The organism is Acinetobacter higginsii (genome assembly GCF_000369845.1).
GTDB lineage: Bacteria > Pseudomonadota > Gammaproteobacteria > Pseudomonadales > Moraxellaceae > Acinetobacter > Acinetobacter higginsii.
On sequence record NZ_KB850211.1, the window covers coordinates 745,074 to 802,744 of the forward strand.

The window sequence follows — 57,671 nt, forward strand, 5'->3', positions numbered from 1 at the left end:
TCAGAAGATTCAATTATCGATCTTTATGAAGGCGAGAAATTGGCCTTTGAGATTGAACGTACGCGTTCACGCTTATTAGAAATGCAATCGGATGATTATCTACATTCGGAGCATCGACAAATTCAGGTCGCACAGACTTCATAAATGAAAAGGCATTCTTCGGAATGCCTTTTTTTATAAACTTACATGGATAAGGCTTTATTCTTGGTCAAATTTTGCTATAACTAGATGAGTTTGAAAAAGGGAGTGTGTCACATAAGGATAGTAAAAACTCATTATTTGATATTTTGATAAGTATAAAAAGTTGTGTTTGTCAATACTTCTAATGGGGAAAATGCTTACTATTTAGGAATGTGATATTACTATTCAGGCTAGTATAAATCAGTATACTAGAATTCTTGTTATAAAAAGTTAGCACCATCAGGAAAGACAATGACTGCACGTATTCAAAAAGGCAAGCTAGCGATTGCTAAAGAACTTTACGATTTCATCGAAAATGAAGCTTTACCAGGCACTGGTTTAGATAGTGAAACTTACTGGAAAAACTTCGAGCAAGTCGTTGTAGACCTTAGCCCAAAGAACAAAGCATTATTGGCTAAGCGTGATGATCTTCAAGCAAAGATTGATGAATGGCACCGCAATAATAAATTTGAATTAAATGCTTATAAAGCATTCTTAACTGAAATTGGCTACTTGGTTCCAGAAGTTGCTGACTTCCAAGTAACAACTGAAAATGTGGATGAAGAAATTGCTTTATTGGCAGGTCCACAATTGGTTGTACCTGTACGTAATGCACGTTATAGCTTGAATGCTGCGAATGCACGTTGGGGTTCTTTATATGACGCGCTGTATGGCACGGACGTAATTTCTGAAGAAGGCGGTGCAGAGAAAGGCAAAGGCTATAACCCAGTTCGTGGCGATAAAGTTATTGCTTTCGCAAAAGATTTCTTAAACCAAACTTTCCCCTTGGCTCAAGGTTCGCATGCAGATGCAACTCAATATGCAGTGGTGAATAATGGTTTAGCTGTAACCTTAAAAGATGGTTCAACCACTTCTTTGGCACATGAATCACAATTTGTTGGTTTTAATGGCGAAGCTGCAAGCCCAACTGAGATTGTTTTATTAAATAATGGTTTGCATGTGATTATCGAAATCGATGCCAACAGCCCAGTAGGTAAGACAGACGCTGCTGGTGTGAAAGATTTAACACTCGAAGCTGCGGTTACAACCATTCAGGATTTGGAAGATTCTGTTGCTGCGGTTGATGCTGAAGAGAAGGTTGAAGGCTATCGTAACTGGTTAGGCTTAATGAAAGGTGACTTACAAGAGTCAATCGAGAAAAATGGTAAGACCATTACTCGTACCTTAAACAAAGACCGTACTGTTCAGAACCTGATTGGTGGCACGACTAAATTACATGGTCGTTCATTGATGTTGCTTCGTAATGTGGGTCACCTTATGACAAACCCAGCCATCCTTGTTGATGGTCAAGAAGTGTTTGAAGGCATCATGGATGCTCTAGTGACTCCATTACTGACAGTTGCGGATATTCGTGGTCAAAACGAAAACCAAAACTCTCGTAAAGGTTCAATGTATATCGTTAAGCCAAAAATGCATGGTCCAGAAGAAGTTGCATTTGCGGTTGAATTATTTGAGCGTGCTGAACAAGCAATTGGTTTGCCTGCAAAATCACTCAAAATCGGTATCATGGATGAAGAGCGTCGTACCTCTGTAAACTTGAAGAACTGTATTGCTGCTGCGAAAGATCGCACCATCTTCATCAATACAGGCTTTATGGATCGTACAGGTGATGAAATCCATACCTCTATGGAAGCTGCACCAGTTGTACGTAAAGAAGCAGTTAAAACACAAAAATGGATTGCTGCTTACGAAAACCGTAACGTGGCAATTGGTTTAGCATGTGGTTTACAAGGTAAAGCGCAAATTGGTAAAGGCATGTGGCCAAAACCAGACAGCATGAAAGACATGTTGGCAACGAAGACTGCACATCCAAATGCAGGTGCATCTTGTGCATGGGTTCCATCTCCAACAGGTGCTGTACTTCATGCATTGCATTATCACCAGATCAATGTAAAAGCACGCCAAGATGAGTTGGCTGCTGAAAACATGTTGTCATTAGATGACTTGTTAACACCACCATTTGCGCCAGAAACAAACTGGACTGCGGAAGAGTTAAACAACGAACTTGAAAATAACTGTCAAGGTATCTTGGGTTATGTGGTTCGTTGGGTAGACCTTGGTGTTGGCTGTTCTAAAGTACCAGACATTAATAACGTTGGTTTGATGGAAGACCGTGCTACTTTACGTATTTCATCTCAACACGTTGCAAACTGGTTACGTCACGGTATCGTAACGCGTGCGCAAGTTGAAGAAGTGCTTAAACGTATGGCAGTGATTGTTGATCAGCAAAATGCCAATGATCCATTGTATACACCAATGGCACCAAACTTTGATGGGATTGCATTCCAAGCTGCTTCTGACTTGATCTTCAAAGGTGCAGAGCAACCATCAGGTTATACAGAGCCATTATTACATGCTGCACGTTTAAAATTAAAAGGTTATACAGGTGATTAAGTTCATCTAAAATAAAAAAGCCTCTTCGGAGGCTTTTTTATTGTATATGTAGCGTATGGACTTTAACTGTAAAAATATAGGCTCAATTTAAGTGGGTCAATTCAGCTAGAACAGGATAAAACATCATCTTGATGAAATTTTTGTTATAATTCTCGCAGTTTGATCATTTAGCCGAATCATAACGATGTCACAAATTTTAAAATTAGATGCTTTAAAACAAGCGCAAGTTTCTACTTCGCCGTATCCTTACTTTGTCGTAGAAAACTCGATCATAGACAGCGAAGTGAAAGCTGTTATTCAGGATTTCCCAAAGATTGAACAGGGTGGTAGCTACAACATTGAAGATGTTGAAATTAAGCCTAATTTTGATCGCTTTTTAAAGTCTTTAGATACCAAAGAATTCCGTCAGATTTTAACTGAAAAATTTGATGTGGATGTGATGGAACATCCGATGATGATCACCTTACGTGGTTATTCACGCCAAAAAGATGGTCGTATTCATTCTGATTCGAAAACCAAACTGCTGACTATTCTGATTTATCTAAATGAGTCTTGGGATGCGCCTACAGGTCGTCTACGTATCTTGAATGATGAAAAGAATATGGATGACTACGTCGAAGAAATTGATGCGGGTCCCGGTACATTGGTTGCATTTAAAGTGACTGATAATGGTTGGCATGGTTATGTACCTTTTGAAGGACAGCGTCAGTCAATTCAAATTAATTTTTTAACCAGCGATAAAGCCAATGCCAAGCACCGCTTTATCCACGGTTTAAGTGCAAAAATGAAAAAGTTATTTGGCTAATTTATGCAATTAGAAAGAGGAGGCTTGATACCTCCTTTTTTTAACTTTGTTTTTAAGGATAAATACTCAACAAACTATGTGTGCCAACTATAAACCATTAACAGTCGAGCAAGCTCAACAGCTTGGTTTACCTTTGATTCCATTTGAATATGGGGAAGAAGTTTACCCAAGTTATACAACCCCTTTACTATTTAAATCAGAGCAAGGGCTGGAGTGGCGGGAAGTATTGTTTGGTTTGGTACCAAAATGGTCGGAAGATACCAATATTTCCAAGCATACTTATAATGCTCGACACGAAACCATTTTTCAGAAACCTAGTTTCTTGGAGGCGGCTTCCAAGTGCAAATTTGGTGTTATTCCTGTTTCCGAGTTCTATGAAAGTAAATACATCGATAATAAGCCTCAAAGATGGGGTGTACGTCGTAAAGATGGAAAGGCTTTCTTTATCGCGGCTTTATATGAGATCAGAAAGTTGGGCGATCAGGTGATCCGTTCGGCAACCATGCTTACGATGGATGCCATAGACCATCCGATGATGAAAGATTTCCATGAGCCGGGAGACGTAAAGCGGTCAGTGGTGGTTATTCCACATGAGCGCTTAGATGAATGGTTAAGCTTAAAACAACCACATCAACTCTATGAATTTATGCAGGGTTTTCCTGTAGAAGAATTTGAGTGTTCCCATGTTCCTAAAGCAAAGATTGTAAAAATAACACCGCAACTGAATATGTTTGATTGAGCTTAATATTTGAGTTGATGAGATAAAAAAAGGCTTCCTATTGGAAGCCTTTTTTGGATCAGTTGCTTAGCGCGCAAGATTTTTAAACATATGGCGCAGAATTTCCATTGTCTTTTCAATTTGCAATGGCGTTAACCCATCAAATGATTGTTCGAGGATAACTGAGGTAAGATCATTAATTTTAGTAATCATTTCCTGACCTTTGTCTGTTAGATAGACGCGAGTGATACGACCATCTTCCTTGCATGAATACGTATCGATATAGCCTTCATCTTTGAGGCGATAAACAATTTTGGTTGTGGTCGACATTTTGGAAATGACCATGTCGGAAAGCTCTGACACACTGGCATGGGGTTTGACATGCAAGGCAATGAGAATACGGCGACGAGAATTGTCTAAGCCATATTTTTTGAGCACGTTATCGATATTTTGAACGTACTGAGCATTTACTTGAGAAATCCAGTAAAAAGGAAAGTCTTCCAGGTTAAATGAATCGGCTGTAGGTAAAAAACGCGCATATTTTTTTGGCATCACTTATTTCCTATACTTGCACAAGGAGCCACTCCTAGTCGCTCCTAGATTCCATGAAATGTCTATAACTTGCCTGTTAAAAAAATCGATCCTCTGATTTTTTTAGCATTCCATTTTTTAACAAATCTGTTCAAAGATAACGGTGAAATTATCTTTATTCTCAACGAATAAGTCATCATAAAATTCACATAAATCAGCTATTAATGATGTACTATCCAGTCGTCTTTCCTTCAAGGTTGTCCTACAGCCTAGCATTACTGCTTATTTGTAGAATAATCATATTGTAGAAAAAAAATACGATTTTTGACGTGACATTTTTATAATATTTTCTGTCTAAAATGTCATAAATATACGAAATCAATATATTTACAAAATAAATAACGCTTAAAAAAATAGCTAATACAACTATTTGAATTAATCAATTGGTTAAAATATAGCACATAAAATTTTTTTAAAAAGTTGAATAAATACATTCTTTATCACATTTTTTCGATGAAATTTTAAAATTTGCAGCTTTGAATAGATTTTGATGGGGCAATTTAGATATAAATTTGGTGTGTAGAACGAATAGTGAGAAATCAAAAAAGATATGAAAGGGATAACAATTGAACTTCGGAGATTAAATAGATAAAAAGACGCATCTAAACAGGATTACAGGTTTAGATGCGTAAAGTGCAAAATTGTGATGACTCATGTTTTTCTTAAAGCTTAAGTTCATTTTCCATCAGGGGCCATAGCTTTTGATGTGACTTTTTAAACATCGACATATGTCCAATTTGTTTGTAGCCATGTTGTTGTGGATTTAATTCAATCAATTTGGTTGGTGCATTGGGGTATAAGCGAAGTAAGTCTTTGACATTGGCTTGAGTGGCAATTTCATCATCAGTTGCCCAAAAAGAAGTAATCGGGCATTGAATTTCTTGATGATAATCTTCGAAGATACTTTTACCAATTGCATTCATGACATAACCAGGTTTACTGCAAAACTCAGCCCATTGTTTTGCAACATTTTTAGGGAGGTTTTCTCCCATCCCAATAAATTGAGTTGCGCCATAACCTTTCAAGAAGCTGGAAACTGGGAAAATAACGTTAAACATAACGGGCGCAAGGATTTTAGTTTTACCTTTCAAGCCTTTGACATGACCTGTAGAGCCAGCGATCGCCAAAACCTTAGCAACCTTGTTATAGTTTGAAGTAATCCCAAGTAATTGCCCGCCAGCACTATGCCCAACAATAATCACTTTTTCAGCTTGAGTTCGCTCTAATAAGGTCTCAATTGCGGCTGGAATATCATAAATTCCCCAGTCATTTATACTGGCCGTAGAATTCTTGAGCGGGCCATGAAGCGATTCACCTATACCGCGAAAATCAAAACTTAAAACGCTATAACCTTGTTGGTTAAGCCATTGTGCGAAAGCATGATAGAAATTTTTGGTAATGCCTGTCGCTGGACAAATCAAGATCGGGTAGGGTTTGGTATGATCTTGTGCAGGATAAAATTGGGCTGCAAGTTGATAGTCATCTTTGCAGCTCATCCAAAAAGATTCATAACTCTTCATTAGAAAGATACTCTTATATGTGCATAGTATTACTTTACACAAGTTCCAAAAAGAAACTCGTTTAAAAAATGACTTAAAAGTCAAATTTTATGTAATATACGCACACAAAAGGAATATTTTAATTTCGGGGATGTTATGTATGTTTTAAATACGGCAACACAGCTTGCTATTGTATTTAGTGGGATTTTTCTATGGGTGGGGATGCTGACTGGAGTTTGGAAATATTATCAAATTAGACAAACAGCGCAGGCAAGAGCACATTATTATGTGGATATTGCACATCGGAGTAGTCTGCTTTACGCGGCAGCCAGTTTGATTTTAGCAGCATTAAGTTTTTTTACAGTTCTATCTGATTCAATCGCATTATTTTGTGTTGTTGCAAATCTATTCTTCTTTGCGATGTCGATTTTAATCTATATTTTGCATGGATTATTAAGAGATACAACCAATCAATTCAAACAGCCGCATCAAGTGGGGAAATGGACTTTACCAGCATGGTGTATGACGTTGATGATGTTGAGTTTAATTCTTGTAGAGTTGGGTGCAACTGGGATTTTAGTATTGGGAACTATTGCTCAATTTTTACATTAAAAAATGGATGATCACTCATCCATTTTTCCTAAAGAATTTTTTTGGCGCACTGCGCTTAACTGTCGAAACTTTCGATCAACGATCGCCCACATACAAAAGGCCAGAGATACAATCAATGCATATGCAAAATATTCGGGTTTTAAATTACCTTTAATTGTGCCTTGAAATAACAACGTGACCATTAAGGCAAGCGTTGTAGTTGCATATACGATTGAATCATTTGCCTTCAGAGCGTTAATGAAGACTTGCTTGTTGAAATGTATTGATAACATCTCCATCCCTCCTTGTTGTGACGACAAAACAATGTGTTTTTGTCTGAATTGTTTTTTAAGTTGTACTGCTATTTTCTGAGCATTTCAATAGGGATAGTGACTATTTTGAAAATAAATTTCTAAATGTATTGATTTATATAACTTTTAAGTATTTTTTATATTGATTTATACTATTTTTTAGTAAAATATTAGCCATTATTTTTACATTTTGAAAAGTTTGCCAATCAACTAATTCAATTGAAATAGTTGTTTTTAGATCACAAATAAAGACATTGAGGCATATTTGACAGCGTCAGCTTTAAGTTAAGAAAAGAAAGATTTGTCGTAAACAAAAAATGAGCGTTGGATAAAAGAACATTTCTTGTATAGCTAAAATCATGTTTGGGTAAAACATCATTTTAACGACAAATCATTTTAATCTTTAGATGCCGATACGCGATCGACCACAATTGCAAAAACAAGAACGATCAGCGATGGGAGTAACCATGCGAGATTTTGTTCGTTCAATGGTAAGTGCTGAATAAAAGTCGGTAATTGTGCAGTAAAACCAGCCGCTTTAATTGCTTCAAAAATACCAAAAAGGAAAGCAACAGCAGTCACAGATCCAACCACGATGGACGGATTGTTCCAACGTTTCCAGAAGAAGCTGAGCATGATCACGACAATCGCTGGCGGGTAAATTGCACTGAGTACAGGAACTGAGATTGCAATCAGCTTTGTTAGACCTAGATTAGAAATCAACAAAGAAAAGCCAGTCAGGATAAAAACAAGTAACTTATAAGATAAACCTGTCAATTCTGTAAAATATTCAGCGCAAGCACAGGTAAGACCAATTGCGGTTACCATACATGCAAGGAAAATTAAGATGGTTAAGAAATACGATCCGTAATCACCAAACGCGTGTTGTACATAAGCATGCAGAATGATTGCACCATTGGCTGCATTAGGCGCGACTTCATGACTGCCCAAGCCAAGTTTAAACAAGCTGACATACACAAGCGTGAGTCCAACACCCGCAATCAAACTTGCGATAATGGCATATTTGGTAATCAGTTTTGTATCTGTCACACCACGTGATTGGATCGCTTGAATGATTACGATACCAAATACCAGTGCGCCTAAGGTATCCATGGTCAAATAACCACTAACGAAACCTTCAGAAACAGGACTTGCGATATAGTTGTTGACTGGTGCTGAAATCATACCTGTAGGGATCGCAAATGCGGCGATACCTAAGATTGCCAAGGCAATGATTTTTAAAGGAGCCAGTACATGACCAACCGTATCGAGTAGTTTATTTGGATACAGTGAAACTGCAGTCACAAATGCAAAATACACAATACTATAAATAAGAAGGCTGCTACCTGATGTACCAAAATACGGAGCGAAGCCAATTTCGTAAGAAACTGTTGCAGTACGTGGTGTTGCAAAGAGTGGACCTACAGACAAATAGCAAACAATGGTGAGCAGTAAGCTAAAGAAGCGTCCAAGTGGAGAGCTGATGATTTCGATTGAACCTTTCATGCGAGATAAGGCCATAATCGTAATGACAGGCAAACCAACTGCGGTAATTAAGAAACCGAAGGCCGCAAGCCAGACATGTTCACCAGCCTGCTGAGCAACGATTGGAGGAAAGATAATATTGCCTGCGCCAATAAATAACGCGAAGGTCATAAAACCTAAAGCAATGATATCTCCTGTACGAAGTTGATTCATAAAGAGGGAGGCATAAAATAAAAGTGCGAAGTTTAGAACAAAAATGCGTTCTTTTGAAACTAATTTATGTGAAATTTGGTTGATTTTTGACTAAAAAGAAATGATGAAAATCATATAATTAGTAATGGTAAAGCTAATGTGTTGAAAAGCTTTCCAAAACTCGAAAATGCAGAAGGGTATAGATTCTTTCGTATTGGCCTAACTGAATTTAAATATCAAAAATAAAATGCTCTTTTAGTCTTAAATAGATTGAAGATTTCAATGGGAAGGCGTACAAATATTGAAATACTTTATGCAGTCCCCATATTAATTTTTCTGCATGTGATTTTAATCTGATTGATGAATAAGGAAAATCTCGAATGAGAGCTTCTACTGTGACCATTAAAACTGAACAAGATCTGGAGAAATTACGTATCTCTGGGCGTTTAGCGGCACAAGTGTTAGAAATGATCGGGCCTTATATCAAGCCTGGCGTTTCAACTGAATATTTAGATGATATCTGCAATGATTATATTGTGAATACATTGCAGGTGATTCCAGCCAATGTGGGCTATCACGGTTTTACCAAAACGACTTGTATTTCTGTCAATGAAGAAGTATGTCACGCCATTCCTTCCGCGAAAAAGATTTTGCAAGAGGGTGATATTTTAAATATCGATGTTGCTGTGATCAAAGATGGTTATTTTGGTGATACTAGCCGAATGTATTTTGTTGGTGAGCCAAAGCCTGAAGCGAAAAAACTGGTTGAAACCACTTATGAAGCGATGTTAGCAGGTATTCATACAGTGAAACCTGGGGCAACATTAGGTGATATTGGCTATGCTATCCAATCTGTTGCGCAGCGTGAAGGTTATAGCATTGTGCGTGAATACTGTGGGCATGGTATTGGCCGTATTTATCATGAGCAGCCGAACATCTTGCACTACGGTCAGAAAGGACAAGGTTTGGTTCTGAAAAAAGGCATGGTATTTACCATTGAGCCGATGGTCAATGCTGGAAAACGCCATGTCCGAGAGCTGAATGATGGTTGGACTGTGGTGACACAAGATAAATCATTGTCTGCTCAGTGGGAGCACATGGTTGCTGTAACTGATGATGGCTTTGAGCTATTAACGCCATGGCCGAATGGCACAGGACATTATCCAGCCGTTTAAGTTATCCGATAAAAAAAGCGCGATTTCTAATCGCGCTTTTTTTTAGTTGAGCATTGGGTAAGTTGTTCAACCAAATAATCAATAAAAACACGAACAGCGGGCAATAGACCGCGTCTCGATGGATAAACGGCGTGGAAAATACCGTGTGGTGCCGTCCATTCGGGTAAGACAGTCACAAGTTGCCCTGTTTTTACAAAGTCTTGGGCAATACTGTCGGGAAGCAGGGCGATCCCACAGTTTTGAGTGGCTAATTCCGCCAGCATCAGTAAATTTGAACCCATAATCACTGGGTTTACTTTGATCTTTTTCTGTTGATGGTCTGGACCTGTGAGCAAGAACTGTTGATCGAGATGATCTTCAGCCATGCTGATAATACGATGTTCTGCCAGCTGTTCAGGCGTAGTAAGATTACCAAACTCATTTAAATAGGCTTGGCTGGCAAAAAGACGTTGTTCAATTGCTTCAAATTGACGTAATACTAGGTTCGGATCGTCATCTAATTTAGAACGAACACGCAGCGCTAGATCGACACCTTCATTGATGACATCAATACGGCGGTTGCTGATCATCATCTGTACCCGAACTTCAGGATATTTCTTCAAAAATGCCGGTAGGATTTTCGCCATCTGGTTTTGAGCAATATCGACTGGCACACTGACTTTAATGACACCACGTGGCTGACTGCTCAAATGATTGACCACATCATGCGCTGCTTGGGCTGCATTCATCATCACTTGTGCATGTCGGTAAACATCCATCCCAATATCAGTCACGGCAAAATGGCGCGAACTGCGTTGAATTAGACGTACACCCAATTGTTCTTCAAGATTGTAAACCCTACGGCTGAGTTTAGATTTAGGAATGTCAGTTGCACGTTCAGCAGCACTAAAGCCACCATGTTCTACAACCAGCGCGAAGCAATAAAAATCATCTAAATCCGTTAGCATTACGCTATAAACTCCAGCTTATTGTGATCAAGTTAAATGAATATAAAAGTGATTATTAAACATTGTGGGCTAATAATATAGCCCGTACCTGCTGATATTGTTCCATTCGCTCAAAATCTTTTGCGGTTGGCGATGGAATTCGAGATAAGTCCATATTGTCAGTGATATCAGCCAATTTCACAACACGTGCCAAAGGGTTTTGTACAGTGCGCTGAGCGGCTTCGATTCGAGACTCACCATCCTGTTTTGTGAGTGCAACGATTGCATCGATAATGTGTGCTTGGAATCCTAAAGCTTGTAAATCTGCAATGCTTGTTTCTGTATCTTCTAAGACATCGTGCAGAACAGCAATGATCTTATGATCCATACTGGGTACATTCAGCATCACTCTGAGTGGATGTAAAATATAAGGGGCATTGGCTTTGTCGACTTGGCCCTCATGTTGTTTTGCGGCAAATGCAATCGCTTGTTCTAATGTCGCCATCAGCTAAATCCTCCGCTTCAAGATAGATTAGCGCGTCATATTCTTTTAAACTGGCTGAAATTTTTTGCGCTTAAGTATTATGTCATATCAACTTATCAATATTGTCGATGCGACCCAAAACATTGTATGTCCTTTTTGTCAGCATGCGGTTCTAGACTGGGATCAAGAGCAGTATATTCAACCTTGTGAACATACGCTATTTATGGCAATGGATTTAGGTTTTGAATTTATTGCTGATCGTTTTGAAGAAGTTTTACCCCAGTCAGTAGATGAAATTCATGAAGATCCAAATATGAATATTTTTGCTAGTGTTACTCAAGCTCACTATGCCGACATGCACATTTATAAAGCAGATTTAGGTGTAGAAGGGTTATTCCGCTATGTTGGATTTAGTCAACATTAAAATCCTGCCAATAAAAAAGCCAATCATTTGATTGGCTTTTTGCTTAACAGCTTATGCTTCAGGTGCTGGGCTGTACTGTTCAACTAATGGTTTTAACTCACCATTTTGGAACATTTCAAGCATGATATCGCTACCACCAATAAGCTCGCCATTGATCCATAATTGTGGAAAAGTAGGCCAGTTCGCAATTTGAGGTAAAGTTGCACGAATATCTTGATTTTCCAAGATATTTACATAGGCAAATGGACGACCAATTTGGCTAAGTGCTTCTACTGCACGAGCAGAAAAACCACATTGCGGGAATTGTGGAGTGCCTTTCATGTAAAGTAAAACAGGGTGTTTCGCAATTTGATCACGAATTAACGCTACTGTATCACGCGCTTGTTCCGTCATAGATAGATCCTCAACTAATCTCCTTGCATTATACCTAAAAAAAAGCGCGGCGGAGGATTGCGAAAGATTTTTCTTATATAAATGTGACTTTAGGCTTTCAATCTACGCAAGTTTTTGCTTATATAACTTTTTTCACCACAACTACTGATAGATTGAGTTTGTTATGACTAATATCACTCTTGCTCCTGTGCAACCTGATCAACCATCACATCTTATGGCAACCTATGGTCGCCAAGCGATCAGCTTTGTACGAGGACGAGGGGCGTATCTATATACGGCAGAGGGTACAGAATATTTAGATGCGTTAACGGGGATTGCTGTGTGCGGGTTAGGACATGCACACCCTGTTATTGCTGAAGCGATTGCTGAACAAGCTGCGACTTTGGTGCATACCAGCAACCTATATGAAATTCCTTGGCAAACAGCTGCAGCACAAAAACTGGCTGCAGTTTCAGGGATGGAAGAGATCTTCTTTTCAAATAGTGGTGCTGAATCAAACGAAGGTGCGATCAAAATTGCACGTAAATTTGGTGCCCAACAAGGCATTGCATACCCTAAAATTTTAGTCGCGGAACAATCTTTCCACGGTCGTACACTTGCAACCTTATCCGCAACAGGCAATAAGAAAGTACAGGAAGGCTTTGCGCCCTTGGTTGAAGGTTTTATTCGTGTGCCGTTTGGAGATGTCGAAGCAATTCAAGAAGCAGCCATCAACCATCCAGATATTATTGCTATCCTGATTGAGCCTATCCAAGGTGAAGGTGGCGTGAATACAGCACCACAAGGGTTTAGTTACTTGGAGGATGTACGTGCGCTATGTAATCAGCACAATTGGTTGATGATGCTAGATGAGATTCAAACAGGGAATGGCCGTACAGGTAAATACTTTGCTTATCAACACACCAGCATTATTCCTGATGTCATGACTACAGCCAAAGGCTTAGGAAATGGCTTTCCAATTGGTGCGGTGATGACACAAGGTAAAGCTGTGGGTTTACTGGGTGCAGGCAGCCATGGTTCAACTTATGGTGGAACAGTGCTAGGTTCACGTGTGGTATATACCGTACTTGATACTCTGGAAAAGGAAAATGCAGTTGAGAATGCTGCTACAGTAGGTGCCTATATTGTTGATCAACTCAGAGCGCAATTGGCAGATTACAATGTTCAAGTGCGTGGCTTTGGCATGATGATTGGGATTCAGCTACCAAAAGACTGTGCTGAACTGGTTGCGATTGCACGTGATGAATATAAGCTGATTATCAATGTAACGGCTGGTTCAGTGGTACGTTTATTACCACCATTAAACATGACACAAGCACAAGCAGATGAATTGTTAAAACGTCTTGTGCCTGCTATTCAAAATTTCCTTAAAGCTTAACGAAACAATATCTATTAAAAAAGGGCAATCAACTTGCCCTTTTTTATGTCTGATTAAATCTTTAACCAGAGATATATTGTTGCAGCTGTTCAATCAGAATCCGTTGATCGTCCATTGCGGCTTTAACCAAATCGCCAATGGAGATAAAGCCGACAAGCTTCTCTTGATCGAGTACAGGTAAATGACGTAAGTGACGATCAGTCATCAGGTTCAGGCATTCCTCTACCGTATGGTTTAAACCTACAGAAATGACCTTGGCCGTCATAATGTCAGCAACAGGGGTGTTGTTTGAAGAACGTTCCATTAAAGCAATCTTACGGGTGTAGTCACGTTCAGAGAAAATTCCAACGACTTTCTCATCTTCGGCAACGACTAAAGCACCAACACCTTTTTCTGCCATAATTTTAATTGCTTCAAGTACAGTCGCATTGGGTGAAATGGTGAAAATTGATTGTACTGCTTTATTCTTGATGACTTGAGCAACGATTGTCATTGTTTATCCACCTGTGTTGTATTGTCATTTTCATTTAACTTAACGGTATTTTTTTTAAATGCAAAGCCCTAATTTCATTCCAATGATAACTTTTCTTCATGAGTGTCTAAAAAGTCATCATTGGAATAGAGAGAATAATTAAACCGTCACTGCTGATTGATGTGGCATAAAGAAGAAATGCTGCATTTGCTGAGTTGAAAGTTTAAATTTACGATGTGAAGAGTTAAATAAAGCAGGTTCAACTTGTAAACGGGTTAAAGTTGGAAGCAAGGACTCATGGAAATCTTTCGGCGTAATCTTACGTGGTGTGTAGTTTTTCCAGTGTGCTTTAGCATAGCGATGAGCTTGTACGCCGTTTAGCCAAAAGGGGAATACGTGACCATCTTGATCCGATTTGATTGCCCAACCCTGATGGTATAAACCCCAAAGAACGCCACAATACATCATTGTTTTTAGAATTGAAATTTTAAACATCAACTCACGTGAGACTGGTTGGAAATGGCTAAAACGATACATGTTATTAAACTAATATTCTTAAACTTATGTTTTATTATAAGAAAGATAGATGGCAGTTATGTTTAAACAATTGATCTAAATCGTAAGCAAATATTGTAGGTATCTCATCCAAGCGGTTAAAGCTTTACTGCAGCGTAAGTCAAAATATGAAGAACCATGTTGATTCGTTTTAAGTAGGTATTAAAAAACGCCACCTAAGTGACGTTTCATTATGCTTGTAAGGTTGCCATCTTCTGCCAATACTGTGCTTTCAAGGAATCACGTTCTACTCGGAAGCCTTGATAATACAACTCTGCTAAAAATAATGCCGCTTTACCGTGACCTGCTTTAGCTACTTCTTCAAGCTCTTTCACTGCATCTTGGAAGTTTTTTTGCGATTGAATTGTATTTACCGCATTTGCATATACATGCTCTAGTTCATGGTGTGTAAATTGTTGAATCATATATAACTCCTTATTTTAATTATGATTACCGCAAATTCTATTCAAAGTTACTCTACTTTGAATTTAAGCTACTTTAACTTAGATTTGTTAAATTATTATGACAAAATTGATTGAATTGTCAAATATATTCGGTGTTATTACGTAAATAAAATCTTACACGATTAAACATTTGTCGCAAATAATTTTAAGTAAAATCAAAGTGAGAATAATAGAAAAGGAGAATAACATGTCCAATGTCATTGATGGCGTAACTGTGGATGTTCCACCATTAGAAAGTCAAATTATTGCGTTAGCTCATCATCATCGTCAATTACTTGATGAAGCCATTTTCCATCAAGAAATTCACTTGGGTGATTACTGCTTAGCACAACGTAAACGCGTGTATGACTTTGCGAGTCATTTAAGTCCTGAACAAAAAGATCAGTTTTATAGGATCTACGATGGAGAGTTGAAAAATATTGCTGATGATGATGACTTGCATCCTGCGGATGCTGAAAGTGGTGTTGGAATGTTTGCCATTTTTATTACCTTGGTCATCATTGCATTTATTTTGTACTTTTCCTTCGTTCGTACATTAGTCAGTTAATCATTGCTAAAGTAGTGTGCGTTCAATAAGTTGTGGAATTGTGACTTATTGAACGTTGTGCTTGTCCTTAGCGAATCAGAGACTTACACTACCTCTAATTCGAGGTAGATTATGTTGTCTATAATTTTTAAACATAAGGTTATGCAATCCAAATTAGGATTTAAGTTGGACCAATTTTACAATGTTTTGGTCGGTATTATTATTTTGTCTATTTTTATACTTGCGTATAACGCATTACAACGTCCAATTAACACAGCGCAGTACCAAAAAGTTGTTCAGTATGCACAACAGGCCAGCCATCCAAGAACACAGCATTTGGCCGAAGATACTTTGGAGCAGGCTAAAATTCGACGTGTAGATTATCTAAAGCTTTTAAATGCTTACCAATTTGAATCGAATCGTATTAAACAATATCCCGCAATGGCAAAAGAAGATGAGTGAGTTTTAAACGACTCATTTCTATTGATAAATGAATGGCTTGTCACGGTCGGGAAAACGAAATCAATTTATGCTAGACTGACCGTCTTTTTTAAAGCTGCTTTATTCTCAAGGAATCGACATGCAACAGCAATCGAATATGCAAAATAAATTCTTGATAGATGCTGACATTGGTGATGATGATGTCACATTACCGAATTTACCTGCTGTCGATGTTCCCATTATTGATGAGCCAGTTGTAAAAACTACAGTTGAGACGCCAGCACCTGTAACAATTGCAGCAACAGCACCTGTTGTCGAAGAAGAAGCCCAAGCTACGGGATTCTTTGGCCGCATGAAAGATGGTTTGACTAAAACACGTCGTAGTTTCACCGATGGTATGGTCAATATCCTGATTGGTGGCAAAGAGATTGATGACGAGTTATTAGAAGAAGTTGAAGAACAAATGTTGGTTGCCGATATTGGTGTAGATGCAACCAAAACCATTATTGCCAATTTGACTGAAAGAACAGCTCGTGGTGATTTGATCTATTCCCATGCGTTGTACAAAGCACTGCAAGAAGAATTAGTCGCTTTACTCGCACCGCGTGTTAAACCACTGCATATCGATCCTAACAAATCACCTTATGTGATTCTCATGGTCGGTGTAAATGGCGTGGGTAAAACCACAACCATCGGTAAATTGGCGAAGCGTTTACAAGGTGAAGGTAAGAAAGTCATGCTTGCTGCAGGTGATACGTTCCGTGCGGCAGCGACTGAACAACTGCAAATTTGGGGTGAGCGTAATGACATCCCTGTGGTTGCTCAAGGTCACGGTGCAGACAGTGCTTCGGTTATTTTTGATGCTTTTGAAAGTGCGCGTGCTAAAGGCATTGATGTCTTGATCGCGGATACTGCAGGGCGTTTGCAGAATAAAGCCAACTTGATGGAAGAGCTGAAAAAAGTGAAGCGTGTGATGCAAAAGATTGATGCAACTGCGCCACATGAAATTATGCTCATCGTTGATGCTGGTACGGGGCAAAATGCAATTAACCAAGTTCAGCTGTTTGATGAAGCGGTTGGCTTAACTGGGATTACCATTACCAAGCTTGATGGTACAGCAAAAGGCGGCGTGTTATTTAACATTGCAAGTCGTACCCATGTGCCGATTCGTTATATCGGTGTGGGTGAGAAGATTGATGATTTACGTCCTTTCTCAGCTAAATCATTCGTTGCTGCATTATTTGAAACCGATAAGTAATTAAATTGTGTTAAAAAAGACTCCACGACATGTGGAGTTTTTTATTTCGAATAAAAAATAAGACTGTTTCAAAAATAAAACGATCTGTCATGTTTTTTAGACTATTCCTAAAAAATGCGTCGTTATACACTACATTCAATCCAAGATAACGCCCCAAAGGGCACAAAGGTAGGAATAACAACATGAGCAACTTCTTAAATAGCATTAAATCACGCCGTACCATTTATGCGATTGGTAAAAACCTTACAGTTGACCAAACTAAAATTGAAGAGACCATCCGTGAAGCGGTAAAACACAGCCCATCATCATTCAACTCGCAAACCTCACGTGTTGTGACTTTGTATGGCAACTCTCATATTAAATTTTGGGAAATCGTACGTGAAACTTTGCGTAAAATGGTACCAGCAGAAGCATTTGCAAATACAAGTGCAAAAATTGATAGCTTTGCTGCTGGTTTTGGTACAGCGTTATTCTATGAAGATCAAGATGTTGTAAAAGGCTTACAAGAGCAATTTGCATTATATGCTGATAACTTCCCAGTATGGTCAGAACATTCAAGTGCAATCGCTCAGTTCGCAACATGGACTGCTTTATCTGAAATTGGCGTGGGTGCATCATTACAGCACTACAATCCAATTGTTGATGCAGAAGTTGCGGAAACTTTTGATATTCCAGCAAACTGGAAATTACGTGCTCAGCTTGTATTCGGTTCAATCGAAGCAGCTGCAGGCGAGAAAACATATATGGATGATTCTGCACGTTTCAAAACTTTTAACTAAGTTAAAACGAGTAGCAAAAAAGGGGCACTGTTTAGTGCTCTTTTTTTATTTCTACGAATGGAATTTCAAGTAGTGCTGACGAAATGGGCAGCTTTGTACATACTTTGCGAGAACTGGTAATCCAGAATGTTGAGTTAGAGGATAGTAGAAAAAGAATGATTGGAGAGTTTTTGGTTTAAATAGTTGATTTAAATTAACTATTTACAGGATAAAGTATTAGGTTTAGATAGTAGAAAAGGTTTGCACAAAGAGGTGTTGAGAATAAATAATATGATTGCTAGAGTTGTTTCAAAGATTACTTTTAAAAAAGCACTTTAAAGTGCTTTTTTGTTGTCTTGTTATTTTCATAATAGTTTGCTTTTATGGTTGTTCAGATTAATAGGAATTCATCATGAAAGAAGCAATAGAACAATATCGCCAAGAACGAGCAACATTAGAAAATGAGATTTCAGATTTCCTTGAGAAGAAATTTGCAGAATTCAAAGACAAGACTGGTGCGGAAGTCATTCACCTTGAGGTAGAGTTTGATTCAACTGATGATGAAGAAGCGGAATTCTTTATTTCGAGTGTGTTTATTGGAACTGATCTTTAATTGAATCAAGAAATAAAAAAACCTCCTTCGAGAGGTTTTTTTATGGGAAATTTATTTTACTTGTGAAGTAAAAAAATATAAGAATTACATCATCAAGGATCTTTCGTAAAAGGGTTATGATTTTTTATAATAATCATAAGTTTTTGTTTTTAATATTTAATTTGAAATAATGGTGAGTAAATAATAAAATATACACTTGTCTTTATTTGTTTTGTGTTGAGTTTTTTTGGTGAAAAAATTAGTAATTCTTCTTATAAGTACGGTAATTTGTGGTTCGGTGTATAGTGCAGATGATATCTTCAGCAAAGATAAATCACTTTTAATTCTAAATAATGATGAGCCTCATAAAGAGGTTAAAAGTAGTGAACAGTTTGATTTCTTTGAGTCGATGAAGCAACAAGAACAAGATCGTGTCAATCAACGTAATTATGAATTAGAGCAAGCGCACGTAGCACAACAACATACATCTAATATGAGTCCTCATGATAGGTCCCAATATTATCTGGAACATAGACATTTCGATGCTTTGAATGCACAAGGTCATGAGCAACAGTTCAACTCAATTTTGAAGGCGAAGAATAGAGGTTTAATTTCTGAAAAAGATTATCAGCAAAGAATTGCAAAACATAATCCGGTGCCATTGGATCAGAGAAATAATCAACTTAAATTCTCAATCCCAATTGGGGAATAAGTTAGTTAACGGCAAAGCTCATCAAAAGATGGGCTTTTTGCTTTTCTGTGGTATAAATTATCACCAACTATAAGGGTGATATATCTCTCTGTTGGAAAAAATGGTGCTAGAGTTAATTTAGGCAAAAAAGGTGTTAAAACTACAGCAGGTTTGCCAGGGACAGGATTGTCATATTCAAAATTCAGTAGTTGTAGAAATAAAGTGGAGCAAACGACTAATGAGAGAAATAATAGTTCAATTGGCTTTAGAGTTCTTTTTTTATATTTAATTTTTTTGCATAACTATTTAGGGCAACGAAATGATGAGGAATACTTGTCTTTTGGGAGTTACGCTTCTCTCAATTAATGCATGTGCTGACTATCAAAATATTGGGCAGGCTACTGGTGATGACCGATTATAGCAATTATCAAAAACTTTATCTCAGGGTTCTTATACTCATTCTAGTGATATGTACCTTCCAAATGTTTCAAACGTCTCAGTTAAATTACGTGAAAAAACAATTGAATTGAATGAAGAAACGATCGACAAAAAATATGATAGTTCATTTCATGCAATTGCTAGAAGATATGTAAATAGCAATGCCCTTAATGTTAGAGATAAACCAAATGGTACTGTTATAGATCAATTAAAACGGGGCCAGAGTGTTTTGATTTACGATGTTGCTGGTGAATGGGAACGGATATCAAAAGAAGGTGAACTACAGAAATGGGTAGATTCTAATTTGCTTTGTTCATCAGTTAATTGCTATAAGTCTTCGAACAACACGGTTAGCCAAAGAGTAGTTAACAAATCTGTAAGTACTAACACTTATGTGACGCCAAGAAAGCAAGTTACTACAATTAGTGGTTGTTCATGCGGAACTGGTAATTATTCTTATGGATCGCGTGGGGGAAGATTTTGTTATACATTTGGCGGATATAAATCTTACAGGTAAGATTTGAATGACTTCATTGTATCCATTTGATAAATTATGTGCGATAAATAACAATTGGTTGATTAAATGAAATACTTATTATTAGGGGGTATCTGTTTTATTATCTGTAAGTGCATTTGCTTATGACACAAAGTCTATAAGAACATCGACAGAGGCTGTTTTTATAGGTGATACCGAGGAAAGCATGCTATCTAAGTTAGGAAGATCTAAACCCCGTTATTTTGTTTACAACTATGATGGCTTTGTTTGTGCAGCGACAGAGTATAAATACGAAATTGACATGTCTTTCTACACAGTGTTGATATGCCGTGGCAAGATTTTCAAAATTGATGTAAGCAGTAAATGAGATAAGAAAAATGAAAAAATAATAATTGGTTTTTGTATAATCCTGCTTTCCGCAGCAACTAATGCTGAGGTATTTCAATGTAAAGTCAATGGTAGCTTGGTATTTCAAAATAAACCATGTACAGGAAGAAAAGAGTAAATTAAACCAATCCGAGATAAACAAAATGAGTATAAAGATGCTATAGCTGCAAGAGAAAAATCTCAAAGAGAATATGAGGAAAGGATGGAAGTTAAGTCTACATCAACCAACATGAATTTTTCCGAATGCAAAAAAATGGCTTTATCTTCTCAGTTAGCAGTTGCGGGAAATTACAAAACTTCGGTTATTATTAATACTTCCAGTGAATATGTAGCGAGGATCTGCACAAATGATGGAAGTGTTTTTCTAACGTGTAGTGCAAGGAATAGAAAACTAATTACAATGACTTCACCATATTGCCCTTAAAATAGTGAGCTTAATTACTACTGTAGTGGGAAGTATCACAGGTGGTGGATTCATTATCCAGCATTTTGAGCTACATGATTATGCGACAACATGGGCGGGGTTAAGTGCTTTAGGTGGTTTATTCTTTACTGCTGGTTTGCCATTATGGGCAATCATGTCCCTGGACATCAACTACGTAAATACAAGGGAAGGTGCAACAATATTGGAGGTTGGTAAAGAGCTCAAAGATTTTAAAGATAATTTATAAATGTACTAATTTTAATGCCGCATTAGGGCGGTTTTACTCATATCAATTTTTCCATCATATCTAAACATTATTTTTGAATTCGATATTCTATATTTCACAAAAAATCAGTGTTAAAAATAAAGGAGTTTTTCAAATACTACAGAATAGCTCTTAAGGGCAATTATTTGAATAACCTAAATTTTTAAAGAAACAAAAACATAATTTTAAAGGAGTTTGCTCATGGTAAACAACGCAGCAGAAATGCTATTTGAAACTTTAACAGATACTAATATTCCAGAAGGCCATGTCGCACTAGTACGTATTCAAAATGACGTATCTTATGACCAGGTAATGACTAGTCTTGAACAGGTTAATGTGTTACCCGGATTTAATGTAATTGGAGTTACCAGTATTCCTAATCCTGATACATCAGACTGGGAACTAACCAATTGCACATATGAGAATGGAGTCCTTAATTGGACTGAAGGGCAAATTGATTTGGGTACAGAAACCTCTCCTGATCTAGCGTATGGCTATCATGCTGGCATTACGGCAAATATTGGTGACAAACTTGAAATGATTGTTCCAGATGTGATGTCTTTTGCATCTAGAGTTCTGAGTGGTGCTCGACTAGCAGACGTAAATGGTGTGGCGGCAGGTCTAGCTAATATTGGAATTAACTGTATCAACAATAGTTTAGGAAGTCCGAATATTGGATTAACTCTGCTTGGCACTTCATATCAAACAACCGACTTGCCTGTAAAATACACAATGACATATATATCAGCAACTGCTGTGGAGCATGTTATAACTTCAACTGATGGAACGATCGAGCATTTTCGTGAAACTAAAAGTATCCCAGCATTTGAGGGAACTGCATATTTTAACGTGATTGCTACTGTTAACGACGAAATTGAAATGTTTACGACCACTGTTTCAGTTAGCTAAGACTACCATCGCATTGCATTAGGTTTTATTGCAGCCGCCATAACTGGCGGCTTTTTCATATCTAGAGGAAAGTAAATATGAACCGCAAAGCATTCTTTGATATTGCCCGTGAGCTATTAGGTGGCAAGCTCACACAAAGCCAAGTTGATCGATTCAGTGAAATTTTGGATGAATACCAATCTAACGGCATGAATACCAGTCAAGTTGGTATCAACTTAATCACCAGTTTTGAAGATCTGGTACTTACAGCCTATGACGATGGCGTGGGAGTCTGGATGATCGGTTTTGCAACTACGGTTTATCCCAATGGTATTAAAGTCAAAAAGGGCGATGTATGTACGATGGGGCAAGCTAAGACATATTTTGCACATGATTTAAAGCGCTTTGAAAATGCTGTTAACAGTGCTTTAACTGTAGTTGTGAATTAAAATCAATTCGATGCTCTTGTTTCACTTGCCTATAACATAGGCGAAAAAGCATTTAAAACGTCAACACTGGTTGAGCATTCTGAATGCTAATAAGTTTACTGCTGCTGCGGATCAGTTTTTGGTATGGAATAATAAAGGTGGTGGGAAAGTAATGAAAGGACTTGTGTGCAGCCGAGCGAGACCTATTCTTAAAAAAGTAGTACATCACTGCAGGCGCTCAGTGGTCCTTATTTCGCGAAGTCAATTCCAATCAAGAATAAATGATGGGAGCCAACAATAAAAAAAACCATAACTTAAGGGTTATGGTTTTTATGCATTTCATAGAGTTGATTTCTAAATTTACAGTTAGTTAATCTTTATGAAATAAATAATATCATTTATTTGAACTGGTTGCTCTGCAAAGGGAACGATCACAATACAATTTGCAGTCAGAAATGGTTCTACCTGATATGTGTGCTGGTGTTCAATGATCTCCAATGAATATTGGCCACCATCTTGCAATTGGTATTTGCCCCATAACAATTTTCTTTTATTTTTATCAGTTTCAATTTCTTGATTTGTGCGACCTTTAATAAATATTTTGTTGAGAAAATCGGGATCATGTTTATTTAAAACATACTTCACCATGAGATGCATGAGCAAGGCAATATCTTGCATATCACCAGGTAAATTGATGATTATCGTCTTATCTTCTGTAGTGGCGACTTTTGAGCCTTTATGGTTTCCCTGATCATCGTACAGTTGAATTGTTTCACGCACAGGAGGTGTTCTAGGCATACTTCTAATGATGCTCATTTCATTAGCAGGGATAGAACGTGTTTGGAAATTTGAGGTCATACTTCCAGGATCAAAGGCAGTAAGTCCACCGATTGAAAATACTGAACCACCAATGTCCTTATGAGAACACAGAATCATCACATCAAAATTAGGAATATGATCTTCAAAAAATTGATTATAATCCTCCCAATTGCTTGTTAATGTATCATCTAAAGTAGGATCTCCGTTCTTCTTAAGACTATTAAATGCTGAATCATAACGCTGTGGTTTAAGCAATTTTATCTCGACGTGGTTATAGCACCACGTTTTTAATAAGTCTTTAACATACAAGCTTTCTTCACAAAGTGTATGCTCACCGTCAAAAGTATGCATGCTAACAACGAGAATACGTGGATCTCTATAAATTGTTAGTTCTTTAATTCCAGCACGTCTTAAAGCAATCAATTTTTCTGGTGAGATTTTCTCATTTTTAGCTAAGATCAGGTCACCTTGTTTAATTATACTTCCTTGCTGGATAACGCCTTCCATCGCAGATATTGGCGCTATAATTTTTTTATTATCGTAATCAGAAATATCTAAACGCTCATCATCTTCCGGAATAATGGCATCAATAGAGTCAGGCAATTTTGTATATTGTGGAATTCTGAGTAGATTTTTGCCTCTTAGATCAAGTTTATAAGGGTTCACTGATCGATAGAGTTGCTGTCCCCAGCAATATAAAGTATTGATTAATACTGGGTGCTGTTTACTTGCAGTTTGAGTCAATTCAGAGTTAATGGACCAACCTGTGTAAGCTGAAAAATTATTAGCTGGATAATCTTGTAAGGCATAAACATCACTTGCATTTACTTGATTAAGAGCTTGTTCTAAATCCACAATATCTTTTAATTCACCTTGAGGAAGCTGCATAAAAAGACGATAGTAGGTAGAAGTCAAATCATATGGAAGATCTTCTGGTACTGGAAGTTTGCGCATAAATATAAGCCCAAGAGGTAACTCTAATTCGAGATACCTCTTTAAATTAATAGTTAATCAACATTTAGAAAAAATTCATCGCCATCAAGAACCCTTTCGGCATTAAAGAAAGTACCTAAACGACTACCAGCTCTACGATTGTCAGATGCATCAATCTTTTTAACAGATGCATCTGTTCCACCTTGATTAGTTGCTGCAAAAGGAAACTCATCACAATCACAATCAGTCGCTACTTCATCAGAATCACCCGTAAATAAGCACTTTGAACCAACACTTGGACCATATTTAACTTTACACATTTTTACTGATTCAGCCCGGTTAGCTTTACGCTGTGCAGCATCTCTAAGACGGGTTAATGGTCTTGCACTAGAGCTTCTAAAAATAGAATTAGGAGAGGCTGCAATGAATTGACCTGGTTTACCCGCAAGAAATGCTTCTTTAATATGCTTTGCCGATTCATCAACGTCAGGATCAGTAAGCTTAATTGTTGTCATAACAGCAGGTGCGGTAGGGTATACACATCCCTTTGTATTCGCTTTAGCCTTACCAATATCACAACGTACACTAGGATTATAAATACCTGGTTCAAAATTTGCAGCATTATCAAACGATTCGTTGGATTTCACGATTTGAAACCGAACACTTGGAGATAAAAATAATGGGTTTTGCTCTGCTAAAGCTGAGTTAGATGGGGTAAACGTTGTGGTCGATTCTGCGGATAGGCCATTTACTAAATTAATTGGATTACCGTAAACGGTCTTTACTGTACAGTCATAGCAATATAACTCTGGACATACCTTTAAAGAGTCTCCAGGTTTCCCAATGATTTGTGTACGTAACTTGTACTTATAAGTCCAAGTTAATGCATTTTTGGGATTGTCAGAATAAACATAAGCAGTGATTTTAGCTGTTCCAACGTTTAGCCCTTTTGCATCAGTTAAAGGAATTTCACCTTGGTCTGATATCAGACAATGTGACCCTCTATTTATATAGCTATCTAAATCCTTCCCAACTGTTTTACAAATTGGTGAAACATCCAAAGCACTAGCAGCGTAACTATCAGTTACTGTAAATGCTGTTGCTAAAGCTATTATATATTTTGTTATATTTAACATGAAATTTCCAATATTTTAATTAAAAAATAATTTCAAAATAAATGATTTAAATTACCTTGAAATTGGAAAACATGATAAAGAAAAAATTAAATATGTAAAATAAATTATCAAAATTAATAATTTAAATTTACTAATTGTTTTATTTTTATTCAAAAGCTAATGTTTTTAAGAAAAAAACTACATTATTTATCATGTATTTATATGCGGTTTTTATTGAATAATATGTGGTTAATTTAAACTACATAATAAGTTGTTATTTTTCTGAAAATCTTAATAAGAACTAGCTTGATTTAACTGTAGCTAATAAATTTGTTTCATATTGAGATAGCAAAAACTGCCAGCTAAGAGGAGTAAACTTAGGGACAATCAAGTGTCAATCCTAAATCTCTAATAAGAACTTTTTTAAATCTTAGGAATCTTTTCATTCTTCGGCTTTCTCTCATTCTTAATAAATCTTTCGTCCATTGAACCATACTTTTTAAAGTTCTCACGGGCTTGGTTTAGTGAAGGGACGTTTGCGCCACCATAGTTTTCTGCTTGCACGGGATCATCCTCCCAGGAGCATACAGGGCTTTTTGCACTGGCTTATGAATGCCCTAATGTTGGATGCAGTCCCGTACAAGCAAGGGAGAACCATTGAATATGTGGGCAAGGTTTACAACATACCTGAATCCGTATTCAAAGAATTGACTCGGATTTCCAGATTACTGAGAGCATGATTCAAGATTCTATGACTCTCAGTAAAGAGCAGGAAGACTCTTATAAAAGCTCAGATGAAGGGAAGGATTCATAGTCAATCTCAAAAAAACCGCTTATTTAAGCGTTTTTTTACTTTTTAGATTCAAATATTTTCCTTTCAAATCAACATGACTTCGAAATAGACCTGATGTCAAAATGGCCAATTCAAACATAAAGTTAACATACAGTTTTGTTAATTTTTTTCAGAAATTTTGCAGCAATACAATTCTTGATAATATATTTGCTATACAAAACAAAATGTTAGATAAAGTCATTTTCTTTTGCCATATATATGCTGTATATATCTTAAATAAGCCGAATTGTTGCAATAGACAGTTTTGGTTTTTGTCATAAAATGGTCATAATCGCGGAGCATAGTGCTTACGATTTCATAAATTGTTTATACTGAGAAGAGTCTAATGTCTTTAAGAGTTGGTGTTGCTGCTTTCGGTTTATTATTAAGTAGTTCAGTTTTTTCTGCAGTCACTATTACTGCCCCTGAAGAAATTGTGATTCTTGCTGTAAATGGTCAAGAAGTAAATAGTGGATTAATTCCATCAAAGAAGAATAATTATCAAGTAGATCCAGGCAATTTAACTGTTAATGTTCGCTATCGTGAATATTTTGAGCATTTAAATGGTGAACATGACATCGTTAAATCAGGCGTTGTAACCATTCAAGCACAAGATTTACAAGACAATCAGTCTTATAGTCTAGGTTTGGTTAATGCACCTAAAAACTTCGATGCTGCAAAGAAATATGCAGATCAACCTACTGTTGCTTTGTATGATCAAAATAAAAAATTGGTGGTACAGCAAACAGGTGCAAATAATGAAGCACAGCCATGGTTTACTGGCAGTAATTTATTAAGCCGTACTTTGGATTTAACCCAAAAGAATAAGAATAATGCTGCGAATCAACCTGCACCTGTTTATGCAGGAACCACAGCACAAGTAGTTGCAACTGCGCCTGTAGCGGTAACAACAGCAGCGGCAGCCGGTACAGCAAAAACCACAGATCAACAATTGGCAGAATTGTGGCAGAAAGCATCTAAAGCTGAGCGCCAAAAATTTATGGCTTGGTTAGCTGGTCAAACAAACTAATCTAAAATTTAATAACGAAGCCGATGTTTTCATCGGCTTTGTTTTGTGTGGAATAAAATAAAAATGTCATTAACGATTAGAACAGCAAAGAATAGTGATTTGGAACAATTGGTTAAGCTGATTAATATCGCTTATAGAGAACAATCAGAACGTAGTTGGACAACTGAAAAAGCGTATGTACAAGGCGATCACATTTGTAAAGTTCAATTAGAACAAATATTGCAGCAAGCAAATTTCGAATTATTGGTGGGTGAGCTAGGTAATGATGAGATTATTGCCTGCATTGGATTAAGCTTGAATGCTGATTGTATAGAGATAGGTACTTTTGCGATTGATCCAAGCATACAGAATCAAGGCTATGGGCGTGAATTACTCAATTATGCTGAGTTATATATTGCTCAAAATTATCCAAAGATTCGTGATTTAGTCATGCATGTTCTGGATGTCGTCCGAACTGAAATGTTGGCCTATTATCAGCGCCGTGGTTACCAAATAACGGGACGGAAACGTGAATATCCAATTGAGGCTGAAGTAGAGCAACCTCTTATCCCTTTCAACTGATTGAAATGAAAAAAATCTTGAGTGTCTAAAAGATCCATGGTTGCAACAATTAAGGCTTTATAGACAACGGTTTAAGCTTGGTTTTCAGTAAGAGGATGTTGGCTCAACTTTTTGTGTAGACCAAATTGAACCAATTGGTGCGTTTTGTGCACAATCTCTGGTTTGTTGATAAAAACGTATAAATACCAAAGCAAATATCAAAGCCGTGATATCAATCGAAATCAAATGAGCTGTTGAATACCCCAGTCCTTAGATTGGAAACAAATAGGCAAGCACAGAAGTCGCAGGAATCAGCAATAAAACAAGTGCAATGGTGAAGGACAATTGAGCAATATTTACAAGTATGTTGATTGGTCGATGGACCTATGCCATACCATTGCAATTACAAAGTCATAACCATGTAGTTGTGTATAGCTACTACTTAGTATTTATTGCTTATATTTCATACAGTTTTATTACAGGTGCAGGGAAAGCTTTAGCTCATATACAGCCTAAGCAAGCACCGATAGTTAGATTGGTAATAAACATGACATCTTTACGCTGTTGTGGTGCTGGTAGGTTAGGATTCTTCTGTTTACGCAGGCGTGTTTCAATCTACAGAATATTGCCTGAATAGAACAAAAATGAATGGTTCTGTAATTGAAGCCAGTGATGAAATCCTATAAGTGCTCATAAAAATAGGCTTTCAAATTTGGCAGTCTTTTATATAAAAATAGCAGCAGATAAAAATATTAAGTTAGATTTTATTTTACATTATGGGACTTTTTTGCATTAATTTTGACAGGGAAAAGTCTTGTTTTTTGATGTTTTTTAGTTGTTTAAGTGTTTGTTAATACAAGTATTTATGCCGATTTTGTTAATCACTCTGAAATTGAATAGACTTGATACAGTGCTCATGTGTGAGATGGTTTTATCCCTTTGCTTTATTTAAGATGATCGTGAAAATTTAAAATATTGATTCAATTGATGGAATATTTTCCATGATTTTAAATAATGAGAAAATAGTTTGAGGGCGGTATGTTTTGGATTGTATTGTTTGTTGTTTTAATTGTGATGTATCTGCTATTCAAAGCATATAATAGTTTGCAAGCGAAAGCAGAGTTTATTAAATCAAGTCTTTCAAATATTTCAGTATCTTTGCAAAAGAAAGTGAATCTGATTAATCAGTTAATTGATGTGGTAAAGAACTATCAAGATGGGGAGCAACTCTTGCATCTGACTATTTCTAAAGATACAACCAAGGCAAACGAGATTGTTTCTGGGCAGCGTGAATCTCAGGTGGCTTTGATGGGAATTCAGGGTCTAGTTCAGCGTTACCCAGATCTTAAAGCAAACGAACAATATCAAAGTTTAATGCAAAGTATCAAAGCTGTTGAAGATGAGATTGGTCATCAACGCGAAACTTTTAACCATTACGTTCGAGAATACAATACCAAACGAGGTTCTATCCCAACTGTTTTTATTGCGAATGCACTCAAATTTTCTGAAGCACCCTATTTGGATTTTTCAGTTGAAAATACGGAACAACACATTCTAAAAGATTTTCATACCGATAGTGCTGAGCATTTAACAGCACTTTTGGGTTCAGCAAAAACCAGTTTAGTTGATGGTTCAAAAGCACTTGCCAATAAAGCATTAGATACAAGTAAACGCATTTTGGAGAGTGAGCAAGTTCAGAACTTAAAAGAAAGTGCAGTGTCAAAGTATCAGCAAATAACAGATACACCGAAGCAGGTAGAGCAAAATACTGAAGAATTTTCTGATGCAACAGCTATTGATCACACTGAACAGGCTCAAATTGATCAGTCTGAAAATGTTGAGCAAGCTCCAACATCGAGTAAGGCAGAATGAGTCAATTTAAGCTTGATCAAATTTTTTAGCTTTGAGTGTCTCGTAAATAAAAAAAGCTGCCAGATTAACGGGCAGCTTTTTTTTATGGTCGGTGTAAGGGGTTAATTTCCAATCCAAATAAAATAGCCCAACACCATTAATGGCCAAGCGATATAAGGACTAAATAACCATTTCCATAACCAGAACCTTGGTATAAATCCAACCCCATGTACAAAGCCACCAGAAATCCCAATCATCACCAACATAAGCAAGCTATGATTATAATGTCCGTTAGCATCCAACATCAGCGATGGATGAACCAGTAAAATAGCAGCAAGCGGCAATGCCAACAAAAACGAAATGGTCATTGCAAGTATTTGCGCTTTACTATTCTTCGGTGTTGTCATTGCTTCCGCCATTCTATTATTCCTCATCTAAATCTTGATGATGTTCGATATACAGCGCACTGAGTACACCTGCGAAACATGCCATCAAGACACCTAGAATCCATGCAAAATACCACATGTCATATCTCCTGATTAATACAAACTATGTGAATTTTCTTCGATATGTTTGTTGGTGATAACACCCCACATTTTGTAATACGACCAAGAGGTATAGATCAAAATGAGAGGAACGAAGATACATGCAGCAACAGTCATTACACCAAGGGTTTTATGACTAGAAACGGCATCCCACATGGTCAAGCTTGAAGTTGGATCAATACTTGATGGTAATAAGAATGGGAACAGGGCAAAACCAGCAGTAAGAATCGCACCGACAATCATCAGGCTTGTACCCGTAAAACTCATAGCCGCTTTATGTTTCGCTGCACTGACAATCACCAATAATGCACCGAGGATGGCAGCAATAGGTGCAGCCATGGTGATCGGATACGTTGCATAGTTGTTTAACCAACCATGATTGGCATTGGTCACCACATCTTTCGCAAGCGGATTCAGCGCAGCATTGGTGTTGATCGCAGTTGCATAGCTATAACCTGAGATATTGCCAAATAATAACCATGCACCCGCAGCCAAGAAGCACACAAGGAACACGATTGCCATGATTTGTGTTGCTTTGGCAGAGCGGTTATGCAAATTGCCATCGGTGCGTAACATCAGCCAAGCACCACCATGCGCACATAGCATTGATAGGCTGACAATACCGCAAATCAGTGCAAACGGATTCAATAGCGCAAAGAAGCTACCTGTATATTGCGAACGTAAAGTGTCATCTAGGCTAAATGGTACACCTAAGAACAAGTTACCGAATGCCACACCAAACACCAGTGCAGGAACGGCACCACCGATACATAGGCCCCAGTCCCAAGAGGTACGCCATTGGGTATTCTCTAATTTAGAGCGATAGTCGAACCCGACGGGTCGCAGGAACAGGGCAAATAGCACCAGTAGTAAGGCCCAATACATGCCAGAAAAGGCTACCGCATAGACCATTGGCCAAGCAGCAAACAGTGCACCACCTGCGGTAATAAACCAGACTTGGTTCCCATCCCAGTGTGGCGCAATAGTGTTGATTGCAGCACGGCGTTCAGAGTCGGTTTTACCTACAAATGGCATCAGTGCCATTGAGCCCATATCGAAACCATCGGTAAGTGCAAAGCCAATCAGTAGTACACCAACGAGCACCCACCAAATAATTTTTAGGAGTTCATATTCGATCATGATTGAGCCTCCCCAGTTTTTGCTTCTAGTTTTTCAAAATGATATTTACCAGTATGCAAAGAACTTGGTCCTAAACGAGCAAATTTGATCATTAAGTACATTTCAATAATGAGCAGTACGGTATAGAACGCTGCAAGCGCAATAATCGAGCCCCACACATCACCAGCGCTGACGCTTGATGCAGAGAGGTGTGTTGGTAAAATTTCACCAATCGACCAGGGTTGACGACCACCTTCAGCTACATACCAACCTGTTTGAGCTGCAATCCATGGGAGAGGGAGAGCAAACAAAGCAAATTTGAGTAACCAAGGTTTATCTTCGGCATTACGTTTTGCTACAGCCCAAGTCGCGAGCAGGAATAACAACAGCATGAGGAAGCCAGAAGCAACCATGGCACGGAAAGAGAAGAACAGTGCCGCTACGTTTGGAATGGTATCTTTAGTCGCAGCTTGGATATGAGCTTCAGTCGCATCAACCACATTTGGAGAATATTTTTTCAATAACAGACCATAACCTAAGTCTTTTTGATTTTTCTCAAATGAAGCCAATAAATCTGGAGAACGGTCACCCGCACGAAGCTTTTCTAACTCGCTGTAGGCCACCATACCGTTACGGATACGCACTTCATGTTCTTTCATCAAGTCACGTAAACCAGTCACTTCTTTATCGGTAGAACGTGTTGCAATAATCCCCATCACATAAGGAATCTTAATTGCATAGTCGGTACGCATTTCCTGCTGATTTGGAAGACCAAATAAGGTGAATGCAGCAGGTGCAGGTTCGGTATGCCATTCTGCTTCGATCGCAGCAAGTTTGGTTTTTTGAACATCACCCAACTCATAACCTGATTCATCACCAAGAAGAATCACAGATAACGTTGATGCTAAACCGAAGATTGCAGCGATGGCGAATGAGCGACGCGCAAAAGGTAAATCACGTTTCTTTAATAAGTAATAGCTTGAGATGGCAAGTACAAAGATTGCACCAGTGACATAACCTGCAGAAACTGTGTGTACAAATTTTACTTGTGCCACAGGGTTAAATATCAGCGCACCAAAGTCCACCAGTTCCATACGCATGGTTTCATAGTTAAATGCAGCACCGACAGGGTTTTGCATCCAACCGTTGGCGATGAGAATCCATAAGGCAGACATATTCGAGCCAATCGCTACTAACCAAGTCACACCTAAGTGCTGTACTTTAGAGAGGCGATCCCAGCCAAAGAAGAATAAACCAATAAAGGTAGATTCAAGGAAGAAAGCCATTAGGCCTTCAATTGCAAGCGGTGCCCCGAAAATATCGCCTACATAGTGAGAATAATAAGCCCAGTTGGTACCGAACTGGAATTCCATAGTCAGACCAGTGGTTACGCCTAAGGCAAAGTTAATCCCGAAGAGTTTCCCCCAGAATTTGGTCATATCTTTATAAATTTCTTTGCCTGAAATCACATAGGTGGTTTCCATGATGGCAAGAATAAAAGCCAGACCTAAAGTTAGAGGGACGAAAAGAAAGTGATACATTGCGGTCATTGCAAATTGGAACCGCGAAAGATCGACCACGCTTTCAGAAATCATCAACGTGTCTCCTGAGTTTTGGACATGTCACCAGCAATACGCTCGGCAACTTCATTGTTAAAATCTTTTGGAATCGTTGGCGCATCAAACCAGATGTGTTTAATCACCAAGAGAAGTACAACTTTAATAATAAGAATAATCGTGATTTCTCTGATGAGTCGCCGATTTGGATCTTGAGAACTCGTGTTCATAGAACCTAGCCTCATATTTAAAGAAGATGTAAAACATTATTAAATAAAATTCATTGAAAATAAACCTTTAGATATTTTAAATAATTTAAAATTAAATAATTGTTTTAAATCAATCTGATGTGTTGTTTTTGTTAAAATATTTAAAATAATTATTTTAACCAACTAAAATAATATGGATTGTTTTTTAAATCTGATCAAAACGGTTGTATTTATATTTTTAAATCTGATTAAAAAGATAGGGTTTATATTGAATTAAATAAATATTAAACCAACTAAAATGGTATGAATATAAAATTAATAATATATACAGTGACTTATCGTTTTAATTACATAATTAAATAATTCTTACAATGAAGTCTCTACAAAACCTAGTGTATAGGTAGAGATTATTCTAAAAAATGTGATAGGTATCACTGTTGTATTTTTTGTGCCAGTGAGATCATGAAAACAACAAGAAGGGAAGAGCTAAATTCAAAACTTTTGCAGGATATATTTGTAATAAAATGTAAAAATTACTGTTTTTCTCTACTCAATCGCAATTTTGAGACAAAAATCAGTCTGGTGCGAATAAGTTATTTGAGAGAGATATTTTTTTCGCGAGATAGTGTGAGTTTGATTTTTGGCTAATTAACAACACTTGGGACTGTAATTCCAATTCACCGTACTCAGGTTCAACTTGTACATAATAGAGTTGTCCGAATTCATCACGTACACGCGCCTGAGCTGAGAAACCAGGGTGTGCATTTCCAGTTGAGATTGTGGCTAAACGGCCAACCAAATTGGTATGGGTATGAGTGACTTTGGGTTTGATCACCTGATCTAGGCAATGAATCATAAATACGGTAAAGAAAATATCGATGATCAATGCTGGAACAAATAAATAGTAAGGTGAAATGAAGTAGTGCTGCAAAGCAAAGAACGAGAGTTCCAGAAAATAGCCTGCAAAACTAAAATTAATCAGTAAAAAAACAAAGATCAGGTATTTAGAAAATTTCACGTCGAGTAGAGGTGAATTCAGTAACCAATCTGGGGTGAGCTTTTGAACCAATTGACTCGGTCGTAAGCCAATAACAATCCCGATGGTTTCTGCAATGCTGAGCACAATTAAAGCCACGACACTCATATGAAATGGCATCAGATAGTAATTGAGGAAAAACTCAGTCATCGCAGAATTCATGATCTAGGGCTTAATCAATATAGATACCACCATCTGAGTGGACTTCCAAATTTACTTTCTCAAGGAATTCACCTAGACATGGGCCTGAAATACATTCACCTGTTTCGACTGAAAACAGTGCACCATGAGTAGAACATTGAATATATTCTTTATCTTGGTCCAAGAACTGATTTTCTAAATACTCAAGTTCAGTTTGCAAGTGTGGGCAAACATTTTGATAGGCATAGAAGCTGCCATCTTTTTGAGTAATAAAAATCGTGGTCCCTTTCATGGTGTCGTATGCACGAGACTCACGCTCAGGGACTTCTTCAGTCATGCAAATCTTTTCCATGTTATGCACATTCCTGTTGAGCTTTTTGGAATTGTTCAAAGAGTTTAGCGTAATTGTCCACGCTTAAACGTGGTCCATATTGAGCAACCACTTCACTTGAGATCAAAATAGCAAGTTGTGCTGCAGCTTCCAAGCTTAAACCAGCATTGATTGCATATAAAAATGCACCAGAGAATGCATCGCCAGCACCATTGGTATCTATGGCTTCAACTGCACGACCATTGACATGGAAATGGTGTACTTGATCAACAATCACAGCACCTTTAGCGCCTTGTGTAATCACAATATGTTGATTTTTTAATTTTAGGCTTTCAATTGCCGCATCAAGATTGTCTGTTTCGGTAAACATGAGCGCTTCTTGCTCATTACAGAATAACAGATCTACACCATCATCTAAGAGTTCGACCAAACCTTGACGTGCATATTGCACCATTGCAGGATCGGAGAGTGATAATGCAATTTTAACGCCGTGTGCTTTAGCCAGTTCACGTGCCTGCTTAACTGCAACACGTGCGGTATCGCTGGTTGATAAGTAACCTTCGATATACAGCCATTTTGCGGTTTTAAGTGGTTCAAAGTCGATTTGTTCGTCGGATAATTCAGCGGTAATCCCAAGATAGGTTTGCATGGTACGTTCTGAATCTGGGCTGATCAGAACCATACACGTACCTGTAACACCTTCACTGATTGATTGTGTTGTGGTTGTAATGCCAGCTTCGTTTAAGCCATCGAGATAAATGCGACCGAGTTCATCATTACCCACACGACAGCCATAAAATGCAGTACCACCTAAGGCACTAAATGCAACGGTTGTATTCGCTGCTGAACCACCACTCGCTTGGCCCTTGTAGCTTTGAGTATCTTGTAATTTTTGATATAAATTTGCCTGTGTTTCACCATCGGCTAAATGCATTGTGCCTTTTGGCAATCCCTGTTGCGTTAGAAACTCATTTGAAACCTTAAATTCTTGGTCAATGAGTGCATTACCAATTGCAAAAAGATCAACAGTTGCCATGTTTGTCATCACAGTAAAAATCAAAAAGCAAAGTTTACACGAATGCTACGGATTACAGTAGTTTGTTGAAGAAAATTCAGCAAAGTATAGGCTCACAGTGAATGAAGGAAAGAAGATGAGGCCAGACCACTTTAGAATTGAAAGAAGTCTGGAATTGCCTGCACAAATAGATGTTTTGATCCAATATTCAGAATGTGAGGGCTTCCGCTTCTTAAATAGATAAAAACAAGATTTTCAATCAGGTACCAATTGTTTTGATCGGATCGGAGAAGCACTTTTTGTTGTGTATGATCAACATGATACTTTGATTGCCATAGGTGGAGTGAATCAAGATCCTTTTGCCGAATCGAAGAGAGTTGGGCGTTTACGTCGTTTCTATATCCATCCAGATTATCGTGATAAAAAAATAGGTAGTTATTTATTGATGCATATTGAACAATACGCAAAGACTTATTTTGAGCGGCTTGATTTATTTACTGATACAGCACAAGCGGCTCACTTCTATCAAAGTCGGGGATATCAATCTATCGTGTCAGCACATCACAATTTTTACAAGATTTTATGAAACGCTGTTTTGGATTAGGCGCTGCATTTTTCTACAAAAATAGAGTAATTTACATGGATATCGATACGTATTCTTCGGTAGACTCTCTATAATCAATTGTAATGAATTTAATAGAGATAAATTGGAGATCACATGACTGTAGATGTTACTGAAAGCATTACTCAAACCACACATCCCGCGTTTCAGCTATTACGTCAACACCATGTAGAAGCACTCGATATTCAAGTTTCAGAATATAAGCACAAAGTGACTGGTGCAGTTCACTACCATTTAGCCACAACGCATGACGAAAATGTGTTCTTGGCGGCATTTAGAACGCAGCCGATGGATTCCAAAGGTGCTGCACATATTTTAGAGCATACGGCACTCTGTGGTTCTGAAAAGTTCCCTGTACGTGATCCGTTCTTTTTGATGATCCGCCGTTCATTGAACACATTTATGAATGCATTCACAGCAGCGGATTGGACAGCGTATCCTTTTGCAACACAGAACAAAAAAGACTTTCAAAACTTATTGTCTGTGTATTTAGATGCGGCTTTTGCCGCGAATTTAAATCCTTTGGATTTTGCGCAAGAAGGTATTCGTATTGAGCTGGAAAATGATCAAGCCGTTTATAAAGGTGTGGTATTTAATGAAATGAAAGGAGCGATGAGCTCTCCTTCAGATCAGCTATATCATCAGCTTGCACATCATTTATTCCCAGAAACGACCTATCACTACAACTCTGGTGGCGATCCTAAAGATATTCCAGACCTAAGCTATGAGCAGTTGGTGGATTTCTATAAAATTCACTATCACCCAAGTAATGCCGTGTTCATGACCTTTGGCAATCAAAGTGCGTATGACCTGCAAGAGCAATTTGAGAAATTAGCTCTACATAAGTTTTCTCAAGGGACAACTTTATATTCAAAACCTGAGAAGCGTTTAACTGCACCTGTAGAAGTGACTGAAAGCTATGCGGTTGACAGTGAGGATCTGAAAGACAAGACTTACCATGTTATGTCGTGGTTGTTACCTGAAACCAGTGATACTAAATTACGTCTAGGTATGCGTTTGGTTGAGGGAATTCTATTAGAAAATTCTGCTTCACCTTTACGCCATTACTTAGAAACTTGTGGTTATGCACAATCAACAGGTCCTTTAATGGGAGTTGATGACAGCAACTTTGAAATGACCTTCTATTGTGGAGTTCAAGGCTCTAATGCTGAACATGCAGAAACATTTAAAAATGGCATTCTCGATATTCTGAAAGAGGTTGCTTCTAAGCCAGTAGATACTGATTTTGTTGATGCCATTCTTCATCAAATTGAATTACATCAACGTGAAATCAATGGTGATGGAACACCGTATGGTCTCAGTCTGATTTTGAATGGGCTAGGTAGTGCGATTCATCATAGCGATCCAGTTCATGTCTGGGATGTAGACTCTGCGATTGAACAAGTGAAAGAAGAGTTAAAAGACCCGATGTGGTTATCAAACTTGATTCAAACCCACTTGTTGGATAATCCGCACCGTGTACAAATGACTTTAGTACCTGATGCAACGAAATCAGTGAAAGAGCAACAGGCTGAACAAGCACGTTTGGCTGAGATTACAGCTCATCTGACGGATGCGCAGAAAGTTGAAATCCAAGAAAAAACGGCTGCATTAAAGCAACGCCAAGACACACCAGATGATCTTGAATTGTTACCAAAAGTTGGTTTAGAAGATGTACCTGCTGAATTGCAAATTGTGCAAGGTCAACTACGTGAAATTATTTGCAATGGCTTAGATACGCCGTTGAATTTATATCATGCAGGAACCAATGGTATTTATTACCAACAAGTATTGATTCAGATTCCTGATGAAATCGTGCAATCTCCATACTTCAATTTACTCTCAATTCTAATGGGAGAAGTTGGTGCGGGTGAGTACGATTATTTGGAATTCCAGCAAATCCAAACCGCAGTAAGTGGTGGTTTAGGTATGGGGGCATCATTGCGCAGCAAGGTCGATGACAAAGACCGTATTAGTGCATGGCTCACGCTGACGACAAAATCACTGACGCAAAAACTAGATGCAATTCAATTATTAAAATTGGCATTTGAGCAACTCCGTTTTGATGAGAAAGACCGTATCATCGAGTTATTGCAGCAACGCAAAACTCGCTGGCAATCACGTTTATCTGGCTCTGGTCATAGTTATGCAATGCAAGCTGCCTCACGTCAAATGAGCGCACTTGCTCGCCGTGATTATCACAATACGGGTTTAGGCGCATTAAACTGGCTCAGTGACTTGGTTGCGAAAATTGATCAAGATGATAGCGCTTATCAAGCATTGATTACTGAATTACAGTCGATTCATCGTAAGTTGCTGCAAGCACCTAAACAATTCTTGTTGGTATGTGAAGAACATCAATCTGATCGTTTAGTTGAAGAAGTTCAAAACGTTTGGGATAAGTTGGTTGTTGATAAAACACCTGTCACTTTAACGCAAGTAGAACAGGTCAATACTTCAGATGATGAAGCATGGTTAATTCAAGCGAATGTTCAGTTCTGTTCATCTGCTTATCAAGCAGTTGATGTCGCACACCCTGATGCAGCACCTTTGATGGTATTGGCAGCTTATTTACGTAATGGTTTCTTGCATAGTGCCATTCGCGAAAAAGGCGGTGCATATGGTGGTGGTGCAAGTTATGATGGCAATGCGTGCTCATTCCGTTTCTATAGCTATCGTGATCCACGTCTAGCGGAAACGTTTAATGATTTTGAAGCCAGTGTGCAATGGTTACTTAATACCGAACAACAACCGCATCAACTCGAAGAAGCAATTCTAGGTTTAGTGGCTGGTATGGATAAACCAGGCTCACCGGCTGGGGAAGCAATTACCGCATGTTATGCCTTGTTGCATGCACGTACGCCAAAATTCCGTAAAATCTTACGTGAGCGTTTACTTAACGTGAACTTAGAGGATTTACAGCGTGTTGCGAAGCAATATCTATTGGCTCAAAAACCAGTGAAAGCGGTGGTTGCGCCATTTGCGAAACGTGAAGAATTGCAGAAACTTGGATTTAATATCCAGCAAGTTAATTAGTAAAATAAAAATCGGAGAAATCTATGGCGTTCAAATCTTTTGAACGTAGTCATTTGGAGCTGAGTATCCTTGCGATACTTGGCTCTTTAGCGACATCGTTGTCACATGCTGAAGCGACAGCACCGGCAAGTCCTGCAACCGTTGATGCCTGTGTGGCCTTGGCCGCAAATGCTGAGCGTCTGGCTTGTTATGACAGCCTTTTTAAAGCGCCGACCATTATTCCAACACAAGTTCAGACCGATGCCGCACCTATGGTTGCAGCCGCTATGCCTGTGGCTGAATCGAGTGAACCAGCCAAACCAGAGTCTTTGAAAGATAAGGTGGTTCAAAAGGTCAGTGACTTGCATATATTAGGCGCTGCACCAAAATTTGATCCAAATGTTTCATTACTCGATCGCCGTTGGGAATTGTCAGAAGAAAGTAAATTGGGGGTATGGAATATTCGTGCTTATCAACCAGTTTATCTGTTACCAGTGTTCTGGACCAGTGATAAAAATGAATTTCCAAGCAGTCCGAACCCTGAAAATACAGTCAAAGATAAGCAAGAGTTGACCTCGAGTGAAGCAAAGTTCCAGCTTTCGTTTAAGACCAAAGCTTGGGAAAATATATTTGGTAATAATGGTGATCTCTGGTTGGGTTACACGCAATCTTCACGTTGGCAAGTTTATAACTCAGAGGAATCAAGACCATTCCGTGAGACCAATTATGAGCCTGAAGCAAGTTTGATGTTTAGAACCAATTATGAAATTTTAGGTCTAAATGCACGTTTGCTTGGGGTGACTTTAAACCACCAATCCAATGGTCGTTCAGATCCGTTATCGCGTAGTTGGAACCGTGTGATTTTTAATCTTGGTTTTGAAAAAGACAACTTCGCACTGATGCTGCGTCCTTGGTACCGTGTTGAAGAAGATGCCAAAGATGATAATAACCCTGATATTAAGGATTATATCGGTCGTGGCGATTTAACCGCATTTTACCGTAAGGGCAATAATGATTTTTCTTTGATGTTACGCCATTCATTAAAAGGTGGTGATCGTTCACATGGTGCGGTTCAGTTTGACTGGGCTTTCCCAATTAAAGATAAATTACGCGGTCATTTTCAAATATTTGATGGCTATGGCGAGAGCTTGATTGATTATAACCACCGAGCAACCTATGTCGGCTTGGGTGTATCTTTAATGAACTGGTACTAAATGAGTTTAAATATTCCAGAGTCCTTATTGCAGCTTGAAGCGAATTGTGGTGTCTTTGCACTCTGGTTAATCGTGAAGCAATATCATACCCATATTGATATTGCTGACCTGATTTGTTTGTCTGGCCATGATCGAGAAGACGGGACATTCACTATTGCTTTGGCTGTGGCACTGAAAAAATTAGGGTTTGAGGTATCGTTCTATACGGCGCCTGACCCTAATATCGATGAAAAGGAAAAGCAAAGTTATCTTGATGCGCAGCGTCTTCAGATTCCGGTTCAGGCTGCTTTAACTTATTCAGAGATTCAGCAAGCTTTTGAACAAGGCCACTTCGTGATTGTGTTTTATGACACATTAGAAGGTATGGGGAACCAGTCCTTGATTTATTCAATCGATGAACACGAAATTAGTTTTTGTGATCATTTTGACGTGATGTCTAAAACAGTGTTTGAACAACAACGTCAAAGCGATGAAATTTGTCGACAAGTGATTGTGATTCAACAGCCTGTTGATCATTATCCTATCTGAATATTGGCATTGGCGTGTTTTAAGCGGCTCTTCTTTGGAGTCGCAATTAAATAGGCCAGTGTTAAAGGTCCCAATCGTCCCGTAAACATCAGCAAACTCAGCACAAACAAACTACCATCATGCAACTGACCCGTTGCACCTCGTGACAGTCCTACAGTACATGCGGCAGAGACCACTTCAAACATCAGATCGAGCACATCTAATTTTGGTTCAAGCAGGAAAACAATAAAGCACCCTACAAAAACGAGCATGCCTGTAATGGCAGTAACTGCAAGTGCTTTATAAGTTGTTTCTTGTGAAACTGAATGGTTAAAAATCCGAATTTCTTCATTACGGCGTAGAAAGGAAATCACACAGAGCAATAAAATTACAAAAGTACCGACCTTAATACCGCCAGCCGTACTAAGTGAACCACCACCAATAAACATCAATAACATAGTCAATAAAGCCGTACTATGTTCCATTGAACCTGTATCAATGGTGTTAAATCCTGAAGACCGTGGCACAGTTGCTTGAAACCATGCATTCATGGCTTGTTCACCTAAACTCATTGAACCTAGGGTGAGTGGATTGTTGGACTCTAAAAGCCAGATCAGTACAAAAGCGACAAGGTTTAAAATTGCGATGGTACTGAGGATCAATTTGCTGTTCGGGGTCAACTTGCTCCAGCGTTTATTTTGTTTAACATCAATCAGAACCAAGAAGCCAATCCCGCCTAAGGTATATAACATACTGATGGTGAGACAAATCAGATAGTGGCTTTGAAAGTTAATCAGACTGTTATCAAACAGGGAAAAACCTGCATTATTAAAAGCTGAGACACTATAGAAAACAGCATAATAAAGGCCGCGATCAAAACCATACATTGGAGCAAAGGAGGCTGTCAGAATAATGACGCCAATCAACTCAAAGAACAGGGTATACAGTACTACGCCTTTGGCAACGAAGGTGACTTTAGAAAGGCTGGTTTGACCTAAACTGTCTTGCGCCATCATTTGTTGTTTTAGCCCCAGTTTCGGAGCAAGGCTTAAGGCTGCCAATATAGCGAAGGTCATAAAACCTAAACCACCCGATTGAATCAACAAAAGGATAATAAACTGCCCAAGATGATTGAATGAATCATTTAGGTTTACGACTGATAAACCTGTAATGGTCACAGCCGAAGTTGCTGTAAACAAGGCATCCATCCAGCTCACATTGCCTTTATTTGCAATCGGCATTTTTAGTAATATCGTGCCAATAATAATAAAACTAAGAAACCCAATCGCGAGTAAAGACGGTGGGCTGAGGTTGAAAATTTTCTGGGAGTTTATTTTGAATGCCATATTATGCGAAACATCCTGAAAGTTTTCGGAGATGACTGAGTAAACCTTCTAGAATGAGGACATCACCTGTTTTTAAAGTGAAGTTGCCGTCTGTTTCATAGAGAATTTCTTGATCTCGTTTTAACAATAAAAGTTTGATATGCGGTTCTTGTTTTAAAATGCCAGATAAATTTACGTTGTTGAGCTTTTCATGCACAGGAACTTTGACAATGTAATGATCGTGATCAAGCGCCATATAACGGCTTACCATTGGGTAATTTAATGCCTGAGCAACTCGAACACCCATATCTTCTTCAGGATGGATAATCTTACTGACATTTAAATGAGAAAGAATGGTGTGATGTGCTTTGGTTTTAGCCTTGACCAGAATTTTCTCAACACCAAGATTCTTGAGATTTAAAACACAGAGAATACTGGCTTCAATATCTTCACCAATGGCAACAACGACAGCATCGCAATTTTGGATATTCAGCTCTTCTAGGACGTGCTCGTCGGTGGCATCGGCAATCACGGCATGGGTAATACGATCAGCAAGACTTTCAACATTGCGTTTAAAAGTATCAATACCAATGACATCATGATTCAGTTTAGTCAGCTCTAATGCAACAGTTGCCCCAAAACTACCTAAACCAATGACTGCAAACTGTGCCATAACTGTCCTTAACTAAATGATAAAAATGTCTTTTTATTCATTTTAAGATGGAATAACTTTCTATTTGTAATGATTTTGTTTGCGCTACACATTTATAAGCAAAACATCGAATAAAAATAAAGCCGACACTAGGTCGGCTTTATAGTTTTGGAAAGCTTATTTAAGAAAACGACGATAGCCCGTATTATCGGTGATTTCGGCATACGGATAAGTAATTTTCTCTAAAGTTTCGACTAAGCCATCTGGATTTTGCTTCGCATCAGTTGCTTGTAGGCCAACCAGTACACGACCCTCCGCAGCGCCATGGTTACGGTAATGGAATAAGGTAATGTTGTGGGTTGGGCCTAAACGTTCTAAGAAGGTTAACAGAGCGCCTGGACGTTCTGGAAACTCAACACGGAATAAACGCTCATGTTCGATATTGGCATGACCACCAATCAAATAACGAATATGCAGTTTCGCAACCTCATCATCAGACAGGTCATCCACTTCATATTGTTGTTTCAACATCTCATGAATTTCATGACGCTCGGTTTCACCACCTTTGAGGCTGATTCCGACAAAGACTTGAGCGAGATTACTATCACTGGCACGGTAGTTAAACTCAGTGATGTTACGACCTTGTAGAGCACGGCAAAAATGCAGAAATGCACCTTTTTGCTCAGGAATTGTTACCGCGTAGATCGCTTCACGACGTTCACCCAACTCAGTGCGTTCTGCAATATAGCGTAAACGGTCAAAGTTCATGTTAGCACCACAAACAATTGAGACCATATTTTTGCCAGTCAGTTGGTGCTCTGCGACATATTTTTTGATCCCAGCCAAGGCCATTGCGCCAGAAGGTTCAACAATACTACGATTCTCGTCATAAGTGTCTTTGATTGCAGCACAAATTTCATCTGTATCTACAGTGACTATATCTGGTTCTACGATTGGACCTGAATTATCTGATTTACGAAGACGAATAATGTCGAAAGGTAACTCACCGATTTGTGCAACAGCCGTACCATCAGCAAATAGACCAACATGAGGTAAAATCACACGTTCATTGGTTTCAAGTGCAGCTTTTAAGCACGCGGATTCTTCGTATTCAACACCAATGATTCTGACATGTGGTGCAACTTCACCTAAGTAGGCTGCAACCCCAGCGATTAAACCACCACCGCCGACAGCAACAAAAACGTATTCTACATCACGCCATTGACGCAATAACTCATTGGCAATGGTTCCTTGTCCCGCAATCACCAGTTCATCATCATAAGGTGGAATAAAAACCAAGCCTTCATCTTCAGCACGCTGTTTGGCATATTTATTTGCAACATCAAAACTGTCGCCATGTAACACAACTTGGCCACCTAAACGCTTAACTGCCTGAACCTTAATGTCAGGTGTAGTGCTTGGCATGACAATGATGGCATGAATCCCTAATTTTTTTCCTGATAGAGCGACACCCTGAGCATGATTACCTGCAGATGCACAAATAACACCACGATCAAGCTGATCTTTTGGTAATTGGCTAATTCGGTTGTAAGCACCGCGTAGCTTGAAAGAGAATACAGGCTGTAAATCTTCACGTTTAAATCGAATGTTATTATTAATTTTCTGACTAATTCGTGGAGCTGCTTCAAGCGGTGTTTCAATCGCAACATCATAAACCGTTGCTTGTAAAATTTGTCGTACCACACGAGACAGCATGTTCATCTTCCCTATAACAGTTTAAAATAGGCAATCATTGTAGCAAACCCCTGTGCATTTGCGCTGTTTTCTTAAAGCAAATGTCAAAATAGTTGAGTGAAGTCATGAGTCTATATGCAACCCAAGATGAAAAAAAACAAGCTGCGGCCAAAGCAGCTTTGAAACATTTGCCTAAAGGCGGCATTTTGGGCGTAGGAACAGGAAGTACCGTTAATTTTTTAATTGATTTATTGCCTGAATTGCAATTAGAAGCGGCAGTGGCAAGTTCAACTGCAACAGCTGAACGCCTAAAAAAACTAGGTATTGAAGTGGTCGATATGAATTCTGTCGGTGGTTTAGATGCTTATGTGGATGGTGCTGATGAAATTGACCGTCATATGCATATGATCAAAGGTGGTGGTGCAGCATTAACCCGTGAAAAAATTGTGGCATCAATTGCAAAGAAATTTGTATGTATCGTAGATGACTCAAAATGGGTAGAGCAATTAGGACGTGATTTCCCACTTCCTATTGAAGTGATTCCAATGGCACGTTCTGCAGTGGCTCGTAAAATTGTTGCGCTAGGTGGTGATCCTGTTTATCGCGAAGGTGTTGTAACCGATAATGGGAACGTGATTTTAGACGTATTTAATCTGAATATTCTAAATGCGATTGAGTTGGAAAAGACCATTAATGATATTCCCGGTGTTGTAACCAATGGTATCTTTGCATTAAATGCGGCAACCATTGCTGTTGTTGCAACTGACAGTGGTATCGAAGAGCGCACAGCACAATAATGCCATCAGTTTCATTAGAAACGCTGTTACCTGAAATTAAAGTTGTTCGACATGCAAGGGCAAGAAATTTGCGCTTGCGTGTTGAGCCAACAGGTATTCGCCTCACAGTTCCTTTGTTTTGTAGCAAACGACAGATTCAGCAGTTTCTGCATCAGTCTGAACAATGGTTGATCGAGACTTGGGCTAAACAACAACAGCAATTTAATCAAATTACGATATTTCCTGAATCGTTGACATTGTTTCACCATGTGCAGCCTTTTAAGATTATTCAACAACAGCAACGACATATTTTTAAGTTTGATTTCGAGCAACAGCAATTACTGATTCGGCATGAACAGTCTGAACAAGCTTTACAAGCCGCTGTCATGGCTTATGCAAAGCGGTTTTTACCTGAATATTTAGCTCAAGTGAGTCAGCAGATCAGTCTATCGTACCAGCAATGTAGTATTCGAAAGCCCAAAACACGCTGGGGCAGTTGCAACTCCAAACATGACATCATGTTGAATGCTGCATTGGTGTTGATGCCAGAACAGATTGTGCGATCAGTTTGTGTACATGAGTTGGTGCATACCAAACACTTTGATCATAGTGCTGCATTTTGGAGTGAAGTGGAAAAGCACGATGCCAATTATCTTGAGCATCGAAAGCAATTGAAACAGACGCAATTGCCGAGTTGGTACTATAAAAAATAATAGAATATACGTTTTGTCTTAACCATTAAAAAAGCGATTGTTCCGAACAGTTAAACCTTTCCGAATACGTATAGCCTGTTTTAGGCTAGGTACATCATTTTGCCATTGTTTGAGTACCAAAATAATGGCAATGATTTCAGCGCGTGTCAGAAGACCTAGCCAGAAAACAATCCAGAATAAAATTTGACTTTGGTCTGTAAGTGTCACTTGTACCAATAAGGCAAAGAGAAATAAGGTCCAAATTTTTGCACCAAGACTGTGGGTGGCCACTTCTTTACGGAACTTAATAAAGCTAACCATATAAATCGCCACTTCAAATAAAATTAGAACCAGAATCGGCCAAATGTATTGTTTAAAAAAAACAGATTGTTGTAAGTAAATTGATGCGATGGCACAAATAAAGAAGATTTGATCAATATTGGAGTCTAAGCGACGCAATTTCTCATCGGATACGCCTAAATGTCTTGCAATGATGCCATCAAAGATATCACTCATTAGTCCGAGTGTTAAAAATACGACGGTATAAAGAGGATAAAAGCTAGGCCGTAATATTGTTACTACCACAATTAGAAAGCCGAGTAGCAATCTGGAATAAACAAGAAGTGTAGGGATTTGATACTTAAGAGGCATTAAAAATAATATCGATGAGTTTATTAGTGTAGTATATCAGCCGAAGAAGAAAGCTAAGATTGAAATAACAGATTTTAAATAAAACAACAGCTTAATTAAAGCTGTTGTTTTATTGGAGTCGACAAGATTATTTTGGATTTGGACATTAACGCTTTGGCTAAACATCAATGTTTTAATTTAGCTTGAACTATGAGAAATTGCACTGTAATTGAGTGGTCTGTAACTGATCAGGTGCTTTGCGACTGTCTAAGCCAGCACTTGCACTTACTACCTGGTTTGCCTTTATTTTGACTTGAATAAAGTTATATTGCAGTGTGCTATTGTTTGGTTCAGTTGAGCTACTATTTAATAAGTATTCAAAATTGGACTTATCTATCTGTAATAAATTATCAGTACTATCGCTATCCAATTTTGAGCTAAAAGTTTGTCCATCTTTTATTAATTCTAGCCAACCATCGGCACGGACATTGAGTTGGCAATTACTATTTGAATCTTTGTAATGACCGATTAAATATTCAATGGAAGGTAAGCTTGCATTCACAATGTTGATACCCGTAATACCTTGTTTGCATGGGTATAGAGAACCATTACAACTCTCTGTTGTATCGGAAAAACCAACTGCACGTCGATAATCACCAGCACCAATGATACGGAAAATCGTATTAGAGTTAATGACAGGATTTTCTCCAGCATATGCTTTTTGCTTTAATAAAGCATAGCCTTGTGGGTTTATAGATGCTTGCTGGTAATGGTCAGCAAGTTGGAGTGTAGCCTGTTTGAGTGATGCGGCAAATGCGTCCTTAGCATTTTTTTGATTCGTAGTAATATCTACTAATGTATTTTTAGCGGGGTCAATATTATCAGGAGTTGTCTTTACTAAAGATGTTAGAGTACTTTGATCACCACGAATTTTTTTTGTATCGAGATAACCATCTCTTAAATCAACCGCTAAATTTTGAGTAAATTCAGCAAAACTATTATTTGGGTAAGTGTTTGACCATTGTTGTAGAAGACCAAAACTGAGATAGGTATTTGTATATAGGCTAGATTGTAACGAAATGCTTGGTGGAGAAAAGACACTAAATAAGCTATTTGGATTCAGATTGCTAATATCTAACTGATTGAAAGCATCCGTTAATGCAGTATTTACATCGCTTGTTGCAAGTTTTAATTGTAGAGCAGTAATATCGGTTGGGGTGCTATTTGTGTCTGTAGGTAATACCCCTGAACGTATTAGAGCACGTTGATAAATTGCTTCTGAACTTGGGTTAATGTAAATAGCTTGTGTGAGATTTGCTATATTTACTTCAACCAAACTACGTAAAATCATAGAGACTTTTTGATATTGGCCACTTTGAAAGTCGTAGATGAGTGAGTTGGGGGTAGTAGCGAGTTCAATACGATAGAGATGGTTTCTATTCAAAATTCGCGGTAGTGTAATATTTAGATCAGTTGTTGTGCTTACTGATTGTTCGAAGATCAAGGTATTGTCAAAATTATCATAAATTCTAACGACTATGTCACGCATTTCAACTGCTGCTTTGACATTGAAACTCTTCGGTTTTGGTTCTGATACAGTGGTTGTGGTTTCTACTTTCGCTTTACTTTCACCACTTCCACAACCAACTAATGCCGAACTAAGTAGAAGTGTACTAAGCCCTAAGCAAATATGATGATGTAGTCTTTGTTTTGACATCAAAGAAGGCATTCCAGCTCTCCAAAAAATTTTGCATCCATGAAATTTATTATTACCGCAATTTTTTTATTCTATTCGAATAGTGAAATGATTCAATAGTATTTCTTGACCAATGGTAGAATCAATCCAAATATAATGAGTTTATTTGTATTCTCTCATAAACTTTTGAGTGTTTAATCAAGATTGACAGTACTTTTATTTTGTTAAAAGTTAGGTACTTGAAGATTGTGTAAAATGGGTCAAACTGCCATACTATTTATCTAAATGAAAGCTTGAGGTGTCACGCGTGATTTCTGTTGGTATTGTTGGTGGAACTGGATACACTGGGGTTGAGCTATTACGTCTTTTATTAAGACATTCACAAGTTCAGGTTCGTATTCTCACTTCTCGTACAGAAGCAGGAAAGCGTGTTGCAGATATGTTCCCAAGTTTACGCGGGCATACAACACTCGAGTTTTCAGATCTGGATTTAGATCAATTAGCACAATGTGATGTTGTATTTTTTGCAACGCCACATGGTGTAGCGATGCAACATGCTGAAAAATTGATTGCTACAGGTACAAAAGTCATTGATCTTGCTGCTGATTTTCGCTTGCAGGATTTGGTTCAGTTTGAAAAATGGTATGGTATGCAACACAGTTGTCCTACCATCTTAAAAGATTCTGTTTATGGTTTAACTGAGTTAAATCGTGAGAAGATCAAGCAAGCACAAGTCATTGGTAATCCAGGTTGTTATCCAACCACGGTACAATTAGGCTTAGCTCCATTACTTAAAAATCCAGACCAACTGATTCAAACACAAAGTATTATTGTGGATGCAAAGTCAGGGGTGTCTGGGGCGGGTCGTAAAGCAAGCCTAGGTATGATTTACAGTGAAAACGCTGATAATTTTAAAGCCTATGGTGTTGCTGGACATCGTCATCATCCCGAGATTGTTGAAGCGCTGGAAAATATTTCAGGACAAAAAGGGCAGTTTGATCAGCTTATTTTTGTGCCGCATCTAGTACCAATGATTCGTGGCATGTTGAGTACGATTTATGTTGACTTAACCGAACAAGGTCAGCAACTTGACTTACAAGCACTTTACGAAGATTTCTATAAAGATGAACGCTTTGTTGATGTCATGCCTACAAATAGTTCTCCAGAAACACGTAGTGTTCGCGGTGCGAACGAGCTTAGAATTGCACTCTACCGCCCACAAGCCAATAAATTGATTATCTTGGTTGCTCAAGACAACCTAGTCAAAGGCGCTGCAGGTCAGGCGATTCAAAATATGAACTTAATGTTTGGTTTTGATGAGGCTGCAGGCTTGGAAGGTATTGGTTTATTACCATAAAAAACGCTTTTTTACTTCACACACATTTAAATTTCGATTTTAATGTGTGCTTTGATGCAGATCATAACGATAGAGATGATGATGGAAAACGTTGAACCGACTACTTCACCAGACAGTTCCGTTGAAAAAAATAAATTCTTAAAAACGAATTTACCTTTGATTATTGGTGCTACTGTTCTTATCGGTAGCAGTTTTTTGCTTGGCTATACTGTCGGCCACCGTCAAGGTTTAACTGTGGTTGGTTATGATGCAGATGCTGAGCAATTGGTAGATGTGGTTCAGAAACAAAAGACTGCATTGGATTCGGTCAGCAAGAGTTTGAATGCTGCTGTTCAAGAGCGTGATATGGCTGTGGGTAATGCAGATGACTTATTCAAAGCAGTGAATCAAGCCAATGCGGATAAGACCCAATTTGAAGGGATGAATGCGATTTATCGTGATATTTTGAGACAACGTGGTGGTGTAAGCTTAACCATTCAAAATATGGCAATTAAATCTTTACCGGAAAATGCCTTTGAATATCAGATTGATCTTGTTCAAGTAAGCCCAAATAAACGCCGTGCTTCTGGTTCGGTTGAGTTGCGCTTAATTAAAGATACTGAAATCTTAGTTGTGCCTTTAGAAGATAAAAACTTCAATTTCGATGATTTTGAGCGCCTAACGGGGCGTTGGACAATGCCCAAAGGGTTTACGCCTCAATTCATTGAAGTGCGTTTAACAGGCGCTGGTACACCTGTAATTAAACGCTTTAGTTGGCAAAGAGGTAAACCGGTTGATGCAGGTTCTGCTTTCGTGTCGGAAATACCTCAAGCTGAAGCAAATGCTCAATAAATTTTAGATTAAGAACTCAATATGCGAAGATATAAACGTCAAATGAATTTAAGTGAAGTGAAAAATTCTTTTCATCAATCTGGGTTTGTCGATTGGCACTTGAATCCACGTTTAAGTGATTCGCAAGAGGATCATGAGGGTGAGGTGGTTGTACAAACAGCCCCTCCAGAATTAAAACGACCGCCGTTATATGCAGTTGTTTTAATGAACGATGATTACACGCCGATGGATTTTGTCATTGAAGTTCTACAAAGTTATTTTGGGTTGGACTTCGATCAGGCCAGTCAGGTGATGTTAACAGTTCATTATGAAGGTAAAGGCACTGCGGGTATTTATCCACGAGATATTGCTGAAACAAAAGCAAATCAGGTGAATAACTATGCCAGAGCTCAAGGTCATCCTTTGTTATGCCAAATCGAACCTGAGCAGCGTTAAGAAAAGCAACGCTTTTTAGCTGCGCAAGTCGAACAGCTATGCTGTGAGTGAAGGCGTTAAGAAAAGCAACGCTCTTGCGGAATATATTCCTCATGCGCAAGACGAGCAACTATGTTGCGAGTAACAGCGTTAAGATGAGGAGAATCTATTCGGCGAACAGCTATGCTGTGAGTGAAAGAGTTAAGAAAAGCAACACTCTTGCGGAATTTCATTCCTCATGCGCAAGACCTTGCGCCATTGTATGACTCGTACATTATGAGTGAAATGGTGTAAGTGTTGCTAAAAGCATCAAAGTAAAGCTGTTCGAATCGATGAATGAATGCATATCTTGTTTTGTGCTAAAAACATGAAACAATATACTGAGTATCAATATATTAAACTTATGAATGATTTGTTAGGCTTTAAGCAAGATCATGCAGTATTATAATTTTTTCATAGGTTTAATATTGTTTCATAAATGAATAACAAATTCGCTGTCTTTTTGAACGATTAGATAAGTCTTATTCTCTTTGTAATTGAATTTTTACAACAATACTTTGTTTTGAATCTTGACCAAGATAGTCAACTAATGCTAACAGTAGATTATGAAGCAAAGAGACTTGTAGACGTATATCCAATCACGATTACAGAAGCTCAGCGGATCAAGTCAATAATTCGCTTTTTCATTAAAAGATTTTCTTTTTTTGATAGAGCCCAAGATATAAGGGGGTTACATGCTCAGTCGTCAATTAGAAGTATCGTTACGTTTGGCTGTTAGCATGGCTCGTCAAAAGAGACATGAGTTTCTGACAGTTGAACATTTGTTGCTTGCCTTGCTTGATAACGACTCCGCCGTAAATGCATTAAAAGCATGTGGTGCGGACATCGTTACCTTGCGTAAAGAATTAGAGGAATATGTAGAGCAACATACCCCAAAACTTGGTGATAATAGTGAACAGGCCCCTCATCCAACTGAGAGCTTTGATCGAATTTTGCAACGTGCAATTTTCCATGTTCAATCAAGCGGTGGTGACCGTACGGTTGAAGGTGCAGACGTTTTAGTTGCGATGTATTCAGAACGAGATTCGTTCGCGGTTTATTTACTTAAACGTCATCAAATTAACCGTTTAACTTTGACTCAATACCTATCTCATGGCACACGTAAAGATGAGATTCAGGTTGAAGAAGAAGTGGAAGATATTGAAGGTGAAAGTGCGGCTTCAGCAAATGCTGGACCACTTGAACAATATACGTTGAACTTAAATGTCGAAGCACAAAAGGGTAAAACCGATCCTTTAATTGGTCGTGAAAAAGAAATTGAGCGTGCAGCACAAATTTTATGTCGTCGCCGTAAAAATAATCCGTTGCTCGTCGGTGATCCGGGTGTAGGTAAAACCTCGATTGCGGAAGGCTTGGCTTGGTTGATTGTCAATGGCAAGGCACCGAAACCACTTGCGAATGCTGAAGTTTATAGCTTAGACATCGGTGCATTGGTTGCAGGGACTAAATATCGTGGTGACTTTGAGAAGCGCTTAAAACAATTGTTGAATGCGTTGAAAAAGAATCCAAATGCAATTTTATTCATTGATGAAATTCATATGATCATTGGTGCAGGCTCAAGCATGGGCAGTACTATGGATGCATCGAATTTGATCAAACCAGCATTGGCAAATGGTAGCTTACGTTGCATTGGTTCAACGACCTTTCAGGAATATCGTCAGGTATTCGAGAAAGACCATGCCTTGTCTCGTCGTTTCCAGAAAATTGATGTGAATGAGCCAAGTATCAATGAAACAATTGAGATTTTACGGGGCTTGAAAAACAAGTTCGAAGATTTCCATCATGTTGAATATGATGATAAAGCATTGGTTGCTGCTGTTGAGTTGTCAGCTAAATTTATCAATGATCGTTTCTTGCCAGACAAAGCGATTGATGTGATTGATGAGGCTGGCGCGCAACGCCGCTTGAAAGCAGAAGTGGATGGTACAACGATTTCGGTTGAGAATATTGAAGATATTGTTTCCAAGATTGCCCGTATTCCACCAAAAACAGTTTCTAAAGATGACAAGTCTGTACTCGAGAATCTGGAACGTGATCTTAAACGTGTGGTATTCGGTCAGGATGAGGCGATTACAGCGCTTGCATCAGCGATCAAATTATCTCGTGCAGGCTTAAAAGCACCAGATAAACCAGTGGGTAGTTTTGTCTTTGCTGGTCCAACAGGTGTGGGTAAAACCGAGGTCACTAAACAACTGGCTAAATTGCTAGGCGTAGAGTTGGTTCGTTTCGATATGTCTGAGTATATGGAGCGTCATGCGGTTTCTCGCTTGATTGGTGCGCCTCCAGGTTATGTTGGATATGATCAAGGTGGTTTGCTGACCGATGCGATCCATAAAAATCCACATTGTGTACTGCTGTTGGATGAGATTGAAAAAGCCCATCCAGATGTATTCAACTTGTTATTGCAAGTGATGGATCATGGTGCCTTGACTGACAACAATGGTCGTAAATCTGACTTCAGAAATGTGATTATTGTGCTTACTACCAATATCGGTGCGGAAAGTATTGTTCGTGCAAGTATTGGTTTCACTGAGCAAGATCACAGTGCGGATAACCAAGATGCAATGAAACGCGCATTCTCACCTGAATTCCGTAACCGTTTGGATGGTGTGATTCAATTTAAAGCACTTCCGACGACAATCATCGATTCAGTGGTAGACAAATTCTTAACCGAATTGCAAGCACAGCTGGATGAGAAACAAGTGGTACTCGATGTTGATCAAAGTGCTCGTGACTGGTTATCTGCTAATGGTTATGACCGTCTCATGGGTGCTCGCCCTATGCAACGTCTGATTCAAGAACATTTGAAAAAGCCGCTTGCTGAGATGATTTTATTTGGTGAGCTTGCTGAGCATGGTGGTAATGTTGCAGTTTCTGTGAAAACAGAGAACGGCAAAGATGTCGGCTTAAAATTGGAAGTGTTTGAAGATCATATTAACCCGAGTGCTGAACCTGCTTAATGTTTGAATTGTCTTTCTCAATAACCCAAGTACTTAAAGTATTTGGGTTATTTTTCGTTACAGCGATTGCTGAAATTCTAGGTTGTTATTTTCCTTATCTTATTTTGAATCAAGGAAAATCACATTGGTTGTGGATTCCTACCGCATTAAGTTTAGCGGTCTTTGTTTGGTTGCTGACATTGCATCCTGCAGCATCGGGTCGTATTTATGCGGCTTATGGTGGGATCTATATTTTTACTGCTTTATTGTGGCTGCGTTATGTCGATCAAGTCATGCTGACACGTTGGGATATTCTAGGTGGTCTTGTGGTTTTGTGTGGGGCTAGCTTAATCATTTTGCAGCCGCAGGGCTTAGTTCGTTAGTTTCATTAAGCATGGTATATACCATGCTTAATTTTTTGAATAAGAAAAGAAAAGCAACATAAAAACACTGGGTTATGCTTATTATTCCAGTTAAATAAGCGAAGCCATGATAAGCCTGAATTTAGGCACAAAGAGGCTACTTTTACGGCCTGTTATGAAAATCAGGCCGACAGAATACTGCTACGATTGATAATGATTTTTATTTTCATTGTTACAATCGAGTGTGTTCATGGAATCCTTAGTTTCCAACAGAAAATTATTTTCTCCCAGAATTTTAGTATCAGCGATTTCCTTGGTAATTGGTTCAGATGTGTGGGCAGCCGACACAGCCAATACATTGCCTACAATAACGGTTAAAGTGGAAAACAATCGTGATCGTTATACTGTTCAATCGAGCCGTAGTTCAGCCAAATTTGATTTAAATTTAAAAGATACTCCACAGAGCTTAACTGTGTTTACTCAACAACAAATAGAGGATCAAAATTTAACAGATATCAGCAGAGTTTTAGAGGAAACACCTGGGGTAAGTAAAAGTCAGCATGGACAAGAAGGCGCTGGCTTTTCAGATTATTATGCTCGTGGTTTTAAGATTAATAATTTTATGCGAGATGGTATTCCAACCAGCGCGGCATCCTTTGGTGGAACTTATAACATTGGTATGGAAGGCACGGCTATCTATGACCGTATCGAAATTCTAAAAGGTGCGTCAGGTTTGCTTGGTGGTTCTGGTAATCCGAGTGCAAGTATTAATTATTTACGTAAGCGCGCGACCGAAGATACACAAGGTTCCATTAAAGTGCAAGCGGGTAGCTGGGAACGATATCGTAGTCAGTTTGATGTATCGGGTGGATTGAACGCAGATAAAACGTTGAAAGGGCGATTGATTGCGGCACATTCGTCAGGAGGTAATCAGCAAGATCGTTATCATAAAGATTCAACCTTACTCTATGGTACGGTAGATTATGATCTCAGTGATCAGACGACATTAACAACCGCACTAAGTTTGCAACAAAATAAAATCTATAATGCTGCACAACATGGTTTTCCATTTGTGAGTGGAGATGGTTTGAAGCAGACGACCTTTGGACCAAGAGATAATCCAGCAACTCACAACTCAAATCTTGCGGTAAATAATCTATATGCATTATTGGGTGTAGAGCATCAATTTAATTCAAATTGGAAAGGGGCGATTAACTATAGTTATTCCAAAACGGACAGCGATCAAATTAGAAACATAGCAGGCTATACTTTAAATTATCAAGATGAAAAGGGTATCGTGAATGGTACTGACTGGGAGGGTAAACCGATTATCTTAAAGCCTGGGGAAATGAGTGTTCATGGAAGTAAGTTTATCAATACACCAGAAGTTCATGCAATTGATAGCTTTGTTTCAGGGCAGTTTCAAGCACTTGGCCGCGAGCATGAGTTAAGTTTTGGGATCAACGGATACAAAGTAAATGCCAATGACCCTGCATATAAAGTTTGGCAATTTTCATCTAGACCGATCCAAAACTACCATGGTGATGTGGGAGACTATATCAACTTGACGCCTATTGGGCGGACGATAACCGATGAATATCAGATTGGTGGATTTGCCTCGGCCAAACTACAGTTAGCAGATCCAGTAAAACTGATTTTAGGCTCACGTTTGAGTACTTGGGAACGCAAAAATACAGGTACTGAACAAAAACAAAGTAATATCTATACCCCTTATGTAGGTTTGATTTTAGATATAAATGATCAGATCTCTGCCTATGCAAGTTATACCTCTATTTTTAATCCATCTACTCGAAAAAATGTTACAGGCCAATTCTTAGACCCAGAAGAGGGAAATAGTTCAGAAATAGGCTTAAAAGCAGAATTCTTTAATCAACGCTTAAATACCAACCTTGCTTACTTCGAAACCAAGCAAGATAATTTTGCTGTTCGGGATGGTGAAAAGTTTACGACCGATGGTGAATTTGCCTATATTGCAGTGAATGGCGCTAAGGTAAAGGGCGTAGAGTTATCGGTTGCTGGTGAATTGAGTCCTTATTGGCATATTTCTGCTGGATATACTTACACTGATGCAAAAGATCGTGATGGAAAAACCTTAACAACAGCTACAGGAAGTTCACTTCCACGGCAGACTCTGAAATTGTTCACAAATTATCAATGGGATAAATTGACATTAGGGGCTGGGGTGAATTGGCAAAGTGAAATTTTTGATACACGTGCACGCGGCGTAGCAACTCAGTTTAATCGACAAGATGACTATGTTCTATTGAACCTAATGGGGAGATATCAGATCAATCCAGATCTCAGTCTTGCGGTCAATGTTGATAATGTCGGAAATACCGTTTATAAAAGAACGGCAATCAATACTTGGGGGGAGCTACGTAATTTTATGGCAACTCTGAACTATAGGTTTTGATACGAGTACTTAAATTATAAAATAATCAGATCGCTTTAGATGAATGTTGGGTTCAGGCATGAACATGGTTTTGTCATGCCTGAATTTGAAAATAAAAAGCTATGTCAAGACATAGGATGTGGTGATTCCGCATGCTTTAACAAAAGTTTCATCATGTGATACCAGTATCACAGCACCGTTAAAAGAATGAATTGCTTGAGCGAGTAACTCACGAGACTCAATATCGAGATGATTTTCGGGTTCATCTAAAAATAACAATTCAACCGCTTGTAGCTTTAAAGCAAGTAAAGCCACTTTTAAGCGTTCACCACCACTTAGGGTAGAGATGGGCATAAGTGCTTTATCTCTTCTAATTTGAAGGTTACCTAATAAGGTTCGCCCTTGTTGTTCCGTAAGTTCGGGATCAATATGCTGTAAATATTCAAGTGCTGAAATAGTGTCATCAAGTAGCGAAAGCCTCTGGTCAAGATAAGTAGAAGTTACTTTGCAATACACTTCACCTGTAAGTGGTGGAATCAAACCTTGAAGGGTTTTTAATAAGGTTGATTTGCCAGTTCCATTTGCACCACGTAAATGCAATTTTTCCCCAGCCCTAATTGCAAGATCAATGGGTTTTGTCTTCGCATAAGCGAGTTGTAATTGATGACAACGTAAAATTTCTCCTGACTTTCTGGCTGTATGTGCAAATTCGAAAGATTGAGTTTTAAGATGTTCCAGTTGGATCTGCT

At 38.4% G+C, this 57,671-nt stretch carries 56 protein-coding genes and 9 pseudogenes (2 of these 65 cut by a window edge); 37 read left to right on the forward strand and 28 right to left on the reverse strand.

The features are described from left to right. The 4 genes from zapE to F885_RS16400 form a co-directional block, all read left to right on the forward strand. A protein-coding gene (gene zapE, locus F885_RS16415) for a cell division protein ZapE (RefSeq protein WP_005313475.1) crosses the window boundary here: on the forward strand, positions 1-144 show its 3' end. Its footprint begins 1,002 nt before the window's first position; only the last 144 of its 1,146 coding nucleotides appear in the window; its start codon lies beyond the left edge, outside the window; it ends in the stop codon at positions 142-144. 288 nt (positions 145-432) lie between these two features. After that, positions 433-2,595 (forward strand): malate synthase G, encoded by a 2,163-nt coding sequence (locus F885_RS16410; RefSeq protein WP_005153408.1) that lies wholly within the window; start codon positions 433-435, stop codon positions 2,593-2,595. 184 nt (positions 2,596-2,779) lie between these two features. Beyond that, positions 2,780-3,400 carry a 2OG-Fe(II) oxygenase gene (locus tag F885_RS16405; protein WP_005313478.1) on the forward strand — a complete coding sequence of 207 codons (621 nt, stop codon included), beginning with the start codon at positions 2,780-2,782 and terminating at the stop codon, positions 3,398-3,400. 76 nt (positions 3,401-3,476) lie between these two features. Then, positions 3,477-4,139, forward strand: a complete 663-nt coding sequence (locus F885_RS16400) for an SOS response-associated peptidase (protein ID WP_005188056.1) — start codon at positions 3,477-3,479, stop codon at positions 4,137-4,139. Between the two features lie 66 nt (positions 4,140-4,205). On the opposite strand, the gene F885_RS16395 is transcribed toward F885_RS16400, so the two are convergent. After that, complete coding sequence (locus F885_RS16395; protein WP_004653790.1) at positions 4,206-4,670, reverse strand: MarR family winged helix-turn-helix transcriptional regulator; 465 nt, start codon at positions 4,668-4,670, stop codon at positions 4,206-4,208. A gap of 701 nt (positions 4,671-5,371) precedes the next feature. Next, positions 5,372-6,229, reverse strand: coding sequence for an alpha/beta hydrolase family protein (locus F885_RS16390; RefSeq protein ID WP_005313484.1), 858 nt, complete (start codon positions 6,227-6,229; stop codon positions 5,372-5,374). A gap of 135 nt (positions 6,230-6,364) precedes the next feature. On the opposite strand from F885_RS16390, the gene F885_RS16385 reads away from it, so the two are divergent. Next, a complete protein-coding gene (locus F885_RS16385) occupies positions 6,365-6,820 on the forward strand; it encodes a hypothetical protein (RefSeq protein ID WP_005204104.1) in 456 nt (151 codons plus the stop codon). Between the two features lie 11 nt (positions 6,821-6,831). Here F885_RS16385 and F885_RS16380 read toward each other — a convergent pair whose 3' ends face one another. Together F885_RS16380 and brnQ are read right to left on the reverse strand one after the other, a co-directional pair. Next, positions 6,832-7,092 (reverse strand): hypothetical protein, encoded by a 261-nt coding sequence (locus F885_RS16380; RefSeq protein ID WP_005204103.1) that lies wholly within the window; start codon positions 7,090-7,092, stop codon positions 6,832-6,834. A 414-nt stretch (positions 7,093-7,506) separates the two neighbouring features. Further along, complete coding sequence (brnQ, locus tag F885_RS16375; RefSeq protein ID WP_005204102.1) at positions 7,507-8,808, reverse strand: branched-chain amino acid transport system II carrier protein; 1,302 nt, start codon at positions 8,806-8,808, stop codon at positions 7,507-7,509. 359 nt (positions 8,809-9,167) lie between these two features. Here brnQ and map point away from each other — a divergent pair, with 359 nt between their 5' ends. Then, a complete protein-coding gene (gene map, locus F885_RS16370; RefSeq protein WP_005313487.1) occupies positions 9,168-9,962 on the forward strand; it encodes a type I methionyl aminopeptidase in 795 nt (264 codons plus the stop codon). Between the two features lie 26 nt (positions 9,963-9,988). Here the strand turns inward: map and F885_RS16365 are convergent, their stop codons facing one another. Together F885_RS16365 and F885_RS16360 are read right to left on the reverse strand one after the other, a co-directional pair. Continuing rightward, positions 9,989-10,909, reverse strand: a complete 921-nt coding sequence (locus tag F885_RS16365) for a LysR family transcriptional regulator (protein WP_004806707.1) — start codon at positions 10,907-10,909, stop codon at positions 9,989-9,991. Between the two features lie 55 nt (positions 10,910-10,964). Then, the gene (locus F885_RS16360) at positions 10,965-11,393 is read right to left on the reverse strand and encodes an HD domain-containing protein (protein WP_005313490.1); all 429 of its coding nucleotides are present in this window, start codon (positions 11,391-11,393) and stop codon (positions 10,965-10,967) included. A 79-nt stretch (positions 11,394-11,472) separates the two neighbouring features. On the opposite strand from F885_RS16360, the gene F885_RS16355 reads away from it, so the two are divergent. Further along, complete coding sequence (locus F885_RS16355; protein WP_005204097.1) at positions 11,473-11,796, forward strand: hypothetical protein; 324 nt, start codon at positions 11,473-11,475, stop codon at positions 11,794-11,796. Positions 11,797-11,847: 51 nt separating this feature from the next. On the opposite strand, the gene grxD is transcribed toward F885_RS16355, so the two are convergent. Then, positions 11,848-12,189: a Grx4 family monothiol glutaredoxin gene (grxD, locus tag F885_RS16350; protein ID WP_004639270.1), complete on the reverse strand. Its 342-nt coding sequence runs from the start codon at positions 12,187-12,189 to the stop codon at positions 11,848-11,850. A 163-nt stretch (positions 12,190-12,352) separates the two neighbouring features. Here grxD and F885_RS16345 point away from each other — a divergent pair, with 163 nt between their 5' ends. Then, positions 12,353-13,567 carry an aspartate aminotransferase family protein gene (locus F885_RS16345; RefSeq protein WP_005313491.1) on the forward strand — a complete coding sequence of 405 codons (1,215 nt, stop codon included), beginning with the start codon at positions 12,353-12,355 and terminating at the stop codon, positions 13,565-13,567. A gap of 61 nt (positions 13,568-13,628) precedes the next feature. On the opposite strand, the gene F885_RS16340 is transcribed toward F885_RS16345, so the two are convergent. From F885_RS16340 to F885_RS16330, 3 genes are all read right to left on the reverse strand, one after another. Next, positions 13,629-14,060 carry a CBS domain-containing protein gene (locus tag F885_RS16340; protein WP_005313493.1) on the reverse strand — a complete coding sequence of 144 codons (432 nt, stop codon included), beginning with the start codon at positions 14,058-14,060 and terminating at the stop codon, positions 13,629-13,631. Between the two features lie 138 nt (positions 14,061-14,198). Then, complete coding sequence (locus F885_RS16335) at positions 14,199-14,576, reverse strand: DUF2750 domain-containing protein (RefSeq protein ID WP_004806719.1); 378 nt, start codon at positions 14,574-14,576, stop codon at positions 14,199-14,201. 209 nt (positions 14,577-14,785) lie between these two features. Then, on the reverse strand, positions 14,786-15,019 hold the full coding sequence (locus tag F885_RS16330) for an SEL1-like repeat protein (RefSeq protein WP_004653777.1): 234 nt from the start codon (positions 15,017-15,019) through the stop codon (positions 14,786-14,788). Positions 15,020-15,245: 226 nt separating this feature from the next. On the opposite strand from F885_RS16330, the gene F885_RS16325 reads away from it, so the two are divergent. From F885_RS16325 to F885_RS0120050, 12 genes and pseudogenes are all read left to right on the forward strand, one after another. Then, positions 15,246-15,605, forward strand: coding sequence for a hypothetical protein (locus F885_RS16325; protein WP_004806721.1), 360 nt, complete (start codon positions 15,246-15,248; stop codon positions 15,603-15,605). A 111-nt stretch (positions 15,606-15,716) separates the two neighbouring features. Continuing rightward, positions 15,717-16,046 carry a hypothetical protein gene (locus F885_RS16320; RefSeq protein WP_004806727.1) on the forward strand — a complete coding sequence of 110 codons (330 nt, stop codon included), beginning with the start codon at positions 15,717-15,719 and terminating at the stop codon, positions 16,044-16,046. A 118-nt stretch (positions 16,047-16,164) separates the two neighbouring features. Then, positions 16,165-17,283, forward strand: a complete 1,119-nt coding sequence (ftsY, locus tag F885_RS16315; RefSeq protein ID WP_005313496.1) for a signal recognition particle-docking protein FtsY — start codon at positions 16,165-16,167, stop codon at positions 17,281-17,283. A gap of 182 nt (positions 17,284-17,465) precedes the next feature. Then, complete coding sequence (locus tag F885_RS16310) at positions 17,466-18,062, forward strand: nitroreductase family protein (protein WP_005204088.1); 597 nt, start codon at positions 17,466-17,468, stop codon at positions 18,060-18,062. A gap of 391 nt (positions 18,063-18,453) precedes the next feature. Further along, positions 18,454-18,654 carry a hypothetical protein gene (locus F885_RS16305; protein WP_004806733.1) on the forward strand — a complete coding sequence of 67 codons (201 nt, stop codon included), beginning with the start codon at positions 18,454-18,456 and terminating at the stop codon, positions 18,652-18,654. Positions 18,655-18,883: 229 nt separating this feature from the next. Continuing rightward, positions 18,884-19,345, forward strand: coding sequence for a hypothetical protein (locus tag F885_RS16300; protein WP_005204086.1), 462 nt, complete (start codon positions 18,884-18,886; stop codon positions 19,343-19,345). 75 nt (positions 19,346-19,420) lie between these two features. Continuing rightward, positions 19,421-19,690 carry a DUF4236 domain-containing protein gene (locus F885_RS21410; RefSeq protein ID WP_407636620.1) on the forward strand — a complete coding sequence of 90 codons (270 nt, stop codon included), beginning with the start codon at positions 19,421-19,423 and terminating at the stop codon, positions 19,688-19,690. After that, positions 19,644-20,279, forward strand: a pseudogene (locus F885_RS21375) (hypothetical protein). The gene F885_RS21410 and the pseudogene F885_RS21375 overlap by 47 nt, the downstream one beginning before the upstream one ends. A 66-nt stretch (positions 20,280-20,345) precedes the next feature. Further along, positions 20,346-20,625, forward strand: a pseudogene (locus tag F885_RS21165) (hypothetical protein). A 445-nt stretch (positions 20,626-21,070) separates the two neighbouring features. Further along, positions 21,071-21,316: pseudogene (locus tag F885_RS16295) on the forward strand (hypothetical protein); the annotation flags it as partial. Between the two features lie 219 nt (positions 21,317-21,535). Then, positions 21,536-22,243: a hypothetical protein gene (locus F885_RS16290; protein WP_005313503.1), complete on the forward strand. Its 708-nt coding sequence runs from the start codon at positions 21,536-21,538 to the stop codon at positions 22,241-22,243. A gap of 77 nt (positions 22,244-22,320) precedes the next feature. Beyond that, positions 22,321-22,871, forward strand: a pseudogene (locus F885_RS0120050) (lysozyme). 145 nt (positions 22,872-23,016) lie between these two features. Here F885_RS0120050 and F885_RS16285 read toward each other — a convergent pair. From F885_RS16285 to F885_RS0120055, 3 genes and pseudogenes are all read right to left on the reverse strand, one after another. Further along, on the reverse strand, positions 23,017-24,423 hold the full coding sequence (locus tag F885_RS16285; protein WP_005313506.1) for a molybdopterin-binding domain-containing protein: 1,407 nt from the start codon (positions 24,421-24,423) through the stop codon (positions 23,017-23,019). A 53-nt stretch (positions 24,424-24,476) separates the two neighbouring features. Next, positions 24,477-25,538, reverse strand: a complete 1,062-nt coding sequence (locus F885_RS16280) for a NucA/NucB deoxyribonuclease domain-containing protein (protein WP_005313507.1) — start codon at positions 25,536-25,538, stop codon at positions 24,477-24,479. A gap of 402 nt (positions 25,539-25,940) precedes the next feature. Further along, a pseudogene (locus F885_RS0120055) lies at positions 25,941-26,096 on the reverse strand (CPCC family cysteine-rich protein); the annotation flags it as partial. Positions 26,097-26,131: 35 nt separating this feature from the next. Between F885_RS0120055 and F885_RS21170 the strand changes: the two are divergent. The 3 genes and pseudogenes from F885_RS21170 to F885_RS16270 form a co-directional block, all read left to right on the forward strand. Further along, positions 26,132-26,331: pseudogene (locus F885_RS21170) on the forward strand (hypothetical protein); the annotation flags it as partial. 364 nt (positions 26,332-26,695) lie between these two features. Then, positions 26,696-27,379 carry a YccT family protein gene (locus F885_RS16275; protein WP_005313509.1) on the forward strand — a complete coding sequence of 228 codons (684 nt, stop codon included), beginning with the start codon at positions 26,696-26,698 and terminating at the stop codon, positions 27,377-27,379. A 63-nt stretch (positions 27,380-27,442) separates the two neighbouring features. After that, positions 27,443-27,969: pseudogene (locus F885_RS16270) on the forward strand (GNAT family N-acetyltransferase). 42 nt (positions 27,970-28,011) lie between these two features. Here the strand turns inward: F885_RS16270 and F885_RS21415 are convergent. Then, a pseudogene (locus F885_RS21415) lies at positions 28,012-28,267 on the reverse strand (PepSY domain-containing protein); the annotation flags it as partial. 690 nt (positions 28,268-28,957) lie between these two features. Between F885_RS21415 and F885_RS16265 the strand changes: the two are divergent. Beyond that, entirely contained in the window at positions 28,958-29,791 is an 834-nt protein-coding gene (locus F885_RS16265) for a LemA family protein (RefSeq protein ID WP_005313514.1), read from the forward strand. Between the two features lie 101 nt (positions 29,792-29,892). On the opposite strand, the gene F885_RS16260 is transcribed toward F885_RS16265, so the two are convergent. The 8 genes from F885_RS16260 to F885_RS16225 form a co-directional block, all read right to left on the reverse strand. Continuing rightward, positions 29,893-30,189, reverse strand: a complete 297-nt coding sequence (locus tag F885_RS16260) for a cyd operon YbgE family protein (protein ID WP_005313518.1) — start codon at positions 30,187-30,189, stop codon at positions 29,893-29,895. 4 nt (positions 30,190-30,193) lie between these two features. Continuing rightward, positions 30,194-30,295, reverse strand: a complete 102-nt coding sequence (gene cydX / locus F885_RS20520) for a cytochrome bd-I oxidase subunit CydX (RefSeq protein ID WP_004653762.1) — start codon at positions 30,293-30,295, stop codon at positions 30,194-30,196. A gap of 14 nt (positions 30,296-30,309) precedes the next feature. Further along, on the reverse strand, positions 30,310-31,455 hold the full coding sequence (gene cydB, locus F885_RS16250) for a cytochrome d ubiquinol oxidase subunit II (protein WP_005313521.1): 1,146 nt from the start codon (positions 31,453-31,455) through the stop codon (positions 30,310-30,312). Continuing rightward, positions 31,452-33,029 (reverse strand): cytochrome ubiquinol oxidase subunit I, encoded by a 1,578-nt coding sequence (locus tag F885_RS16245; RefSeq protein WP_005313523.1) that lies wholly within the window; start codon positions 33,027-33,029, stop codon positions 31,452-31,454. The genes cydB and F885_RS16245 overlap by 4 nt, the downstream gene beginning before the upstream one ends. Further along, entirely contained in the window at positions 33,029-33,220 is a 192-nt protein-coding gene (gene cydP, locus F885_RS16240; RefSeq protein ID WP_004806751.1) for a cytochrome oxidase putative small subunit CydP, read from the reverse strand. The genes F885_RS16245 and cydP overlap by 1 nt, the downstream gene beginning before the upstream one ends. A gap of 553 nt (positions 33,221-33,773) precedes the next feature. Further along, entirely contained in the window at positions 33,774-34,385 is a 612-nt protein-coding gene (locus F885_RS16235; protein ID WP_171068184.1) for an OB-fold-containig protein, read from the reverse strand. A 22-nt stretch (positions 34,386-34,407) separates the two neighbouring features. After that, positions 34,408-34,713 (reverse strand): Rieske (2Fe-2S) protein, encoded by a 306-nt coding sequence (locus F885_RS16230; protein WP_017402009.1) that lies wholly within the window; start codon positions 34,711-34,713, stop codon positions 34,408-34,410. A 16-nt stretch (positions 34,714-34,729) separates the two neighbouring features. Further along, entirely contained in the window at positions 34,730-35,743 is a 1,014-nt protein-coding gene (locus F885_RS16225; protein ID WP_005313529.1) for an adenosine kinase, read from the reverse strand. A gap of 262 nt (positions 35,744-36,005) precedes the next feature. On the opposite strand from F885_RS16225, the gene F885_RS16220 reads away from it, so the two are divergent. From F885_RS16220 to F885_RS16205, 4 genes are all read left to right on the forward strand, one after another. Then, entirely contained in the window at positions 36,006-36,308 is a 303-nt protein-coding gene (locus F885_RS16220; RefSeq protein WP_081401662.1) for a GNAT family N-acetyltransferase, read from the forward strand. A gap of 132 nt (positions 36,309-36,440) precedes the next feature. After that, on the forward strand, positions 36,441-39,380 hold the full coding sequence (locus tag F885_RS16215; protein WP_005313531.1) for an insulinase family protein: 2,940 nt from the start codon (positions 36,441-36,443) through the stop codon (positions 39,378-39,380). Positions 39,381-39,403: 23 nt separating this feature from the next. Next, positions 39,404-40,573: a phospholipase A gene (locus F885_RS16210; RefSeq protein WP_005313536.1), complete on the forward strand. Its 1,170-nt coding sequence runs from the start codon at positions 39,404-39,406 to the stop codon at positions 40,571-40,573. After that, a complete protein-coding gene (locus F885_RS16205) occupies positions 40,574-41,101 on the forward strand; it encodes a cysteine peptidase family C39 domain-containing protein (protein WP_005313539.1) in 528 nt (175 codons plus the stop codon). Here the strand turns inward: F885_RS16205 and F885_RS16200 are convergent. From F885_RS16200 to ilvA, 3 genes are all read right to left on the reverse strand, one after another. Beyond that, a complete protein-coding gene (locus F885_RS16200; protein ID WP_005313541.1) occupies positions 41,089-42,426 on the reverse strand; it encodes a TrkH family potassium uptake protein in 1,338 nt (445 codons plus the stop codon). The two genes, F885_RS16205 and F885_RS16200, sit on opposite strands and share 13 nt — an antisense overlap. A 1-nt stretch (position 42,427) precedes the next feature. Continuing rightward, a complete protein-coding gene (locus F885_RS16195) occupies positions 42,428-43,078 on the reverse strand; it encodes a potassium channel family protein (RefSeq protein WP_005313544.1) in 651 nt (216 codons plus the stop codon). Positions 43,079-43,234: 156 nt separating this feature from the next. After that, positions 43,235-44,779, reverse strand: a complete 1,545-nt coding sequence (ilvA, locus tag F885_RS16190; protein WP_171061068.1) for a threonine ammonia-lyase, biosynthetic — start codon at positions 44,777-44,779, stop codon at positions 43,235-43,237. Between the two features lie 98 nt (positions 44,780-44,877). On the opposite strand from ilvA, the gene rpiA reads away from it, so the two are divergent. Then, complete coding sequence (rpiA, locus tag F885_RS16185) at positions 44,878-45,549, forward strand: ribose-5-phosphate isomerase RpiA (protein ID WP_005204053.1); 672 nt, start codon at positions 44,878-44,880, stop codon at positions 45,547-45,549. Continuing rightward, complete coding sequence (locus tag F885_RS16180; protein WP_005313546.1) at positions 45,549-46,241, forward strand: M48 family metallopeptidase; 693 nt, start codon at positions 45,549-45,551, stop codon at positions 46,239-46,241. Before rpiA ends, F885_RS16180 begins: the two co-directional genes overlap by 1 nt. Positions 46,242-46,259: 18 nt before the next feature. Here F885_RS16180 and F885_RS16175 read toward each other — a convergent pair whose 3' ends face one another. Further along, on the reverse strand, positions 46,260-46,871 hold the full coding sequence (locus F885_RS16175; RefSeq protein ID WP_005313548.1) for a CDP-alcohol phosphatidyltransferase family protein: 612 nt from the start codon (positions 46,869-46,871) through the stop codon (positions 46,260-46,262). Positions 46,872-47,058: 187 nt separating this feature from the next. After that, on the reverse strand, positions 47,059-48,579 hold the full coding sequence (locus F885_RS16170) for a hypothetical protein (RefSeq protein WP_005313550.1): 1,521 nt from the start codon (positions 48,577-48,579) through the stop codon (positions 47,059-47,061). A 274-nt stretch (positions 48,580-48,853) separates the two neighbouring features. On the opposite strand from F885_RS16170, the gene argC reads away from it, so the two are divergent. From argC to F885_RS16140, 7 genes and pseudogenes are all read left to right on the forward strand, one after another. Next, the gene (gene argC / locus F885_RS16165) at positions 48,854-49,903 is read left to right on the forward strand and encodes an N-acetyl-gamma-glutamyl-phosphate reductase (RefSeq protein ID WP_005313551.1); all 1,050 of its coding nucleotides are present in this window, start codon (positions 48,854-48,856) and stop codon (positions 49,901-49,903) included. An 81-nt stretch (positions 49,904-49,984) separates the two neighbouring features. Next, positions 49,985-50,734, forward strand: a complete 750-nt coding sequence (locus tag F885_RS16160; protein ID WP_004806783.1) for a DUF6776 family protein — start codon at positions 49,985-49,987, stop codon at positions 50,732-50,734. Positions 50,735-50,755: 21 nt separating this feature from the next. Then, a complete protein-coding gene (gene clpS, locus F885_RS16155) occupies positions 50,756-51,169 on the forward strand; it encodes an ATP-dependent Clp protease adapter ClpS (RefSeq protein ID WP_004806784.1) in 414 nt (137 codons plus the stop codon). Positions 51,170-51,677: 508 nt separating this feature from the next. Then, positions 51,678-51,838 (forward strand): annotated as a pseudogene (locus F885_RS21420) (ATP-dependent Clp protease adaptor ClpS); the annotation flags it as partial. Positions 51,839-51,882: 44 nt separating this feature from the next. After that, entirely contained in the window at positions 51,883-54,168 is a 2,286-nt protein-coding gene (gene clpA / locus F885_RS16150; protein ID WP_005313554.1) for an ATP-dependent Clp protease ATP-binding subunit ClpA, read from the forward strand. Further along, positions 54,168-54,530, forward strand: coding sequence for a YnfA family protein (locus tag F885_RS16145; RefSeq protein ID WP_005313556.1), 363 nt, complete (start codon positions 54,168-54,170; stop codon positions 54,528-54,530). Before clpA ends, F885_RS16145 begins: the two co-directional genes overlap by 1 nt. Before the next feature lie 310 nt (positions 54,531-54,840). Continuing rightward, positions 54,841-56,943 carry a TonB-dependent siderophore receptor gene (locus F885_RS16140; protein WP_228253476.1) on the forward strand — a complete coding sequence of 701 codons (2,103 nt, stop codon included), beginning with the start codon at positions 54,841-54,843 and terminating at the stop codon, positions 56,941-56,943. A 99-nt stretch (positions 56,944-57,042) separates the two neighbouring features. On the opposite strand, the gene F885_RS16135 is transcribed toward F885_RS16140, so the two are convergent. Next, positions 57,043-57,671 carry the 3' portion of an ATP-binding cassette domain-containing protein gene (locus F885_RS16135; RefSeq protein WP_005313560.1) on the reverse strand. The gene runs 946 nt beyond the window's last position, so 629 of the gene's 1,575 nt are visible here — the last part of the coding sequence; its start codon lies off the right edge, out of view; its stop codon occupies positions 57,043-57,045.

Excerpts from the sequence above, each read along its gene's own strand:
- F885_RS16410 (WP_005153408.1), top strand. The coding sequence starts at position 433 with ATGACTGCACGTATTCAAAAAGGCAAGCTAGCGATTGCTAAAGAACTT.
- F885_RS16405 (WP_005313478.1), top strand. The coding sequence starts at position 2,780 with ATGTCACAAATTTTAAAATTAGATGCTTTAAAACAAGCGCAAGTTTCT.
- F885_RS16400 (WP_005188056.1), top strand. The coding sequence starts at position 3,477 with ATGTGTGCCAACTATAAACCATTAACAGTCGAGCAAGCTCAACAGCTT.
- F885_RS16395 (WP_004653790.1), bottom strand. The coding sequence starts at position 4,670 with ATGCCAAAAAAATATGCGCGTTTTTTACCTACAGCCGATTCATTTAAC.
- F885_RS16390 (WP_005313484.1), bottom strand. The coding sequence starts at position 6,229 with ATGAAGAGTTATGAATCTTTTTGGATGAGCTGCAAAGATGACTATCAA.
- F885_RS16385 (WP_005204104.1), top strand. The coding sequence starts at position 6,365 with ATGTATGTTTTAAATACGGCAACACAGCTTGCTATTGTATTTAGTGGG.
- F885_RS16380 (WP_005204103.1), bottom strand. The coding sequence starts at position 7,092 with ATGTTATCAATACATTTCAACAAGCAAGTCTTCATTAACGCTCTGAAG.
- brnQ (WP_005204102.1), bottom strand. The coding sequence starts at position 8,808 with ATGAATCAACTTCGTACAGGAGATATCATTGCTTTAGGTTTTATGACC.
- map (WP_005313487.1), top strand. The coding sequence starts at position 9,168 with ATGAGAGCTTCTACTGTGACCATTAAAACTGAACAAGATCTGGAGAAA.
- F885_RS16365 (WP_004806707.1), bottom strand. The coding sequence starts at position 10,909 with ATGCTAACGGATTTAGATGATTTTTATTGCTTCGCGCTGGTTGTAGAA.
- F885_RS16360 (WP_005313490.1), bottom strand. The coding sequence starts at position 11,393 with ATGGCGACATTAGAACAAGCGATTGCATTTGCCGCAAAACAACATGAG.
- F885_RS16355 (WP_005204097.1), top strand. The coding sequence starts at position 11,473 with ATGTCATATCAACTTATCAATATTGTCGATGCGACCCAAAACATTGTA.
- grxD (WP_004639270.1), bottom strand. The coding sequence starts at position 12,189 with ATGACGGAACAAGCGCGTGATACAGTAGCGTTAATTCGTGATCAAATT.
- F885_RS16345 (WP_005313491.1), top strand. The coding sequence starts at position 12,353 with ATGACTAATATCACTCTTGCTCCTGTGCAACCTGATCAACCATCACAT.
- F885_RS16340 (WP_005313493.1), bottom strand. The coding sequence starts at position 14,060 with ATGACAATCGTTGCTCAAGTCATCAAGAATAAAGCAGTACAATCAATT.
- F885_RS16335 (WP_004806719.1), bottom strand. The coding sequence starts at position 14,576 with ATGTATCGTTTTAGCCATTTCCAACCAGTCTCACGTGAGTTGATGTTT.
- F885_RS16330 (WP_004653777.1), bottom strand. The coding sequence starts at position 15,019 with ATGATTCAACAATTTACACACCATGAACTAGAGCATGTATATGCAAAT.
- F885_RS16325 (WP_004806721.1), top strand. The coding sequence starts at position 15,246 with ATGTCCAATGTCATTGATGGCGTAACTGTGGATGTTCCACCATTAGAA.
- F885_RS16320 (WP_004806727.1), top strand. The coding sequence starts at position 15,717 with ATGTTGTCTATAATTTTTAAACATAAGGTTATGCAATCCAAATTAGGA.
- ftsY (WP_005313496.1), top strand. The coding sequence starts at position 16,165 with ATGCAACAGCAATCGAATATGCAAAATAAATTCTTGATAGATGCTGAC.
- F885_RS16310 (WP_005204088.1), top strand. The coding sequence starts at position 17,466 with ATGAGCAACTTCTTAAATAGCATTAAATCACGCCGTACCATTTATGCG.
- F885_RS16305 (WP_004806733.1), top strand. The coding sequence starts at position 18,454 with ATGAAAGAAGCAATAGAACAATATCGCCAAGAACGAGCAACATTAGAA.
- F885_RS16290 (WP_005313503.1), top strand. The coding sequence starts at position 21,536 with ATGGTAAACAACGCAGCAGAAATGCTATTTGAAACTTTAACAGATACT.
- F885_RS16285 (WP_005313506.1), bottom strand. The coding sequence starts at position 24,423 with ATGCGCAAACTTCCAGTACCAGAAGATCTTCCATATGATTTGACTTCT.
- F885_RS16280 (WP_005313507.1), bottom strand. The coding sequence starts at position 25,538 with ATGTTAAATATAACAAAATATATAATAGCTTTAGCAACAGCATTTACA.
- F885_RS16275 (WP_005313509.1), top strand. The coding sequence starts at position 26,696 with ATGTCTTTAAGAGTTGGTGTTGCTGCTTTCGGTTTATTATTAAGTAGT.
- F885_RS16265 (WP_005313514.1), top strand. The coding sequence starts at position 28,958 with ATGTTTTGGATTGTATTGTTTGTTGTTTTAATTGTGATGTATCTGCTA.
- F885_RS16260 (WP_005313518.1), bottom strand. The coding sequence starts at position 30,189 with ATGGCGGAAGCAATGACAACACCGAAGAATAGTAAAGCGCAAATACTT.
- cydX (WP_004653762.1), bottom strand. The coding sequence starts at position 30,295 with ATGTGGTATTTTGCATGGATTCTAGGTGTCTTGATGGCATGTTTCGCA.
- cydB (WP_005313521.1), bottom strand. The coding sequence starts at position 31,455 with ATGATCGAATATGAACTCCTAAAAATTATTTGGTGGGTGCTCGTTGGT.
- F885_RS16245 (WP_005313523.1), bottom strand. The coding sequence starts at position 33,029 with ATGATTTCTGAAAGCGTGGTCGATCTTTCGCGGTTCCAATTTGCAATG.
- cydP (WP_004806751.1), bottom strand. The coding sequence starts at position 33,220 with ATGAACACGAGTTCTCAAGATCCAAATCGGCGACTCATCAGAGAAATC.
- F885_RS16235 (WP_171068184.1), bottom strand. The coding sequence starts at position 34,385 with ATGACTGAGTTTTTCCTCAATTACTATCTGATGCCATTTCATATGAGT.
- F885_RS16230 (WP_017402009.1), bottom strand. The coding sequence starts at position 34,713 with ATGACTGAAGAAGTCCCTGAGCGTGAGTCTCGTGCATACGACACCATG.
- F885_RS16225 (WP_005313529.1), bottom strand. The coding sequence starts at position 35,743 with ATGGCAACTGTTGATCTTTTTGCAATTGGTAATGCACTCATTGACCAA.
- F885_RS16215 (WP_005313531.1), top strand. The coding sequence starts at position 36,441 with ATGACTGTAGATGTTACTGAAAGCATTACTCAAACCACACATCCCGCG.
- F885_RS16210 (WP_005313536.1), top strand. The coding sequence starts at position 39,404 with ATGGCGTTCAAATCTTTTGAACGTAGTCATTTGGAGCTGAGTATCCTT.
- F885_RS16205 (WP_005313539.1), top strand. The coding sequence starts at position 40,574 with ATGAGTTTAAATATTCCAGAGTCCTTATTGCAGCTTGAAGCGAATTGT.
- F885_RS16200 (WP_005313541.1), bottom strand. The coding sequence starts at position 42,426 with ATGGCATTCAAAATAAACTCCCAGAAAATTTTCAACCTCAGCCCACCG.
- F885_RS16195 (WP_005313544.1), bottom strand. The coding sequence starts at position 43,078 with ATGGCACAGTTTGCAGTCATTGGTTTAGGTAGTTTTGGGGCAACTGTT.
- ilvA (WP_171061068.1), bottom strand. The coding sequence starts at position 44,779 with ATGAACATGCTGTCTCGTGTGGTACGACAAATTTTACAAGCAACGGTT.
- rpiA (WP_005204053.1), top strand. The coding sequence starts at position 44,878 with ATGAGTCTATATGCAACCCAAGATGAAAAAAAACAAGCTGCGGCCAAA.
- F885_RS16180 (WP_005313546.1), top strand. The coding sequence starts at position 45,549 with ATGCCATCAGTTTCATTAGAAACGCTGTTACCTGAAATTAAAGTTGTT.
- F885_RS16175 (WP_005313548.1), bottom strand. The coding sequence starts at position 46,871 with ATGCCTCTTAAGTATCAAATCCCTACACTTCTTGTTTATTCCAGATTG.
- F885_RS16170 (WP_005313550.1), bottom strand. The coding sequence starts at position 48,579 with ATGCCTTCTTTGATGTCAAAACAAAGACTACATCATCATATTTGCTTA.
- F885_RS16160 (WP_004806783.1), top strand. The coding sequence starts at position 49,985 with ATGGAAAACGTTGAACCGACTACTTCACCAGACAGTTCCGTTGAAAAA.
- clpS (WP_004806784.1), top strand. The coding sequence starts at position 50,756 with ATGCGAAGATATAAACGTCAAATGAATTTAAGTGAAGTGAAAAATTCT.
- clpA (WP_005313554.1), top strand. The coding sequence starts at position 51,883 with ATGCTCAGTCGTCAATTAGAAGTATCGTTACGTTTGGCTGTTAGCATG.
- F885_RS16145 (WP_005313556.1), top strand. The coding sequence starts at position 54,168 with ATGTTTGAATTGTCTTTCTCAATAACCCAAGTACTTAAAGTATTTGGG.